52 protein-coding genes (1 of these 52 only partly in view) are annotated in these 53,269 nt (G+C 72.5%); 15 read left to right on the forward strand and 37 right to left on the reverse strand.

Features of this window, described 5'->3' with window-relative positions; translation table 11 throughout:
* Nucleotides 1-63, reverse strand: partial view of an ABC transporter ATP-binding protein gene (locus tag ACIP84_RS07135; protein WP_401795454.1) — the 5' portion only. It extends 768 nt beyond the left edge of the window; only the first 63 of its 831 coding nucleotides appear in the window; it begins with the start codon at nucleotides 61-63; the stop codon falls past the left edge of the window.
* The gene (locus tag ACIP84_RS07140) at nucleotides 60-878 is read right to left on the reverse strand and encodes an ABC transporter ATP-binding protein (RefSeq protein WP_401795457.1); all 819 of its coding nucleotides are present in this window, start codon (nucleotides 876-878) and stop codon (nucleotides 60-62) included. The genes ACIP84_RS07135 and ACIP84_RS07140 overlap by 4 nt, the downstream gene beginning before the upstream one ends.
* Nucleotides 879-1,083: 205 nt before the next feature.
* Between ACIP84_RS07140 and ACIP84_RS07145 the strand changes: the two genes are divergently transcribed.
* Nucleotides 1,084-2,283: a helix-turn-helix domain-containing protein gene (locus ACIP84_RS07145; protein ID WP_355965532.1), complete on the forward strand. Its 1,200-nt coding sequence runs from the start codon at nucleotides 1,084-1,086 to the stop codon at nucleotides 2,281-2,283.
* Nucleotides 2,284-2,500: 217 nt separating this feature from the next.
* Here ACIP84_RS07145 and ACIP84_RS07150 read toward each other — a convergent pair whose 3' ends face one another.
* Nucleotides 2,501-3,652 carry a glycerate kinase gene (locus ACIP84_RS07150; RefSeq protein ID WP_355965530.1) on the reverse strand — a complete coding sequence of 384 codons (1,152 nt, stop codon included), beginning with the start codon at nucleotides 3,650-3,652 and terminating at the stop codon, nucleotides 2,501-2,503.
* A 112-nt stretch (nucleotides 3,653-3,764) separates the two neighbouring features.
* On the opposite strand from ACIP84_RS07150, the gene ACIP84_RS07155 reads away from it, so the two are divergent.
* On the forward strand, nucleotides 3,765-5,468 hold the full coding sequence (locus ACIP84_RS07155) for a BCCT family transporter (RefSeq protein WP_401795460.1): 1,704 nt from the start codon (nucleotides 3,765-3,767) through the stop codon (nucleotides 5,466-5,468).
* 172 nt (nucleotides 5,469-5,640) lie between these two features.
* Here ACIP84_RS07155 and ACIP84_RS07160 read toward each other — a convergent pair whose 3' ends face one another.
* The 7 genes from ACIP84_RS07160 to ACIP84_RS07190 form a co-directional block, all read right to left on the reverse strand.
* Entirely contained in the window at nucleotides 5,641-5,844 is a 204-nt protein-coding gene (locus ACIP84_RS07160; RefSeq protein ID WP_055601106.1) for a type II toxin-antitoxin system VapB family antitoxin, read from the reverse strand.
* Between the two features lie 174 nt (nucleotides 5,845-6,018).
* A complete protein-coding gene (locus ACIP84_RS07165) occupies nucleotides 6,019-6,519 on the reverse strand; it encodes a methylated-DNA--[protein]-cysteine S-methyltransferase (RefSeq protein WP_401795463.1) in 501 nt (166 codons plus the stop codon).
* 21 nt (nucleotides 6,520-6,540) lie between these two features.
* Nucleotides 6,541-8,016 carry an AlkA N-terminal domain-containing protein gene (locus ACIP84_RS07170; protein WP_401795466.1) on the reverse strand — a complete coding sequence of 492 codons (1,476 nt, stop codon included), beginning with the start codon at nucleotides 8,014-8,016 and terminating at the stop codon, nucleotides 6,541-6,543.
* 97 nt (nucleotides 8,017-8,113) lie between these two features.
* A complete protein-coding gene (locus tag ACIP84_RS07175; protein ID WP_401795469.1) occupies nucleotides 8,114-8,875 on the reverse strand; it encodes a metallophosphoesterase in 762 nt (253 codons plus the stop codon).
* Between the two features lie 134 nt (nucleotides 8,876-9,009).
* Complete coding sequence (locus tag ACIP84_RS07180) at nucleotides 9,010-9,630, reverse strand: L-threonylcarbamoyladenylate synthase (protein ID WP_401795472.1); 621 nt, start codon at nucleotides 9,628-9,630, stop codon at nucleotides 9,010-9,012.
* A 9-nt stretch (nucleotides 9,631-9,639) separates the two neighbouring features.
* Nucleotides 9,640-11,067, reverse strand: coding sequence for a phytoene desaturase family protein (locus ACIP84_RS07185; RefSeq protein ID WP_401795722.1), 1,428 nt, complete (start codon nucleotides 11,065-11,067; stop codon nucleotides 9,640-9,642).
* 72 nt (nucleotides 11,068-11,139) lie between these two features.
* Entirely contained in the window at nucleotides 11,140-11,976 is an 837-nt protein-coding gene (locus tag ACIP84_RS07190) for an inositol monophosphatase family protein (protein WP_401795474.1), read from the reverse strand.
* Nucleotides 11,977-12,088: 112 nt separating this feature from the next.
* On the opposite strand from ACIP84_RS07190, the gene ACIP84_RS07195 reads away from it, so the two are divergent.
* The 3 genes from ACIP84_RS07195 to ACIP84_RS07205 all read left to right on the forward strand — a co-directional run bounded on the left by ACIP84_RS07195 (nucleotide 12,089) and on the right by ACIP84_RS07205 (nucleotide 15,101).
* The gene (locus tag ACIP84_RS07195) at nucleotides 12,089-13,156 is read left to right on the forward strand and encodes a biotin/lipoate A/B protein ligase family protein (protein WP_355965518.1); all 1,068 of its coding nucleotides are present in this window, start codon (nucleotides 12,089-12,091) and stop codon (nucleotides 13,154-13,156) included.
* A 98-nt stretch (nucleotides 13,157-13,254) separates the two neighbouring features.
* Nucleotides 13,255-14,139, forward strand: a complete 885-nt coding sequence (locus tag ACIP84_RS07200) for a hypothetical protein (protein ID WP_401795477.1) — start codon at nucleotides 13,255-13,257, stop codon at nucleotides 14,137-14,139.
* Between the two features lie 170 nt (nucleotides 14,140-14,309).
* Complete coding sequence (locus ACIP84_RS07205) at nucleotides 14,310-15,101, forward strand: serine protease (RefSeq protein WP_401795480.1); 792 nt, start codon at nucleotides 14,310-14,312, stop codon at nucleotides 15,099-15,101.
* Here ACIP84_RS07205 and ACIP84_RS07210 read toward each other — a convergent pair.
* From ACIP84_RS07210 to ACIP84_RS07250, 9 genes are all read right to left on the reverse strand, one after another.
* Nucleotides 15,055-16,605, reverse strand: coding sequence for an NCS1 family nucleobase:cation symporter-1 (locus ACIP84_RS07210; RefSeq protein WP_401795483.1), 1,551 nt, complete (start codon nucleotides 16,603-16,605; stop codon nucleotides 15,055-15,057). The genes ACIP84_RS07205 and ACIP84_RS07210 overlap by 47 nt on opposite strands.
* 331 nt (nucleotides 16,606-16,936) lie before the next feature.
* On the reverse strand, nucleotides 16,937-17,950 hold the full coding sequence (locus ACIP84_RS07215; protein ID WP_355965510.1) for a TIGR03842 family LLM class F420-dependent oxidoreductase: 1,014 nt from the start codon (nucleotides 17,948-17,950) through the stop codon (nucleotides 16,937-16,939).
* Between the two features lie 10 nt (nucleotides 17,951-17,960).
* A complete protein-coding gene (hydA, locus tag ACIP84_RS07220; RefSeq protein ID WP_401795486.1) occupies nucleotides 17,961-19,364 on the reverse strand; it encodes a dihydropyrimidinase in 1,404 nt (467 codons plus the stop codon).
* 103 nt (nucleotides 19,365-19,467) lie between these two features.
* The gene (locus ACIP84_RS07225; protein WP_401795489.1) at nucleotides 19,468-20,748 is read right to left on the reverse strand and encodes an aspartate aminotransferase family protein; all 1,281 of its coding nucleotides are present in this window, start codon (nucleotides 20,746-20,748) and stop codon (nucleotides 19,468-19,470) included.
* Nucleotides 20,745-21,587: a nitrilase-related carbon-nitrogen hydrolase gene (locus tag ACIP84_RS07230; protein ID WP_355965506.1), complete on the reverse strand. Its 843-nt coding sequence runs from the start codon at nucleotides 21,585-21,587 to the stop codon at nucleotides 20,745-20,747. Before ACIP84_RS07230 ends, ACIP84_RS07225 begins: the two co-directional genes overlap by 4 nt.
* Nucleotides 21,588-21,963: 376 nt before the next feature.
* Nucleotides 21,964-23,310 (reverse strand): UL36 very large tegument protein, encoded by a 1,347-nt coding sequence (locus tag ACIP84_RS07235; protein WP_401795492.1) that lies wholly within the window; start codon nucleotides 23,308-23,310, stop codon nucleotides 21,964-21,966.
* A gap of 115 nt (nucleotides 23,311-23,425) precedes the next feature.
* Nucleotides 23,426-23,809 (reverse strand): PPOX class F420-dependent oxidoreductase, encoded by a 384-nt coding sequence (locus ACIP84_RS07240; protein WP_355965504.1) that lies wholly within the window; start codon nucleotides 23,807-23,809, stop codon nucleotides 23,426-23,428.
* Between the two features lie 99 nt (nucleotides 23,810-23,908).
* Nucleotides 23,909-24,481 (reverse strand): DinB family protein, encoded by a 573-nt coding sequence (locus tag ACIP84_RS07245; protein ID WP_355965503.1) that lies wholly within the window; start codon nucleotides 24,479-24,481, stop codon nucleotides 23,909-23,911.
* A 57-nt stretch (nucleotides 24,482-24,538) separates the two neighbouring features.
* Nucleotides 24,539-24,790, reverse strand: coding sequence for a helix-turn-helix transcriptional regulator (locus tag ACIP84_RS07250; RefSeq protein WP_355965502.1), 252 nt, complete (start codon nucleotides 24,788-24,790; stop codon nucleotides 24,539-24,541).
* 32 nt (nucleotides 24,791-24,822) lie between these two features.
* Between ACIP84_RS07250 and map the strand changes: the two genes are divergently transcribed.
* Nucleotides 24,823-25,590 (forward strand): type I methionyl aminopeptidase, encoded by a 768-nt coding sequence (gene map, locus ACIP84_RS07255; protein WP_355965500.1) that lies wholly within the window; start codon nucleotides 24,823-24,825, stop codon nucleotides 25,588-25,590.
* 143 nt (nucleotides 25,591-25,733) lie between these two features.
* Here map and ggt read toward each other — a convergent pair whose 3' ends face one another.
* Nucleotides 25,734-27,545, reverse strand: coding sequence for a gamma-glutamyltransferase (ggt, locus tag ACIP84_RS07260; protein WP_401795497.1), 1,812 nt, complete (start codon nucleotides 27,543-27,545; stop codon nucleotides 25,734-25,736).
* Between the two features lie 105 nt (nucleotides 27,546-27,650).
* On the opposite strand from ggt, the gene ACIP84_RS07265 reads away from it, so the two are divergent.
* Nucleotides 27,651-28,382 carry a hypothetical protein gene (locus ACIP84_RS07265; RefSeq protein ID WP_355965497.1) on the forward strand — a complete coding sequence of 244 codons (732 nt, stop codon included), beginning with the start codon at nucleotides 27,651-27,653 and terminating at the stop codon, nucleotides 28,380-28,382.
* Here ACIP84_RS07265 and ACIP84_RS07270 read toward each other — a convergent pair.
* A complete protein-coding gene (locus ACIP84_RS07270) occupies nucleotides 28,333-29,589 on the reverse strand; it encodes a cytochrome P450 (RefSeq protein ID WP_401795500.1) in 1,257 nt (418 codons plus the stop codon). The two genes, ACIP84_RS07265 and ACIP84_RS07270, sit on opposite strands and share 50 nt — an antisense overlap.
* Before the next feature lie 123 nt (nucleotides 29,590-29,712).
* Between ACIP84_RS07270 and ACIP84_RS07275 the strand changes: the two genes are divergently transcribed.
* Nucleotides 29,713-30,972, forward strand: a complete 1,260-nt coding sequence (locus ACIP84_RS07275; RefSeq protein WP_401795503.1) for a hypothetical protein — start codon at nucleotides 29,713-29,715, stop codon at nucleotides 30,970-30,972.
* 114 nt (nucleotides 30,973-31,086) lie between these two features.
* A complete protein-coding gene (locus ACIP84_RS07280) occupies nucleotides 31,087-32,646 on the forward strand; it encodes an alpha/beta fold hydrolase (RefSeq protein ID WP_401795506.1) in 1,560 nt (519 codons plus the stop codon).
* Nucleotides 32,647-32,683: 37 nt separating this feature from the next.
* Here ACIP84_RS07280 and ACIP84_RS07285 read toward each other — a convergent pair whose 3' ends face one another.
* The 9 genes from ACIP84_RS07285 to ACIP84_RS07325 form a co-directional block, all read right to left on the reverse strand.
* Nucleotides 32,684-33,541 carry an amino acid ABC transporter permease gene (locus ACIP84_RS07285; RefSeq protein WP_355965492.1) on the reverse strand — a complete coding sequence of 286 codons (858 nt, stop codon included), beginning with the start codon at nucleotides 33,539-33,541 and terminating at the stop codon, nucleotides 32,684-32,686.
* Nucleotides 33,538-34,182, reverse strand: a complete 645-nt coding sequence (locus ACIP84_RS07290; protein WP_355965490.1) for an amino acid ABC transporter permease — start codon at nucleotides 34,180-34,182, stop codon at nucleotides 33,538-33,540. Before ACIP84_RS07290 ends, ACIP84_RS07285 begins: the two co-directional genes overlap by 4 nt.
* A gap of 18 nt (nucleotides 34,183-34,200) precedes the next feature.
* Nucleotides 34,201-35,127 (reverse strand): glutamate ABC transporter substrate-binding protein, encoded by a 927-nt coding sequence (locus ACIP84_RS07295; RefSeq protein WP_401795509.1) that lies wholly within the window; start codon nucleotides 35,125-35,127, stop codon nucleotides 34,201-34,203.
* Nucleotides 35,128-35,141: 14 nt separating this feature from the next.
* The gene (locus ACIP84_RS07300) at nucleotides 35,142-35,888 is read right to left on the reverse strand and encodes an amino acid ABC transporter ATP-binding protein (protein ID WP_355965487.1); all 747 of its coding nucleotides are present in this window, start codon (nucleotides 35,886-35,888) and stop codon (nucleotides 35,142-35,144) included.
* Nucleotides 35,889-36,049: 161 nt separating this feature from the next.
* Complete coding sequence (locus tag ACIP84_RS07305) at nucleotides 36,050-36,493, reverse strand: DUF6278 family protein (protein WP_355965486.1); 444 nt, start codon at nucleotides 36,491-36,493, stop codon at nucleotides 36,050-36,052.
* 82 nt (nucleotides 36,494-36,575) lie between these two features.
* Nucleotides 36,576-37,355, reverse strand: a complete 780-nt coding sequence (locus tag ACIP84_RS07310) for an exodeoxyribonuclease III (protein WP_355965485.1) — start codon at nucleotides 37,353-37,355, stop codon at nucleotides 36,576-36,578.
* 139 nt (nucleotides 37,356-37,494) lie between these two features.
* Nucleotides 37,495-38,130, reverse strand: coding sequence for an MBL fold metallo-hydrolase (locus tag ACIP84_RS07315; protein ID WP_401795514.1), 636 nt, complete (start codon nucleotides 38,128-38,130; stop codon nucleotides 37,495-37,497).
* A 9-nt stretch (nucleotides 38,131-38,139) separates the two neighbouring features.
* The gene (locus ACIP84_RS07320; RefSeq protein ID WP_355965483.1) at nucleotides 38,140-39,393 is read right to left on the reverse strand and encodes an alpha/beta fold hydrolase; all 1,254 of its coding nucleotides are present in this window, start codon (nucleotides 39,391-39,393) and stop codon (nucleotides 38,140-38,142) included.
* Between the two features lie 79 nt (nucleotides 39,394-39,472).
* Complete coding sequence (locus ACIP84_RS07325; protein WP_401795517.1) at nucleotides 39,473-40,303, reverse strand: glycoside hydrolase domain-containing protein; 831 nt, start codon at nucleotides 40,301-40,303, stop codon at nucleotides 39,473-39,475.
* Between the two features lie 194 nt (nucleotides 40,304-40,497).
* On the opposite strand from ACIP84_RS07325, the gene ACIP84_RS07330 reads away from it, so the two are divergent.
* Nucleotides 40,498-40,692: a DUF1049 domain-containing protein gene (locus tag ACIP84_RS07330; RefSeq protein WP_401795520.1), complete on the forward strand. Its 195-nt coding sequence runs from the start codon at nucleotides 40,498-40,500 to the stop codon at nucleotides 40,690-40,692.
* Nucleotides 40,693-40,723: 31 nt separating this feature from the next.
* Here ACIP84_RS07330 and ACIP84_RS07335 read toward each other — a convergent pair whose 3' ends face one another.
* The 7 genes from ACIP84_RS07335 to rpmG all read right to left on the reverse strand — a co-directional run bounded on the left by ACIP84_RS07335 (nucleotide 40,724) and on the right by rpmG (nucleotide 47,314).
* Nucleotides 40,724-41,656 carry a YhjD/YihY/BrkB family envelope integrity protein gene (locus ACIP84_RS07335; RefSeq protein WP_401795523.1) on the reverse strand — a complete coding sequence of 311 codons (933 nt, stop codon included), beginning with the start codon at nucleotides 41,654-41,656 and terminating at the stop codon, nucleotides 40,724-40,726.
* Between the two features lie 27 nt (nucleotides 41,657-41,683).
* Nucleotides 41,684-42,979 carry a hypothetical protein gene (locus ACIP84_RS07340; RefSeq protein ID WP_401795526.1) on the reverse strand — a complete coding sequence of 432 codons (1,296 nt, stop codon included), beginning with the start codon at nucleotides 42,977-42,979 and terminating at the stop codon, nucleotides 41,684-41,686.
* A 236-nt stretch (nucleotides 42,980-43,215) separates the two neighbouring features.
* Nucleotides 43,216-45,129, reverse strand: coding sequence for a choice-of-anchor A family protein (locus ACIP84_RS07345; RefSeq protein WP_401795528.1), 1,914 nt, complete (start codon nucleotides 45,127-45,129; stop codon nucleotides 43,216-43,218).
* Nucleotides 45,130-45,340: 211 nt separating this feature from the next.
* The gene (gene rpsR / locus ACIP84_RS07350; RefSeq protein ID WP_355965474.1) at nucleotides 45,341-45,577 is read right to left on the reverse strand and encodes a 30S ribosomal protein S18; all 237 of its coding nucleotides are present in this window, start codon (nucleotides 45,575-45,577) and stop codon (nucleotides 45,341-45,343) included.
* A 33-nt stretch (nucleotides 45,578-45,610) separates the two neighbouring features.
* Complete coding sequence (locus ACIP84_RS07355; protein WP_401795532.1) at nucleotides 45,611-46,771, reverse strand: CobW family GTP-binding protein; 1,161 nt, start codon at nucleotides 46,769-46,771, stop codon at nucleotides 45,611-45,613.
* Complete coding sequence (locus ACIP84_RS07360) at nucleotides 46,771-47,016, reverse strand: type B 50S ribosomal protein L31 (protein WP_229315468.1); 246 nt, start codon at nucleotides 47,014-47,016, stop codon at nucleotides 46,771-46,773. Before ACIP84_RS07360 ends, ACIP84_RS07355 begins: the two co-directional genes overlap by 1 nt.
* Before the next feature lie 133 nt (nucleotides 47,017-47,149).
* Nucleotides 47,150-47,314, reverse strand: coding sequence for a 50S ribosomal protein L33 (gene rpmG / locus ACIP84_RS07365; RefSeq protein ID WP_209497550.1), 165 nt, complete (start codon nucleotides 47,312-47,314; stop codon nucleotides 47,150-47,152).
* A 79-nt stretch (nucleotides 47,315-47,393) separates the two neighbouring features.
* Here rpmG and rpmB point away from each other — a divergent pair, with 79 nt between their 5' ends.
* The 5 genes from rpmB to ACIP84_RS07390 all read left to right on the forward strand — a co-directional run.
* The gene (gene rpmB, locus ACIP84_RS07370; protein WP_401795536.1) at nucleotides 47,394-47,630 is read left to right on the forward strand and encodes a 50S ribosomal protein L28; all 237 of its coding nucleotides are present in this window, start codon (nucleotides 47,394-47,396) and stop codon (nucleotides 47,628-47,630) included.
* Nucleotides 47,630-47,935 (forward strand): 30S ribosomal protein S14, encoded by a 306-nt coding sequence (rpsN, locus tag ACIP84_RS07375; RefSeq protein WP_401795539.1) that lies wholly within the window; start codon nucleotides 47,630-47,632, stop codon nucleotides 47,933-47,935. The genes rpmB and rpsN overlap by 1 nt, the downstream gene beginning before the upstream one ends.
* A 320-nt stretch (nucleotides 47,936-48,255) precedes the next feature.
* On the forward strand, nucleotides 48,256-48,837 hold the full coding sequence (locus ACIP84_RS07380; protein ID WP_401795542.1) for an RNA polymerase sigma factor: 582 nt from the start codon (nucleotides 48,256-48,258) through the stop codon (nucleotides 48,835-48,837).
* Nucleotides 48,838-48,876: 39 nt separating this feature from the next.
* Nucleotides 48,877-49,251 carry a hypothetical protein gene (locus ACIP84_RS07385; RefSeq protein ID WP_401795545.1) on the forward strand — a complete coding sequence of 125 codons (375 nt, stop codon included), beginning with the start codon at nucleotides 48,877-48,879 and terminating at the stop codon, nucleotides 49,249-49,251.
* Nucleotides 49,252-49,622: 371 nt separating this feature from the next.
* Nucleotides 49,623-53,269 (forward strand): type I polyketide synthase (locus ACIP84_RS07390; protein WP_401795548.1); only part of this gene is annotated, 3,647 nt, incomplete at its 3' end.

Consider the following 53,269-nt stretch of genomic DNA (forward strand, 5'->3'; position numbering starts at 1 on the left):
GACGTCGGGGGCGGGTGGTGCCGTGGGGCCGGACGACGAGGGGGGTGCGGGCCGTGTTGTCATCGGGTCTCCTCCCAGCGGGACAGGACCGGGTGCGTGGCTTGGGCGCGCGCCGCGTCGGCGGCGGCGTCCTCGTCGACCACGCCCAGGTAGCGGCGGCGTACCTCGTCGGATGCGGCGAGTTCGGCGGCCGGGCCCGACAGGGTGACCTCGCCGACCTCCAGGACGTAGGCGCGGGAGGCGAGTCGCAGGGCGAGCGCCGCGTTCTGCTCGACGAGCAGCACCGCGGTGCCCTGGGAGTTGATCTCCCGGACGGCGTCCGCGATCCGGGCCGCCATCAGCGGGGCGAGCCCGAGCGAGGGTTCGTCCAGCAGGAGCAGGCCGGGCGAGGCCATCAGGGCGCGGCCGACGGCCAGCATCTGCTGTTCGCCTCCGGAGAGCAGCCCGGCGGGTTGGCGGGCCCGCTCCGCGAGCACCGGGAAGAGCTCGTGGACCCGGCGGAGCGAGACCGCCCTGGCCGCCCGTCCGCCGCGGCTGCCGAGCGCTCCGGCGCGCAGGTTGTCCTCGACCGTCATCCGGGCGAAGACCTGGCGGCCCTCGGGCACCTGGGAGACGCCGGCCGCGACGACGCGGTCGGGCGGCAGCCCGTCGAGCGGCCGGCCGTCGCGGCTCACCGTGCCGGACACCACGGCGCCGCCGTGGAACCGGAGGGTGCGCGAGACCGCCCGCAGCAGCGTCGACTTGCCGGCCCCGTTGGCCCCGAGGACGGTGACGACCTCGCCCGCCGGCACGGTCAGCGACACCTGTCGCAACGCGTGTACCGGTCCGTATCCCGCCGTCAGGTCCGTCACCTCGAGGGCGGGTGCGGTACCTCCCATGGTTCCCCTTTTCCGGTGTTCCCGGCCGCTTCTTGTTACTCGGCCGTTCGATGGCGCTCACCCCAGCACCGGGCCGGACCGCGCGTCCACGGCCCGCGGCCGAATCGCTGCCGGTGACCAGCGGGCGCGCCGAAGGGCTGTGCATGCGCACAACGCTGCGCGTCAGGGCTGTGCGGAGGGGGCCGGGGCGGTGGATCCTCCGGGCATGGGACGGCGCAGACGGCGGACCGGTGACGACTGGAAGGTGCTCGCGCAGGCGTGCACGGCGCTTCTGGAGCGGGTGCCGGAACTGGTGGACGAGCATCTGAGGGAACTCCACGCGTACGAGCCCGCCTACGGGCGGATCCTCCCGTACGACCAGCACTGGCAGGAGGCCGAGGAGGCGATACGCATCGGGATCGAGATGATCTCGGCGCCCCGGAGCTCGCCACGGCGGGACCTGGAGCACGCGGACGAGATGGGCCGGCGGCGGGCCGCCCAGGGCATGCCGCTCGAACTCGTCGTGCACGCCTACCGGCACGCCGGGCATCTCGTCTGGGACGCGCTGATCGAGGGCGCGGGGGCGGACACGGCGCAGCTGGCGGCGCTGATGCAGTCGGCGACGACGGTGTGGTCGGCGGTGGACGCGCAGGCGGACACGGCATCGGAGGCGTACCGGACGACGGAGCTCGAACTGCGCCGCCGCACGGACGAACAGCTCCAGGCGCTCCTCGACGCGCTGCTCCAGGGGCAGCGGTCGCCCGAGCTGGTGGCGCGGGCGGCGGCGGGCCTGGACCTGCCCGAGCAGGGGCGGTACGCGGTGGTCGTGCTGCGCTACGACCGGCGGGAGGAGCGGGAGCTGTTCCACCGGCAGGTGCAGGGCGAGGGCGTGCGGTTCCTGTGGCGGATGGGGGCCGACTGCGAGCTGGGGGTGGTGGCGCTCGCCGGGGACACCGGTCTGGACGCGCTGTCGGAACTCCTCGACGGGCGGTGCCCGGGTCCCGGCGGGATCAGTCCGGTGGTGGTCGGCCTGACCGAGCTGGGCCGGGCGAGGCGGCTCGCCGAGCTGGCGCTGCGGACGTGCCCGCCGGGGAGCCGCGAGATCGTACGGCTCGACCGGCGGATGGCGGGCGCGCTGGTGGTGGCCCAGCCGGAGGTGGCGGCCCTGCTGGTCGCGGACGTCCTGGGCGGGCTGCTCGAACTGGACCCGGCGGACCGGGCGGTGCTCCTGGAGACGCTGGACGCGTGGCTGGAGTGCGAGGGGTCGGCGGGGCGGGCGGCGGGACGGCTCTACTGCCACCGGAACACGGTCTTCAACCGGCTGCGCCGCCTGGAGCAACTGACGGCCCGGTCGCTGTCCCGGCCGCGGGACCTCACGGAGATGACCCTGGCCCTGGACGCGTTCCGCCTGACGTCACCGAGCTAGCCGCCCCCGGCCGTGGGCCGCCGTACCCCCGTACCCGCGCCCAGCTGCCCGATGCCCTCGCCCCGTGTGGGCGATCGTCCCGCTGGGGCAGATGCCCACAACGAGGGGGCGGCAGCGGGCGCGGGGGTGGGCACCGCCCCAGCGGGGCCGGCGCCCGCAACGGGGGGTGCCGGCCCGGCAGAGTTGGTGGCCACGACAGCGCGCGGCGCGGGGCGGATTACTTCAGGAAGTCCCGGGCGAGGTTCGCCGACGCTTCCTCCAGGAGCGGGCCCGCGTTGGCCATGGACTTCGCCGGGTCCGGCTCCAGCTCCGAGAGCGCGTACGCGCGGCGGATCCCCGCCGTGCCCAGCGCCTCCGGCGGGAGGGCCAGGCGGCCGCAGACCGCGACGACCTCCTTGCCCGCCGCGCGCGCCGCCGCCGCGACGCCCGCCGGCGCCTTGCCGTGCAGGGTCTGCTCGTCGAGGGAGCCCTCGCCGGTGATGACCAGCGTCGCCCGCTCGAGCGCGGGCGCGAAGCCGAGGACCTCGAGCATCAGCTCGATGCCGGGCCGGAAGCTCGCGCCGAGGAGGAGCGCGCCGTAGCCGATGCCGCCCGCGCCACCCGCGCCGGGGGCGACGGCCGCCTCGGCCGCCTTGGGGCCGATGGCCTTCTCCAGGACGGTGGCGAAGTGGGCGAGGGCCGCGTCCAGGGTCCGGACGTCGTCGGGCGTGGCGCCCTTCTGCGGCCCGTAGACCGCGGGGGCGCCCTTGGGCCCGGTGAGCGGGTTGTCTACGTCGCTCGCAAGGATCAGGTCGACCGAGGCGAAGCGGGGGTCGAGGCCGGTGAGGTCGGCGCTGGCGAGGTCGGCGAGGGGCGCGCCGCCGGGGCCCACGGGCGCGCCGGACGCGTCGAGGAAGCGGGCGCCGAGCGCGGCGAGCATGCCGGCGCCGCCGTCGGTGGTGGCGCTGCCGCCGACGCCGAAGACGACGGTGGTCGCGCCGGCGTCGAGCGCCGCGCGGAGCAGCTCACCGGAGCCGTACGTGGTCGCGGTCAGCGGGGCGAAGACGCCGGCCGGGAGGAGCTGGAGCCCGGAGGCCTCGGCCATCTCGACGACCGCGGTGGTGTCGCGCAGCGCGAACGCCGCGGTGACCTGCTCGCCGAGCGGCCCCGTCACCCGCACCTCGCGGCGTTCGAATCCGGCCGCGACGGCCGCCGCGACGGTGCCGTCGCCGCCGTCCGCGACGGGCAGGGTCTCCACCGTGAGGTCCGGGATCACCCGTCGCAGTCCTGCTGTGACCCGCTCCGCGACCTGCACGGCCGTGAGCGAGCCCTTGAACTTGTCGGCCGCCACGAGCACGTGAGCGACCTGAGTTGCTGCCCCGTCCGTCACCTTGCATCCCTTGCTTTCGAACGTGCAGTCGCGCCGAGGCCGACCCTATCCGTACCGCCGGACGGCGTGCCACCCCCGGATCGACTGATATGTCGCACCATAGTGGGGCAGCATGAGTACGGAACCGATCGACCGGCCCCCGCAGGAGCAGCAGGAACGGCACACGCCCGACGGCACGGTCATCGGGATCGGGATGGCGGCGGTGGTGGCCGTCGTCGCCTGGGCGGCCCTCGGCGAGGACTCCTTCGACCGTGCCTCGGCCTCGGCCCTGCGGTGGGTGCTCGACAACTTCGCGTGGCTGTTCGTGGTCGCCGCGGACACGTTCCTGGTGCTGTGCGTGGTCATCGCGCTGAGCCGCTTCGGCCGGATCCGGCTGGGCGCGGACGACTCGGAGCCCGAGTTCACGAACGTGGCGTGGATCGCGATGATGTTCAGCGCGGGCATGGGCATCGGCCTGATGTTCTACGGGGTAGGCGAGCCGCTCACGCACTTCCTGAGCCCTCCCCCGGCGACCGGCGTCCCGGCGGGGACCGGGCCCGCCGCCCGTACGGCACTGGAGTACTCGTTCTTCCACTGGACGCTGACCCCCTGGGCGATCTACGGCATCGCCGGCCTCGCCCTGGCGTACGCGGGTTTCCGCAAGGGCCGCGGCAATCGGCTGAGCTCCGCGTTCGTGCCGGTGATCGGGGCCCGTCGGGCGGCTTCCTGGCAGGGCAGGGCGATCGATCTGCTCGCGGTGTTCGCGACGGTGTTCGGCACGGCGACGAGCCTGGGGCTCGGCGCCCTCCAGGTGTCCGAGGGCCTGAACCTGACGATGGGCGTGGAGGACTCGACCGCCACCCAGCTGATCATCATCGTGTCGCTGTCCGGGGCCTTCGTCCTGTCGGCCTTCTCGGGTCTCCACAAGGGCGTGAAGTGGCTGTCCACGATCAACATCGTCCTCGCGGGCTGCCTGATGCTGTTCGTCTTCCTGCTCGGCCCGACCGTCTACATCCTGGACACCATCCCCGCCTCCGTCGGCGGCTATCTGCACGAGCTGCTGCCGATGGCGAGCCGTACGGGCGCGTTCACCGACCGTGAGTGGCTCGGGGCGTGGACGATCTTCTACTGGGCGTGGTGGCTCTCCTGGGCGCCGTTCGTCGGCACCTTCATCGCCCGGATCTCGCGCGGCCGGACGATCCGGGAGTTCCTGGTGGGCGTGCTGCTCGTGCCGTCCGGGGCGACGGTGGTCTGGTTCTGCGTGATGGGCGGTACGGCGATCCGGCTGGAGTCCACGGGCGCGGCGGACCTGGCGACGGCGATGAAGGACGGGGCGGAGGCCTCCCTGTTCGCGATGCTGGAGGCGCTGCCGATCGGCACGGTCACCTCGGTCGTGGCGATGCTCCTGGTGATGACGTACTTCATCACCAGCGCGGACTCGGCCTCGCTCGTCATGGGTTCGCTGACGAGCCGGGGCTCGCTGAACCCGCCGACCTGGCTGGTGGTGACCTGGGGCGTCCTGATGGCCGCCGTGGCGGCGGTGCTGCTGGTGGTGGGCGGTCTGAAGTCGCTCCAGACGGCGACGATCCTGGTGGCGCTGCCGTTCGTGGTGGTGATGCTGGTGCTGTGCTGGGCGCTCCTGAAGGAGCTGCGCGAGGACCCCGGCGCGGGCCCCGCCCGGCACCACGCCCTGCACGGTCTGCGGGACGCGGTGCGGACGCTGGTCGGCGAGGCGATGACGGAGCAGGGCGGCGACCCCCACCACCGGCCGCGGCGGGCGGCGAAGGCGCGCATGGACACGGATCCGCCGGAGGACACCGGCACCCCGCCGGGCTGACCCGCACCCCGACGGGGCCGACCCGGACCCCGGGGCCGCCCCGGTCGCTTCGGGGGCCGACCGGGAGACGCTGCGGGACCGGGTGCGCGGCGCCGTCTTCGGCTTCGACGGGGCCTGGATCCGTGAACTCGCGGAGCGGGCCGTGCGGTTGGCCGAGTCCGCCGGACCGCCGTCAGCCCTGGGGTGGTTCCGGCTGGACGACCTCGCCGGTGCGCACGGCCTCGTCGCGGCTGACGGCTCGGGCCTCCGTGCGGTGGCCGCGGGCGATGTAGTCGCGGACCACCGCCTCGACGGCGTCCTGGGGGTTGCCGATGCCGGCCAGGACCATGACTTCCACGACGAGTTCGGCGTCGAGACCGATGTTCACCTTGGCCATGGCGGGAACCTAGCACCGGTGAACCCGCTCGCGGGAGCGGTTCGGTGGTGCCTGGGGCCGCCGTACGACGATGGTCGCGAGCACCGGACCGTCGAGCCGCGCGAGCCGATCGGCACGGCGCCGCCCGCGCTCCTCGACCGGCTCCGCCAGAAGGTCGACCGGCTCCGCCGTCCGCTAGAAGAGGGCGGCCGGTTCCGCCGTACCCGACTCGAAGGCGAGCAGCCGCTGCTTGCGGTCCAGGCCGCCGCCGTAGCCGGTGAGGCTGCCGCCCGCCCCGACCACCCGGTGGCAGGGGACGATGATGCTGACGGGGTTCTTGCCGTTGGCGAGGCCCACGGCCCGGGACGCGGCGGGGTTGCCGAGTTCCTCGGCGAGTTCGCCGTACGTCCGGGTCTCCCCGTACGGGATGCGCAGCAGCCCCTCCCAGACCCGCAGCTGGAACGGCGTGCCGTTCAGGTTCAACGGCATGTCGAACGCGGTGAGTTCGCCCGCGAAGTAGGCGTCGAGCTGGCGGATCGCCTCGCCGAAGGGGCGCGGGTCGGGCTCGCCGAAGGTCTCCTCCGGCGGGCGGTGGCGCTGGCCGGTCATGTGGACGCGGCTGAGGACGCCGTCGACGGCGACGAGGGTCAGCGGGTCGTACGGGCTGTCCACGACGGTGTGCTGGATGGCGGGCATGGGAGGGGTCCTCACGGTCCTTTACGCGGGCAGGTGGTTGATCGGGTGGTCGTCGGTCGCCCAGAGGTACTGGACGGCGTACGCACGCCAGGGGCGCCAGTGCGCCGCGCGGGCGGTGAGGGCGGCCGGGGTACCGGGGAGGCCGAGTCCCTCGGCGGCGCGGCGGACGCCGAGGTCGCCGGGGACGAAGGCGTCCGGGTCGCCGAGGGCGCGCATGGCGATGATCTCGGTGGTCCAGGGGCCGAATCCGGGCAGGGCGAGCAGCCGGGCGCGGGCCTCCTCGCGGTCGTCGGCGGGGCCGAGGGTCAGGGAGCCGTCGGCGAGCGCCCGGACCAGGGTGAGGAGGGTGGTGCGGCGGCTGCGGGGCAGGGCCAGGGTCTCGGGGTCGAGGGCGGCCAGCGCCTCGGGGCCCGGGAAGAGGTGGGTGAGGCCGCCCTCGGGGTCGTCGACGGGGGTGCCGTGCGCGGTGACGAGCCGGGCGGCGTGGGTGCGGGCGGCGGCGGTGGAGACCTGCTGGCCGAGGACGGCCCGGACGGCGAACTCGGCGGGGTCGACGGTCCCGGGCACCCGGCGGCCGGGGGCGGCGTCGACGATCGGCGCGAGCCGCGGGTCGGCGCGCAGCCGCTCGTCGACGGCGACGGGGTCGGCGTCGAGGTCGAGGAGGCGGCGGCAGCGGCTGATGGCGTGCGTGAGGTCACGGGGGTCGGTGAGGGAGAGCCGGCAGGCGATGTGGTCGGCGCGCGGCGCGAGGGCGACGATGCCGTGTCCGTACGGGAGGGCGAGGGTCCGGCGGTAGGCGCCGTCGCGCCACTCCTCCACGCCGGGGACGGCGGTCGCGGCGAGGTGGCCGAAGAGGTTGGAGGGTTCCAGCGGGGTGCGGAAGGGCAGCCGGAGGCTGATCACCCCGGGTGTGGGGGTCCGGTCGGCACCGGGGCGGGCGGCGCGGGCGCGGAGCTCGCCGGGGGTGAGGGCGAAGACCTCGCGGACGGTGTCGTTGAAGGTGCGGATCGAGGCGAATCCGGCCGCGAAGGCGATCTCGCCGAGCGGCATCGGGGTCGTCTCGATGAGGACCCGGGCGGTCTGGGCGCGCTGGGCGCGGGCCAGGGCGAGCGGTCCCGCGCCGAGCTCGGCGAGGAGCTGGCGCTCGATCTGGCGGGTGGACCAGCCGAGCCGCCGGGCGAGCCCGGGGACGCCCTCGCGGTCGACGACGCCGTCCTGGATGAGGCGTACGGCGCGGGCGACGGCGTCGGCGCGGACGTTCCACTCGGGCGAGCCGGGGCTGGTGTCCGGCCGGCACCGCTTGCAGGCCCGGAATCCGGCGCGCTGGCAGGAGGCGGCGCTCGCGTGGAACTCCATGTTCTCGGGCTTGGGCGGGACGACCGGGCAGCTGGGACGGCAGTAGATCCGGGTGGTGCGGACGGCGGTGAAGAACACGCCGTCGAAGCGGGCGTCCTTCGACTGGACGGCCCGTACGCAGCGCTCGGTGTCGGTGTGCATGAGTCCAGGATCGGGCACGGACGGCTCGCGGGCTGGCGAGAAAACGACATGGACGTCACGGCGCCCGAGGTCGGGCGCCGGCCGGAGGCCGCCCGGATCAGATCACGACCGACCGGTAGTGGGTGGTCAGTCTGCCGTCGTCCCCCAGGACGTGGAAGGCGAGCGCGGGCGGCTGGTCGAGGTGGATGTGCGGATGCGTCACCGGACGCTCCCAGGGGAGGCGGATCGAGGACACGACTCCGGGGGCGACGAGCAGCGGTCGCCCGGCGAAGGTCGTGGCGGCGGCGGTGTGGACGTGGCCCGCCAGGAACGCGGTCAGGTGCGGGTGCCGGTCGGCGAGCGCGGCGAGCCGCTCCTCGCCGAACTGCCGGATCTCGTCCACGTACGGGGTGTGCAGCGGGACCGGCGGGTGGTGGAAGCCGACGAGGACGGGTACGTCGCGCGGGGTGGCGTCGAGGAGGGCGTCCAGCCACTCCAGGGTCTCGTCCTCCAGGTATCCGTCGTGCTTGCCGGGCACGGACGAGTCGCAGAGGGCGATCACGAAGCCCTCGCCCCGGAGCACCTGGTTGACGGGGGCGTACGGGCGCGTTCCGGTCGTGCCGGGGAGGAGGGCCTTCCGGAGGGCGGCCCGGTCGTCGTGGTTCCCCGGGCAGGCGAGCAGCGGGTGACGGGAGGTCAGCAGCTCCCGCACGAGGGCGTACTCGTCCGGGGTCGCGTGGTCGGCGAGGTCGCCGGTGACGACGACGGCCGCGAGGTCGTAGGGCAGTTCCTCCAAATAGCGCATGACCGCGCGGGTGCGGTCGGCGCTGCGCTGCTCCAGGTCGACATGGATGTCGCTGACATGAGCGATGACGATCACGTGGCTCGGTCCTCCGTCGGTCGGGCGGGCGGATGCCCACCCGACCGTACGGTGGTCGCGGTCCGTGCCGTAAGGGCCTCTTCGTGAGCCGTGGCCCGCTCGCCGGGGGCGGTGGACCGCCCCGGGCCGGTCCGCTACTCGAACCGCGTGGTGTCGCCCGCGCCGTGGCGCAGGACCTCGGGCTCGCCGCTGGAGAAGTCGACGACGGTGGTGGGTTCGGTTCCGCAGTCACCGGAGTCGAGGACCGCGTCCACCAGGTGGTCGAGCCGCTCCTTGATCTCCCAGCCCTGTGTCAGCGGCTCCGCCTCGTCGGGCAGCAGCAGGGTGCTGGAGAGCAGGGGTTCGCCGAGTTCGGCGAGGAGGGCCTGGGTTACGACGTGGTCGGGGATGCGGACGCCGACCGTCTTCTTCTTGGGGTGGAGGAGTGCCCGGGGCACCTCCTTCGTCGCGGGCAGGATGAAGGTGTACGGGCCGGGGGTCGCCGCCTTGACCGCGCGGAAGACGTCGTTGTCGATGTGCACGAGCTGGCCCAGCTGGGCGAAGTTCTGGCACATGAGCGTGAAGTGATGCCGGTCGTCGAGGTTGCGGATCGTCCGGATGCGGCTGATGCCGTCCCTGGATCCGAGTCGGCTGCCCAGCGCGTAGCAGGAGTCGGTCGGGTACGCGACGAGCGCACCGTTCCGGATGCTGTCGGCCACCGTGCCGATGGTGCGCGGCTGGGGGTTGTCGGGGTGCACGTCGAAGTACTTCGCCATGGGAGCAGTCTAATTTTTCCGGGCGGAGGGGCGCAGCAGGCGCCAGACGGCCTTCGCCGCGTTGTGCCCGGACATGCCGTGCACGCCGGGCCCGGGCGGGGTGGCGGCGGAGCAGAGGAAGACCGCCGGGTGCGGGGTGGCGTAGGGGCGGAGCGAGAGCGTGGGGCGCAGCAGGAGCTGGAGGCCGGTGGCGGCGCCGCAGGCGATGTCGCCGCCGATGTAGTTGGCGTTGTGCTCGGCGAGTTGGGGCGGTCCCGCGGTGGCGCGGGCCAGGACGCGGTCGCGGAAGCCGGGGGCGAAGCGCTCGATCTGGCGCTCGATGGCGTCGGTGAGGTCGCCCTGCCAGCCGTTCGGCACATGTCCGTACGCCCAGAAGACGTGCTTGCCCTCCGGGGCGCGGGAGGGGTCGACGACGCTGGGCTGGGCGGTGATGAGGAAGGGCGTGTCGGGCGCGGTGCCGGTGGACGCCTGGCGCAGGGCGGTGTCGATCTCGCCGGCGGTGGGGCCGATCTGCACGGTTCCGGCGCGTCGGGCCGCCTCGGCGGTCCACGGGACGGGGCCGTCCAGGGCGTAGTCGATCTTGAACGCGGCGGCGCCGTACCGGTAGTGGTCGTAGTGGCCGCCGAAGCCGGCGATCCGGGCGAGGGCCCGCGGCGAGGTGTCGAAGACGTAGGCGCGGGCGGGCGGCAGGTCGTCGAGCCGCTTGACCTCGAAGTCGGTGTGGACGGCGCCGCCGAGGTCCCTGAGGTACGCGGTGAGGGCGTCGGAGATCGACTGCGAGCCGCCCCGGGGCACGGGCCAGCCGCCGGCGTGGGCGGCGAGCGCGAAGACCAGGCCGACGGCGCCGGTGGCGAATCCGCCGAGCGGGGCCATGACATGGGCGACGAGCCCGGCGAACAGCCCCCGCGCCTTCTCGTCCTGGAAGCGGCGCATCAGCCAGGTCGACGGGGGCAGTCCGGCGAGGCCGAAGCGGGCCAGGGTGACCGGGTCGCGGGGCAGCGCCGTGAGCGGCAGCTGCATGAAGTCCCGGGCGAGGGTGTCCCACTTGCCGGTGAAGGGGGCGACGAGCCTGCGGTACGCGCCGGCGTCGCGGGGCCCGAAGGAGGCGGCGGTCTCGGCGACCGAGCGGGCGAGGACGGCGGCGGTTCCGTCGTCCCAGGGGTGGGCCATGGGCAGTTCGGGGTGGAGCCACTCAAGTCCGTACCGCTTCAGGGGCATCGTGCCGAAGACCGGCGAGCCGGCCCCGAGGGGATGCACCGCGGAGCAGGGGTCGTGGCGGAAGCCGGGGAGGGTGAGCTCCTCGGTCCTGGCGCCCCCGCCGACGGTCGGCTTCGCCTCGAAGACGGCCACGGAGAAGCCGCGGCGGGCCAGTTCGACGGCGGCGGTCAGTCCGTTGGGCCCCGCCCCCACGACGACGGCATCGAGCATCGACGTCACCTTCGACACCTTCGGACTCCTTCGTCAGCCGATGGCCAGGACTCCCAGGATAGGCCGGTGGTTCCGGGGCCCTCACTGCCCCCTGAGGAGGGTGAGGATCCGGTCGGCGGTCGCCGCGTCCCGGACCGCCGTGAACGGCAGCACGTTCCCGCCGGTGATCCGGAAGGGCTCGCCCGCGAGGGTCGTGTGCGTCCCGCCCGCCTCGGTGACGAGGAGCAGCCCGGCCGCGTGGTCCCACGCGTACTCCCAGGAGAACGCCGTGGCGGAGAGCGCTCCGCGCGCCACGGCCAGGTACTCCAGTCCGGCGGAGCCGCAGGGGCGGGGGGCGACGCCCTCGGTGACCAGGCCGAGCAGGGCCCGCTTCTGGTCGGGGGTGGTGTAGTCGGGGTGCGAGGTGGCGACCTCGAGGACCTCGCCGGAGCGGGGTGAACCGGCGTGCAGCGGCTGCCCGTTGAGCGTGGCGCCGCGGCCCCGTACGGCCACGGCGAACTCGTCGAGGGCGGGTGCGTACGTCCAGGAGGCGAGCAGCTCGCCGTGCCGGGCCAGCGCGACGAGGGTGCAGAAGCCGGGGTCGCCGTGGACGAACTGGCGGGTGCCGTCGACGGGGTCGACGATCCAGACGGGGGCGTCGCCGCGCAGGGCGTCGTAGACGGCGGGGTCGGCGTGGACCGCTTCCTCGCCGACCACCACCGAGCCGGGGAGCAGGGCGGTCAGGGACTCCGTGAGGTGGGCCTCGGCGGCCCGGTCGGCGACGGTGACCAGGTCGTGCGGGCCGTTCTTCTCGACGATGTCGTCCGCGGCGAGCTGCCGGAAGCGCGGCATGATCTCGGCGGCGGCCGCCTTGCGGACCGCCTCCTCCACCTCGGTCGTACGGCCGGCCAGGACAAGGTCAAGGAACTCTTCACTCATGCGTCCAGCTAAGCACGGGGCGCTGACAACCGGACCGCCGGATTCGTCACCCTCCGTTTCCCCGGAGAGTACCCTTTGGCCGAGTTCACCCCTTACATGCAGGGAGGGTTCCGTGCACGGCGCGTACCACGGTGAGTACAAGGTCCCCGGCGGCAAGCTGGTGGTCGTCGACCTCGACGCCGAGGACGGGGTCCTGCGGAACGTCCGGGTCGCGGGCGACTTCTTCCTCGAACCGGACGAGGCGATCCTGGCGATCGACCACGCCCTGGAGGGCGCGCCGGTCGACACGGACGCGTCCGGGCTCGCGGCGCGGATCGACGCGGCGCTGCCGCCGGGCACGCAGATGTTCGGGCTGACCGCGGAGGGCGTCGGGGTCGCGGTCCGCCGGGCGCTCGCGCACGCCACGGACTGGACCGACTACGACTGGCAGCTGATCCACGAGCAGCCGCAGTCCCCCGCGCTGCACATGGCGCTCGACGAGGTGATCACGGCCGAGGTGGCCGCGGGCCGCCGGCCGCCGACCCTGCGGGTCTGGGAGTGGGCCGACCCCGCGGTGGTCATCGGCAGCTTCCAGTCCCTCCGCAACGAGGTCGACCCGGAGGCGGCCGCGCGGCACGGCATCCAGGTGGTGCGCCGGATCAGCGGCGGCGGGGCGATGTTCATCGAGCCCGGCAACACGATCACGTACTCGCTCTCCGTGCCCGCCGCGCTCGTGCAGGGCCTGTCGTTCACCGACAGCTACGCCTACCTCGACGACTGGGTGCTCGGCGCGCTCGGCGCCATGGGCATCCGCGCCTGGTACCAGCCGCTCAACGACATCGCCACGGACGCGGGCAAGATCGCGGGCGCGGCGCAGAAGCGGATGGTGACGGGCCACGGGGCGGTCCTGCACCACGTGACGATGGCGTACGACATCGACGCGGACAAGATGACGGAGGTGCTGCGGATCGGCCGCGAGAAGCTCTCGGACAAGGGCACGAAGAGCGCGAAGAAGCGGGTGGACCCGCTGCGGCGCCAGACCGGCCTGCCGCGCGAGACGGTGATCGACCGGATGATCGCCTCCTTCCGGGGCCGGTACGGCCTGTCGGAGGGCCGTGTCACGGAGGACGAGCTGACGCGGGCGAAGGAGCTCGCGGAGACGAAGTTCGGGACGGCGGAGTGGACCGGGCGGGTGCCGTAGTCCGGCGACGCGGGTGCCGTGGTCGCGGTGCCGTCGGTCCGGCGCGGGTGCGACGGTCGGGCACGGCCCGGTCGCGTGGGCCCGCGTAGGGTGGCGTCATGCGTGTCGGGGGCCCGGTGAAGCCCGGTCTGCGGATGGAGAGCGCCGACGGGCGCCGACTGGTGCTGCTCCAGGGCGCGGAGCCCGTCCTCTTCGCCCGGCAGCGGGCCACCCACCGCGGTCTGCACTACGCGCGCACCGGCCGGTACGCCTCTCCCCTGCCCCCGCTCCGGGCCGAACGGGCACGTGCGGCGGCGGAGTTCGCGGTCCCGGGTTCGGCGGAGTGGTCGGAGCGCTGGGCCGCGTTCGCGGAGGCGGAGCTCAGGACGGCGGCCGACGGGCCGCTCCACACGGGCGAGTGGCTGCTGGCCCCGGACACCCACCGGTGGTTCGTGGACGTCAACTGGCCCAAGCTCCTGGCCCACGACCCGGAGCGGGGCCATCTGACCTGGTTCGGGTACGGCGACCCGGTGGAGGACGCGCGCGACCTGCTGCCGCTGCGTGCGCTGTCGCGTCCGGAGGCGCCGCGGGTGAAGGCGTACCGCCGTCAGTACCGGGAGGGTGCGCTGCCGCCGGTGTTCGCCTGGTGGATCAGCGGGCTCAACTCCCCGGTGGTGCTTGACGGTCACGACCGTCTGACGGCGGCGCTCGCGGAGGGCGGCAGGCCGGAGGTGCTCGTCCTCTCGCGGGCGGCCGATGCCGCGTGGGTGGCGCTCTGCGCCGAGCGCCCGGTGATCGAGTACGAGAAGCGGCTCGCCGCGCTTGACGGCCCGCTCGCCCCGCTGCAGATCGCGAACGAGAGCCGGAGGCTGGCCGCCGACCTCACGGCGATCGTCCACTCCCCCGACCTGACCCGCGCCTGGCCGTTCCCGGGCGGCGCCGCCGCCTGGGACGCGGCGGCGGCCGCGCACGTGCCCGGCTGGGCGCCGGACGCCGAGAGCTGATCACGGCTCCGGTCACCGGTCCGGCCCCATGACCAGGTGACCACACCCCGCCCGTCTCGTTGATGCCCACGCGGCCCGGTACGGACGTGCGGAAACGTCTCCGCACGCCGTCGGTCCCGGGAACACGGCGCCGACGGTACGGAGATCAGGTGGGACGGGCGAGGAAGCTCATGGCGACGGTCGCGGGCGCGGTGATGGCACTGTGTCCCTTGGGGATCGTGCCGCCCGCGCTGGCGGTCGTCGGCGGACAGGAGGCACGGCCCCACCAGTACCCCTTCATGGCGGGACTCGTGGACGTGGTGGAGCGCCGGGTGATGTGCGGCGGGGCGCTGATCGGCGGCCGGTACGTGCTCACCGCCGCCCACTGCCTGACGGGCTCGTACGCCGACCCCACGCGGGTGGGGGTGCTGCTCGGCGACCACGACCTGACGACCGCCGCCGACAGCCCGCACGCGGTCCTGCTGACACCGGCCCGCTTCGTCCCCCACCCCGACTACGACCCGGGCACCCAGCTGAACGACATCGCCCTCGTCGAACTCGCCGAACCGGTCGCGCTCAACCGCGACGTACGACCGGTCGGTCTGCCCTCCTCGTCCGCGCACGCCGGCCTGGACGGGACACAGGTCGAGGTGCCCGGCTGGGGCACGACCTCGTTCGGCGGCCGCACCTCGGACGTCCTGCGGACCGTGACCCTCGGGACCATGAGCAACACGGCCTGCGCCGGCCGGGGCATGGAACAGGTCGCGCCCACGCAGATCTGCACGTACGCCCCCGGGCGCGACACCTGCCAGTACGACTCCGGCGGCCCCCTGGTGCGGGTGGTCCGGGGCCGGCCGTACGTCGTCGGTCTGGTGTCCTACGGCAGGGAGTGCGCCACCGACACTCCCGCCGTCAACACCCGTGTGCGCTCCTACCTCAGCTGGATCGAGCGGACGACCGGCCGGCTGCCCCGCGCCTCATGAGGGCGGTGTAGAGGAGCAGCGAGGCGGCGAGGCCGACGGCCCAGCCGTAGTCGGACAGGGGTTTCAGGAAGGGGATCAGACCGTCCTCCGGGAAGGGGCCGGCGCCCGGGGCCGAGTGGGAGCCGCCGACGGCGAGGACGCCGCCGACCAGGAAGGCGAGCACGGCCGCCGGGTTCCAGCCGCCCCGGTACCAGTAGGGTCCGTCGGCCCGGTAGAGCCCCGCCAGGTCGAGGACGGTGCGGCGGACGAGCCAGTAGTCGGCGATCAGGATGCCCGCGACCGTACCGAGGAGGCCGCCGACCAGGCCCAGCCAGGTGAAGATGTACAGCTCGGGGGTGGCGGTGAGCTTCCACGGCATGATGAGCACGCCGACGACTCCGGTGATCAGCGCGCCCGTTCGGAAGTCGATCAGTTTCGGGGCGAGGTTGGCGAGGTCGTACGCGGGGGAGACGACGTTCGCCGCGATGTTCACCGACAGGGTGGCGACGAGCACCGTCACCAGGGCGAAGAGCAGTCCGAAGACGTTGTCGGTCTTGGCGGCTAGTGCCACCGGGTCCCAGACGGGCGCCCCGTACACGGCCTGCGAACCGGAGGTGACGAGCACCGAGAGCAGCGCGAACAGGGTCATGGTGGTGGGGAGTCCGAGGGACTGGCCCAGGACCTGGGAGCGCTGGCCGGCGCCGAAGCGGGTGAAGTCGGGGATGTTGAGGCTGAGCGTCGCCCAGAAGGCGATCATGCCCATGAGGGCGGGGAAGAAGACGGGCCAGAAGTCGGCGCCCCAGCCGAGCTTCGACGGCTGGTCGAGCAGGGGGCCGAGGCCGCCGGCCTTGACGGCGATCCAGCCGAGGAGGACCAGCGCGCCGACGATGACGAAGGGCGCGGCCCAGTTCTCGAAGCGGCGCAGGGTCTCCATCCCCCGGTAGATGATGGCGAGTTCGAGGGCCCAGAACAGGGCGAAGCAGAGCCAGAGGGTCCAGGGCTGGCCGCCGATCCTCGACGCGTCCGCCCAGCCGCCGCCGAAGACCTTGTCGAGCAGGACGAAGATGCCCTGGCCGCCGATCCAGGTCTGGATGCCGAACCAGGCGCAGGCGACCCCGGCCCGGATGAGGGCGGGCAGGTTCGCTCCGCGCAGCCCGAAGGAGGCGCGGGCGAGGACGGGGAAGGGGATGCCGTACTTGGGTCCGGCGTGCCCGGTGAGCAGCATCGGCAGCAGGACGACGACGTTGGCCAGGGCGATGGTGAGCACCGCCTGCTTCCAGTCCATGCCGAGGGCGACGAGACCGGAGGCGAGCATCCAGGAGGGGATGTTGTGGGCCATGCCGACCCAGAGGGCGGCGAAGTTGTAGGTGGTCCAGCGGCGTTGGGCGACGGGGACGGGAAGCAGGTCCTCGTTGACGAAGCGGGGGTCGTCGGGGGTGGTGCCGGGGGCGAGCTCGACGCGGCCGCCGGGCGCGGCGGGTTCGGAAGGGCTTGCGGATCTTTCCGGGGGGACGGTCGCGGTCATACGGAGGAACCCTTCGTTCGGCGGGGAGGACGGAACGAGGTGTCGCCCGGGGAGGGGCGAGGGGTGCCATGCCGGATCGGCTCCTTCGTGGTCTGTCAAGGACCACTTGCAGCCAAGGTGTTGGGGACCGATTCTTCCACTCGGCGTGCGACGCGGGTAGACCCCCGTCACCGCGCCGGACGCCGCCGGCCCGCCCGTGCATGGGGAAGGCCGTCCGGCGGAAAGGTGGGAGGCGCTGCCGGGCGCGAGCTCCTCGAGCACGGCGCCGCCCGCCGACCGCTGCGGCCGCCCGCGGACCCCTGCGGCCGCCCGCCGGACGGTGCCCGGCGGGTCAGCGGAAGGCGGGGACGACCTCGGAGCCGTAGGCGTCGATCGTCGTCTCCTTCGCGTCGTGCATGGCGTACACGGCGAACTGGTCCACGCCCATCTCCCGCAGCCGCCGCAGCTTCTCGACGTGGGCCTCGGCCGGGCCGAGCAGGCAGAAGCGGTCGACGATCTCGTCGGGGACGAACCGGGTGTCGGGGTTTCCGGCGCGCCCGTGGTGGGAGTAGTCGTAGCCGTGCCGGTCCTTGATGTACGCCGTGAGCTCCTCCGGGACCATGTCGGAGTGCTCGCCGTACCTGGCGACCAGGTCGGCGACGTGGTTGCCGACCATGCCGCCGAACCAGCGGCACTGCTCGCGGGCGTGCGCCAGGGCTTCCGGGGAGTCGTCGGCGGTGACGTAGGCGGGCGCCGCCACGCAGATGGTGAGCGCGTCGGGGTCGCGGCCGGCGTCCGCGGCGGCCTGGCGGACCGCCTTGACCATCCACTCGGTGAGGAACGGGTCGGCGAGCTGGAGGATGAAGCCGTCGGCCTTCTGTCCTGCGAGGGCCAGCGCCTTCGGACCGTACGCCGCCATCCACACCGGCAGCTTGCCGTTCTTGATCCACGGGATGCGGACCGGGTTGCCGTCGACCCGGGCCTCCCGCCCTTCGGCGAGGTCGCGGATGACGTCGATGGCCTCGCCCAGACGGGCCAGGGTGTTCGGCCGGCGTCCGGCGACGCGCATCGCCGAGTCGCCGCGGCCGATGCCGCAGACGGTCCGGTTGCCGAACATGTCGTTGAGCGTGGCGAAGGTGGAGGCGGTCACCTCCCACGTACGGGTCCCCGGATTGGTCACCATCGGGCCCACGTGCAGCTTGGTGGTGTGTTCGAGGATCTGGCTGTAGATGACGAAGGGTTCCTGCCACAGGACGGCGGAGTCGAAGGTCCAGCCGTAGCGGAAGCCGTTGCGTTCCGCCCGGCGCATCAGCCCGACGACCTGCGACGCCGGCGGGTCGGTCTGCAGGACGAGTCCAAAATCCAACGTCGCTCTCCTAGTTCAGGTACTGACAGGTGGAACGCGGCACGAAGGTGCCGTGACCGGCGTGGCCGACGTACTTGCGCTGGTCGATGACGACCTCGCCCCGTGAGAGGACGGTCTCGACCTGGCCGGTGACCGTCTTCCCCTCGTACGCCGAGTAGTCGACGTTCATGTGGTGGGTCTCGGCGGACAGGGTCTGCACGGCGTGCGGGTCGTAGATCACGACGTCGGCGTCGGCGCCCGGGGCGATCGTGCCCTTCTGCGGGTACAGGCCGAACATGCGGGCCGGTGTCGCGCAGGCGATCTCGATCCAGCGGCGCCGCGAGATGTGCCCGTCGACGACGGCCTGGTGGAGGAGGTCCATGCGGTTCTCCACCCCGGGCAGCCCGTTGGGGATCTTGGAGAAGTCGCCGCGGCCGAGGTCCTTCTGGCCGACGAAGCAGAACGGGCAGTGGTCGGTGGAGACCACCTGGAGGTCGTTGGTGCGCAGTCCGCGCCAGAGCGCCGCCTGGTGCTCCTTCGGCCGGAGCGGGGTGCTGCACACGTACTTCGCCCCCTCGAAACCCGGCTCCGCGAGGTTGTCGGTCGAGAGGAACAGGTACTGGGGGCAGGTCTCGCCGAAGACGGGCAGCCCCTTGTCGCGGGCCGTGGCGATCTCGGCGACCGCCTCCTCCGCCGAGACGTGCACGACGTACAGCGGTGCTCCCGCCACCCGGGCGAGCTGGATCGCCCGGTGGGTGGCCTCCGCCTCCAGGAGCGCCTTGCGGACCTCCCCGTGATAGCGGGGGTCCGTCTCGCCGCGGGCGAGGGCCTGCTCGACGAGGACGTCGATGGCGATGCCGTTCTCGGCGTGCATCATGATCAGCCCGCCGTTGTCGGCGGAGCGCTGCATGGCCCGGAGGATCTGGCCGTCGTCGCTGTAGAAGACGCCGGGGTAGGCCATGAAGAGCTTGAAGGAGGTGATGCCCTCCTGGACGAGCCGGTCCATCTCCTTGAGCGTGTGCTCGTTGACGTCGGAGAGGATCATGTGGAACGCGTAGTCGACCGCGCAGTTGCCGTCGGCCTTGGCGTACCAGGCGTCGAGTCCCTCGCGGAGGCTGTGGCCGACGCTCTGGACGGCGAAGTCGACGATGGTGGTGGTGCCGCCCCAGGCTGCGGCGCGGGTGCCGGTCTCGAAGGTGTCGGAGGCGGAGGTGCCGCCGAAGGGCAGCTCCATGTGGGTGTGGGCGTCGACGCCACCGGGGAGCACGTAGCGGTCGGTGGCGTCGATCGTCCGGTCGGCGGTCCAGGCGGCCGCCGCGTCGGAGCCGTGGGCCGCGAGGGCGACCACACGGCCGTCCTCGATCAGCACGTCGGCGTGGAGTTCGTCGGCGGCGGTGACGACGAGGCCGCCCCGGATGACGGTTCGGATGCTCACGGGACTCTCCCTGGTCGATACGGCGGGCCGATCTCGATACGGCGGGACGCGGTGGCCCCGGGTACGCGGGACGCGGTGGCCCCGGGTACGCGGGACGCGGTGGCTACAGCTCTCGCAGGGCCGCTTCGAGCATCGCCGCGCCCTCCTCCGCCTCGGCGACGGTGAGCGAGAGCGGTGGTGCGATGCGCAGCGTGCTGGTGTTGTGGCCGCCGCCCTTGCCGATCAGCAGGCCGTTCTCGCGGGCGGCCTCCAGGACGGTGGCGGCCGCGTCCGGGTTCGCCCGCTCGGTGCCCGGCTCGGTCAGCTCGATGCCGATCATCAGGCCGCGGCCGCGGACCTCCCGTACCGCCTCGACTCCGGCGCAGGCGGCTCTGATCCGCTCGATGAGCAGACCGCCGACCCGGCGCGCGTTGCCCTGGAGGTCGTGCTCCAGGAGGTACGAGAGGTTGGCGAGGCCGGCGGCCATGGTGACGGGCGAACCGCCGAAGGTGGAGATGGAGTTGGCGTCGATGCAGTTCATGATGTCGGCGCGGGCGACGACTCCGCCGACGGACATGCCGTTGCCGATGCCCTTGGCGAAGGTGAGGATGTCGGGCGGCCCGGCCTGGCCGTGCGCCTGCCAGCCCCAGAAGTGCTCGCCGGTGCGGCCCCAGCCGGTCTGCACCTCGTCGGAGATCCACAGGATGCCGTGCCGGTCGAGGACGCGGCGGAAGGCGGCGTACAGGCCGTCGGGCGGGGCGGTGAAGCCGCCGACGCCCTGGACGGGTTCGGCGATGAGCGCGGCGACGTCCCGGGTGTGGCCGAGGAGGTCCTCGAGGTCGGCGACGCAGGCCTCGGTGAACCGCTCGTCGGTGTACTGGGCGTACGGACCCCGGGTACGGACGCCGCCGTGGACGTACAGGGTCTGCAGCGGCGAGAGGCTGGTGGGCGACCAGGCGCGGTTGCCGGTGATGCCGACGGTGGAGAAGGAGCGGCCGTGGTAGCTGTTCCGCATGGCGAGGATCTGGTTCGACCGGCGGTACGCGGTCGCGAGGAGCAGCGCCGTGTCGTTGGCCTCGGTGCCGGAGGTGGTGAAGAAGACGCGGGCGTCGGGGATGCCGGAGAGTCCGGCGATCCGCTCGGCGAGCTCCACCATCGGGCGGTTGAGGTAGAGCGTCGAGGAGTGGATGATCCGTCCGGCCTGCTCGGCGACGGCCTTGGTGACCTCGGGCAGGGCGTGGGCGGTCATGGTGGTGAGGATGCCGCCGAAGAAGTCGAGGTACCGGCGTCCGTCGGCGTCCCAGACGTGGCGGCCCTCGCCGTGGGTGATCTCGACGGGGTCCTTGTAGTAGAGGGCGACCCAGTCGGGGATGACGGCCTTGTGCCGGTCGAAGAGGCTGCTCACGGCTGCACCAGCCCGTCGTACGCGTCGGGGCGGCGGTCCCGGTAGAACGCCCATTGCTGGCGCACCTGCTCGATGAGACCGAAGTCGAGGTCGCGGACGAGGAGTTCCTCGGTCTTGTCGGAGGCGACCTCGCCGACGAACCGCCCGCGCGGGTCGACGAAGTAGCTCGTGCCGTAGAAGTCGTTGTCGCCGTACTCCTCGATGCCGACGCGGTTGATGGCGGCGACGAAGTACTCGTTGGCGACGGCCGCGGCGGGCTGCTCCAGCTGCCAGAGGTAGGAGGAGAGACCGCGGTGGGTGGCCGAGGGGTTGTAGACCAACTGGGCTCCGTTGAGACCGAGTTGGCGCCAGCCCTCGGGGAAGTGCCGGTCGTAGCAGATGTAGACGCCGACGCGGCCGACGGCGGTGTCGAAGACCGGCCAGCCGGCGTTCCCCGGGCGGAAGTAGTACTTCTCCCAGAAGCCCTTCACCTGGGGGATGTGGTGCTTGCGGTACTTGCCGAGGTAGCTGCCGTCGGCGTCGATCACGGCGGCGGTGTTGTAGTAGAAGCCCTCGCTCTCGACCTCGAAGACGGGCACCACGATCACCATCCCGGTCTCCCGGGCGAGGTCCCGCATCCGGCTGACGGTGGGGCCGTCGGGGACGGGCTCGGCCCACCGGTAGTGCTCGGGCTCCTGGACCTGGCAGAAGTAGGGGGCGTTGAACACCTCCTGGAAGCCGATCACCTTGGCGCCCTGGCGGGCGGCCTCCCGGGCGTACTCCTCGTGTTTGGCGATCATGGATTCGGTGTCGCCGGTCCAGGTCGCCTGGACGAGCGCGGCGCGTACGACGTCGGTCATGATCTGCTCCTTCGGCACGGCGTCAGAGAGCCTCTACGCACGTAGACGCGATGCGTAGGAGGAGAACGTAAGCCCCGTCACACCCCGGAGCAAGACCGCCGCCGGGAAGCGGCGGGGTCGATCATGTTTCATACCCGAGTGGTCCACGTCGGACACGTACCGACACGTACCGGCACGTCCGGGCATGACGGAGACGTGCGGGTGTCGGCCTCCCGCGCGGGACGCGGTTTCGGGCCGCGGTGGGGGGCTCGTCGGCCGCTCCGGAGCCCCGGACCTGCCCCGGGCCCGCCCGGGACCCCCCTCGGGCGGGCCTCGGGCCTGCCTCGGCCCCGGCGCCGGAGCCCGCCCGACGGGGGCCCGAGCCCGCCCGGCCGGGTCACGCGCTCGCGAGGCCTGCCACGCGGAAGGCGTGCAGCAGATCGCTCTCGCGGGACGCGGACACCGCCCGGGCGGCTTCGAGCAGTTGGGGCGCGAGACCCCGCGGATCCTCGGCCGCGAGGCGGGCCGCGTCCTCGGGAGCGCGGACCCGGACGAACGCGGTGAGCAGCGCGCGGACCTCGCGGTGGTGGCCGTCGGCCCGCAGGGCGGCGCACGCCCCGGCGAGCTCCGCGACGGGGCGGGCCACGCCCTGGCGGAGAAGCTGATCGCAGTCGGCGGCCCGGCCCGCGTCGGCGAGCACCCCGGCGACGGCGGCGAGCCGGCCGGGCGGCAGCGAGGCCGCCTCCCAGAGCAGGATGGACCAGTCGGCGCCGAGACCGGCCCGGTGCAGTTCCCCGGCGAGGGCGGGCAGCCGGGCGGGCGGCCCGTTGAGCGCCTCGCAGAGCAGGGCATAGGCCTCGCCGCTGCGGCCCTGGGCGCGGAGCCGCTGGAGCGCGTAGACCGCGTTGGCGGCGGCGCGGCCCGCCTCGACGGCCTCGGCATCGGACAGCACGGCCGGGCCGGCGCTGCCCGGCCCCGCGGTCCCGGCGGACCGGGCGGGCTGGGCGGCGCCCCCGAACCGGGCCCCGCGCGGCGCCGCTCCCCCGGTGGGGAGTACGGGAACGGGTGCGGGTGCGGCCACCGGGCCCTGGTCCTCGGCCACGCTGTCCAGCCACGCGTAGCGCGCGCCGCGCGGGCGGCGCTTGGCCACCGGCGGTGTCGGCGGCGGCGTCGATGGCGGCGTCGGTGGCGATGGCGGTGTCGGTGGCGGTGTCGGCCGTGAGGCCGCCCCGTCCCCGCCGTCCCGCCGTCCCAGCCGTGCGAGTCGGGCCGTCAGGTCGGCGACCCGGGCCGTCGCCCTCGCCCGGTCGTCGCGCGCCCAGGCCAGGTCGTGCTCCAGGCGGGCGGTGTCGTCGGGGTCCGGAGCCGGGGTCGCGCCGAGCAGATCGCCCAGTTCGCGGGCCCGGGAATCGGCGTACCGGCGTTCGCGCTCCATGAGCTCGCGGCGTTCGGTGAGCGCCCCGGCCACCCCGGGGCGGCGGTCGTGGGCGCCGGTGGCCGCGGCGTACAGCGTCCGGCCCCGGAGGGCGAACGGCCCCCCGACCGCTTCGCCGGCGTCCTGGAGCAGGGACTCGACGATGTCCCAGGGCAGGATCTCCGTCCCGTCGAAGCAGGCCCGCAGCCCGTCCGGGTCGCGTTCGGCGAAGACTCCGTACCAGCCGCCACCCGACGGGATGCGGCGCGCGAGCTCCGTCAGCCAGTGCCTGAACGTGGCGACTTCCACCGGGAGTTGATACACCGTCATGCGATCCGCACCTGCCCCGCCGTCGACTGGAACCTTCCGGTCCGCGGGTATTGGACCGCAGTCGTGTTACGGGACGACTACGGACCGTTTTCCTGCGCGTGCCCTACCGCCCAGTTCACCCGAATCGCACGACGATCCCGGTGTGCGGGCGCTTCCCGAGCCGGACGAGCATGGCGGGCACGTCGGTCAGCCAGTACTGCCAGGTGTACTTGCGCGAGAGCAGCCCCCGGATCCTGCGCAGCTCCTCCCCCGTCACCAGCCGGCCCTCGCCGGTCAGGCGCTCGGCACCCTCGGCGATGTTGCCGCGCAGGTCGCAGACGGCGACCTCGACCCTCGGGTCGTTCCGCAGCCGCTTGACCTTCCAGGAGTCCGTGCGGGTCCAGGCGTACAGCTCGTCGCCCTCGACCGCGTACCAGACGGGTGTCGCGACCCCCGTGCCGTTCTTGCGGTAGGTGGTCAGGCTGACGTAGCGGCCGCGCCGCAGCTCTTCGGGCATCATGCCCGGGAGCCTATGCCGGGGCGGTGGCGGGCTTCTCGCAGGGGCACGCGGCCGCGCTCGCGCCGCCGACCGCCGAGGCGGGGCCGGAGCTCGCGCCCGTCACTGGCCGACCCTGCCGTCGACGCACTCGCGCAGCAGGTCGGCGTGGCCGCAGTGGCGGGCGTACTCGTCGATCCGGTGCACCATCAGCTCCCGGATCGCGATCTCGTCCTTCCCCACCCGTGCGCCCAGGTCCGGAAACCCGGCCAGCTCGGCGTCGAGCGCCGCCTGCTCGCGCTCCAGGTCGGCGAACGCGGCGTCGACCACGGCCTGTTCGCCGACAGCGCCGTCGAAGTCCGCGTCCCTGGCGCCGTACAGCTTCGGCAGCGGTTCACCGTCGGTGATCCAGTTGCGCCAGTCCCGCTCCACCTCGGCGAGGTGCCGGATCAGACCGAGCAGCGACATGGTCGACGGCGGGACCGACCGGCGGGCGAGTTGCTCCGCGTCCAGGCCCTCGCACTTCATCCGGAGGGTCAGGCGGAAGTCCCGCAGACCGTCCTGCAGCGTCGCGAGCTCACCCTCCGAGCCGGCGCCTCCGTTGCTGTTGCGGGGGTCGTCGTCCGGGTCCACCCACATGTCGGGGTAGACGGTCGCCGTGGTCCATCGTGCGGGTTCGTCGCTCATACGTCGCATGATCGTCCGCACCGGTCCGGCGCGCCACCGAATTCCCGCGCAGCCGGGCCCCGGCCGTCAGACGGGCACGAACGCGCAGCGGACGACCAGCTCGTCCATGGAGAGGCCGAGGACCCGGGCGAGGGCCGCGACGGTGAAGAACGCCGGGGTCGGGGCCCGGCCCGTCTCGATCTTGCGGAGGGTCTCGGCGGACAGGCCTGCGGCGGCGGCGATCTCCACCATCGACCGCTCGCCGCGCGCTTCGCGCAGGAACCGGCCGAGGCGCTCGCCGCGCTCGCGCTCTTCGGGGGTCAGGGGTGTGCGCACCATGAGGCCATACTAATACCGGTATAGTAATTGGCATGGTGGAGATCAAGACGAACGAGAACCTGGCCGCGATGCGTGAGGCGGGCCGGGTGGTGGCCCGCGCCCTCGCGGCCGTGCGAGAGAAGGCGGCGCCCGGTGTGCCGCTGACCGAGCTCGACAGGGCCGCACGGGCAGTCCTCACCGAAGCGGGGGCCGGTTCGCCCTTCCTGGGCTACCGCCCGGAGTGGGCGCCGGTGCCGTTCCCCGCGGTCGTGTGCGTCTCCGTGAACGACGCGATCGTCCACGGCATCCCGGACGACACCCGGCTCGCCCCGGGCGATCTCGTCTCGGCCGACTGCGGGGCCCTGCTCGGCGGCTGGGCCGGCGACTCGGCGATCAGCTTCACGGTCGGCCCGGCCCGGCCGGAGGACACCCGGCTGATCGCCGCGGCGGAGGAGGCCCTGGAGGCGGGCATCGCGGCCGCCGTCGTCGGCAACCGCGTCGGCGACATCGCGCACGCGATCGGCCGGGTGTGCCGCGCCGCCGGGTACGGCGTCCCGGACGGCTTCGGCGGCCACGGCATCGGCCGCACGATGCACGAGGACCCGGGCGTCCCCAACGAGGGACGACCGGGCCGGGGCATGAAGCTGCGCCACGGGATGGTGCTGGCGATCGAGCCGATGCTGATCGGGGGCGGCACGGACGACCACTACACGGCGCGCGACGGCTGGACGATCCGCACGCTCGACGGCTCGCGCGCCTCGCACGCGGAGCACACGGTGGCGATCACGGACGAGGGCCCCCGGGTACTGACGGCGCTGTAGGGCGCGGCGGACCCGCGTCGGGGCACGCCGCCACCACGCCACCGTCAGCGCAGCGCGACCCGACGGGCGCACGGACGGGACGCGCCTCCCCGCGGGACACGGAGGGGCGCCCGGGTGCCCCCTCCGCCGCCGCTTCCCCGCCGCTACTTCCCCGCCGGCCTGACCACCATCGCCGAACCGCCGCCCCTGCGGACGGTCTCGGCCGCGGCCACCCAGCGGCCGTCCGGCAGCCGCTGGACGCCGGTCGCGGCGCCGATCTCCGGGTTCTGCCGGAAGCCGTGCCCGATGGCTTCGAGTTCCGCCCTGACCGGGCTGTTCCACAGGCCGGGTTCGAGTTCCGTGGTGGCCTGGTTGCGCTGGCTGGCCCGCGGCGCGGCGATCGCGTCGACGAGCGGCAGGCCCCGGTCGACGACTCCGGTGAGGGTCTGGAGGACCGTCGTGATGATGGTCGCGCCTCCCGGCGACCCGAGCGCGAGCACCGGCCGGTCGTGTCCGTCGAGGACGATCGTCGGCGAGATCGAGGAGCGCGGCCGCTTGCCGGGGCCGGGCAGGTTCGGGTCGTGCACGGCCGGGTTCGCCGGGGCGAAGGAGAAGTCGGTCAGCTCGTTGTTGAGCAGGAAGCCCCGGCCGGGCACGGTGATCCCGCTGCCGCCCGTGGACTCGATGGTGAGGGTGTAGGCGACGACGTTGCCCCACTTGTCGGACACCGTGAGGTGGGTGGTGTTCTCCCCCTCGTACGTGGTCGGCGCGGCCGTGCCGCCGCTCGCGCACGGCACCGGACTGTTCGGGTCGCCGGGTGCGAGGGGGCTGGTCAGGGCGGCGTCGTCCCGGATCAGGCAGGCGCGCGAGTCGGCGTACCGCTGGGAGAGCAGCCCGCGCGTCGGCACGGACTCGAAGGCGGGGTCGCCGACCCAGCGGCCCCGGTCGGCGAAGGCGATGCGGCTCGCCTCGATGAAGCGGTGCAGGTAGCGGGCCGGGGAGGCGCTCGCGAGGTCGGTTCCCTCCAGGATGTTGAGGGCCTCGCCGACGCTCGTCCCGCCGGAGGAGGACGGGGGCATGCCGTAGACGTCGAGACCTCGGTACGCGACCTTGGTGGGCTTGCGGAACACGGTCCGGTACGCGGCCAGGTCACGCTCCGTCAGATCGCCGGCCCGGACCTTCCGGGTCGCTCCCTCGCGGACGGGGGGCGTACGGACGGTGTTCACGATGTCCCGGGCGAGCGGACCCCGGTAGAGCGCGCCGACACCCTCGCGCCCGAGCTTCTCGTACGTACGGGCCAGGTCCGGGTTCTTGAAGACCGAGCCGACCACGGGCAGCCGGCCGCCCGGCAGGAAGAGTGCGGAGCTGGCCGGGAAGTCGCGGAACCGCGCCTCGTTGCCCGCGGTCTGCGCGCGGAACGTGGCGTCGACGGTGAAGCCCTCGCGGGCGAGCCGCTCGGCGGGTTCGAGCAGGGTGCCGAGCCTCTTGGTGCCCCAGGCGTCGAGGGCGCTCTTCCAGGTCGCCGGGGTGCCGGGGGTGCCGACACCGCGACCGCTGGTCATCCCCTCCTCGAAGGGGATCGGCGCGCCGTTCTCCACGAAGAGGTTCGCGTCGGCCGAGCGCGGCGCGGTCTCGCGTCCGTCGACGGTGTGGACCGTACGGCTCTTCGCGTCGTAGTAGACGAAGTAGCCGCCGCCTCCGATGCCGGCCGAGTAGGGCTCGGTGACCCCGAGCGCGGCCGCGACCGCGACGGCGGCGTCCACGGCGTTTCCGCCCTTGCGGAGCACCTCGACACCGGCGGCCGAGGCGTCGGCGTCGACACTGGCGACCGCGCCGCCGTAGCCGACGGCGACGGGTTCCTTGACGGGCGGTGGCGGTGCGGCCGGTGGGGCCGAGGGCGGGGCGGCGGCACCCATCGAGAGCACTGTCGCCGCGACGGCGAGTGCGGAGACCTTCCCAGCGACGGAACGACGCATTCCCTACCTCCAGTCAATGACCGTCCGCGCAGCGTAACTTCCCCCGGGCCCTCCCGTCAGGACCGCCTCGAACAGAAGGCCGTTTCCCCGCTAGCATGCGCGCCCATGGACGAAGACCTGCGCAACATCGTGCTCGGGGTGCTCGCGACGGGGGTCAGCGCGTCGCTCGGCTGGCTGGGCCGCACGTACCTCTGGCGGCGGAGGCTCCGCCGCAAGCAGGAGTTCTTCGGCCTGCCGGGGAACTCGGAGTGCCTGCTCGTGGTGAACAGGGAGTCGGGCGGCGACCGCTCGGTCCACCGGTTCGACGTGTTCGCCCTCCTCGAACTGTCCGCGCTGATCAAGGACTGCGGGGCGCAGGCGCGGATCCTCTCGCACGACCAGACCCACCAGGGCTTCGGCGACCGGACGGAGTTCTGCGTCGGCGGCCCCTACTCGAACCGGCGGATGGCCGCCCATCTGGCGACCCTGCTCCCGGGGATCGAGGTGAACGTCGAGGTCGAGCCGAGCGCGGACCGCGGGGCGTTCCTCATCGGGGGTGAACGCTACCCGTCGGAGCCGGGGGTCAGCGAGTACGTGATCCTCGCCCGGCTCACCGCCGGGGAGGGCGGCCGGCCGGTGTTCCTCTTCTGCGGGCAGCGGGCCATCACCAACCAGGCGGCGACCCGCTATCTCGCCCGCCACTACGAGGAGTTGGCCCGCCTGCACCGCTCCGGGTCCTTCGTGGTGCTCCTGAAGGTGGTCAACTCGCAGGCTTACGGCCCCGATGTGGTCGAGCTGGTGGCCGATGTCACGCGGGCGGCGCGGACGGTTCCCGTAGTCGCACCGGCAGCGACTTGACGCCGTTGATGAAGTTGGAGACGAGGCGCCGGGGTTCTCCGACGAGGTCGAGGCCGCCGCAGGCCCGGCGTACCTCCTCGTGGAGCACGCGGAGCTGAAGCCGGGCGAAGTGGGCGCCCAGGCAGACGTGCGGGCCGTCCCCGAAGGACACATGGGGGTTCGGGTTCCGGCCGAGGTCGAGGCGGTGCGGTTCGGGGAAGACGCGCTCGTCGTGGTTGGCGGAGGCGTGGAAGACGACGACCTTGTCGCCGCGGCGGATCGGCTGCCCGCCGAGTTCGGTGTCGACGGCGGCCGTGCGCCGGAAGGAGAGCACGGGCGGGTGCACGCGCAGGAGTTCGTCCACCGCCGTGTCGGCTCCGACCTCGCCCGCCCACCACCTCCGCTGCTCGTCCGGGTGTGCGGCGAGGGCGAGGAGGCCGCCGGGTGCGGCGCTGCGGACCGTGTCGTTCCCGGCGACGGTGAGCAGGAAGAAGAACATCTCCATTTCGGCGTCGGCGAGTTCGGATGCGGCGAGCACGCTCATCACGTCGTCGGCGGGGTGCTCGCGCTTGTGGGCGGCGAGTTCCTGCGCGTAACCGAACATCTCCGCGAGCATCGCGGGCGAGCGGGGATTGAACGGCCGGCCCTCGTCGTCGAGGACGGGCGGTTCGTCGGGGTCCTGGTACGCGATGACCCGTTCGGTCCAGGTGTGCAGCAGGCCCCGGTCGCTCGGGGGCACTCCGAGCAGGTCGGTGAGGTTGAGCAGGGCGTAGTCGTCGGTGACGGCCCGGACGAGGTCCACCTCGCCCCCGGCGTCGATCGCCCCCGCGAGCAGCTGCCTGGCCCGCTCGCGCGCGGTGGCACCGAACCGCTCGATCCGGCCCGAGGTGAAGGCCCGGCTGACGAGTCGTCGCAGCCGGCCGTGTGTGGGCGGGTCCTGATTGAGCATCATGCGCCGGATGAAGGGCAGATCGGCGGGGTCGGGGTCGCGGATCTGGGTGGCGCCGAGACAGGACGAGTACGTGTGCGAGTCCTTCAGCACCCGGACGACGTCGGCGTGCCGGGTGACCGCCCAGAATCCCGGACCCGAGGGCCAGCCGAGGACCTCGGGCTCCTCCTGGCGGGCGACGGGCGCGCAGTCGCGGAGGACACGGAAGCGGTCGTGCGGGATCCCGGCCGCGTAGATCCGTGGGTCGAAGACGTCCGGTACACCGCTCGACTCGTGCACCGCGCCTCCGGTTCAGGGGTGAAGACGTTACCATCATGACAGGTCAGAGGCGGTTTTCGTAGGACTGATCGCACACTTCGACAGCCTTGTCCGGCCCTGTCACCGGATCCCAGAATCACCGTCATGAATCACTCCGAGAACGTCGATCAAGATGTGGTGCTGCAGGCACGGACGATGCTGCTCGGATCCGGCCGGCCGAGCCTCGCGCGGGAGGTCCAGGCGTACCGGGTGCTCGCCCGGGTGAGCCCGGCGTCCTATCTCCCGAAGCTGGCGCGGGCGTTGGTCTCGTACGGGTACGAGGTCGGGCCGGCTGGCATGGAACCGCGCCTCGCCCTCCACGCGGAGGCCGCGGACGCGGCCCGGCGCATCGACGCCGACGAACCGAACAGGGCTGACGTGCTCTGCGGCGTCCTGGACTCGTACCGGCGCACGCTGCTCACCGTCGGGCGGCGTGCCGAGGCCTTCGCGGCGTCCGAGGAGATGGCCGGGGCGGGGCGACTCGCCTTCGCACGGGGGCACGTGCGCAACCCCGGATACGGGGCGGGGCCACTGGCGACGATGCTCGCCGAGGAGGGGCGTCACGGGGAGGCGGCCGACATCCGCGGCAGGGGCATCGCGTCCAGCCCGCCCGAGACCGACTTCTCCACCGCGGTGGAGCGGGCGGCTGAGCTGGACGCCGCCGGACGGCACGAGGAAGCGCTGGAGGTCTTCACGGAGCTCGTGGACCTCACCCGGGGCGCGACCGAGGCCCAGGCGACCGCGATGGTCAACCTGGTGTGGGAACTCGTCCACCGTTCCGGGATGTTCGAGGCCGTCGGCCGGCGGGAGGAGGCCGGAGCGGATCGGCAGGAGGCCCTCCGGATCCTCGCCCGGCTGGCGGAGTCGGGCGAGCCCAGCCGCCGGAGCGGTGCCGTCGCCACGTGGTCCACCCTGTTCGCCCTGTCGGGCCGGGCGGCCGAGCCGGCCGCATCCCGGGAGGCGCCGATGCCGCCCCTCGGTGCCGACTTCATCGACTGGTCGCCCGACACCCGGGAGTCCTATCTCGGCGCGATCCCCGTACTGGAGGCCCGGGTCGCCGAGCTGACCGGATCCGGCCTCCTCTCCGAGGCGGTGGAGGCACATCGCCGGCTGGTCCGGCGCTCCGCCGTCCTCCACCAGCAGCGCTCGTACCGGATCGAGGAGCCCTTGCGTCCGCTCTTCGACGAGGGCGTGGCGCTCGCCCGCCGCGTTCCCGGCGCGCCGGAGACGCTGGCCCGAGCCCTGACCGACCGCGCCATGTTCCTCGCCGCCGCCGACCGTCACGGGGAGGCCCATGCGGACTTCGCGGAGGCCGTCGCCCTCCGGGGGGAAGCCACGCGCACTCCAATCGTTACCCGCACGTAACTTACCGACCGGTTACCACGGGTAAGGCATCGCAGTTACCGTCGGGTCGCTTTCACTGCCCCCCATCAGTGCCCGTACTGCCTCCCCAAGCAGTACTCCAGTGAGGAGTGACCCGTGCGACGCACACCCCTGGCCCTCGCCGCCTCGGCCGCCCTCGTGGCCGGGGCGGCCCTCGGGCTCGCGCCCGCCGCCCAGGCCGGAGAGACCGCCGGCACCGGCATCCGCTTCGTCGACATCGTCGGGGAGGGCGGCACCGTCCTGAAGGCGAACGTCGTGACCCCCGCCGGGTCCACCGACACCACCCTCCACCCCCTGATCGTGCTGCCCACGAGCTGGGCCATGCCCCAGGTCGAGTACCTCGTCCAGGCCAAACTGCTCGCCGACTCGGGCTACATCGTGGTGAGTTACAACTCCCGCGGCTTCTGGCAGTCCGGCGGCGAGATCGAGACCGCGGGACCCAAGGACATCGCCGACGCCTCCAAGGTGATCGACTGGGCCCTGGCCAACACCGCGGCAGACCCCGCCCACATCGGCATGGCGGGCGTCTCGTACGGCGCCGGGATCAGCCTGCTCGCCGCCGCCCAGGACCCGCGGATCAAGGCCGTCGCCGCGCTCAGCGGCTGGGCGGACCTCATCGAGTCCATCTACAGCGGCCGCACCCAGCACGTCCAGGCCGCCGCCCTGCTCGGTGGCGCCGGATACCTCACCGGCCGCCCCGGTCCCGAACTCAAGCAGATCCTGGGCGACTTCCTCTCCTCCAACCTGGACAAGGAGGAGGACATGATCGCCTGGGGCCGCAAGCGCTCCCCCGTCGAGCAGCTGGACCGGATCAACGCCAACGGCGCCGCGATCATGCTCGGCAACGCCTGGGGCGACACCATCTTCCCGCCCAACCAGTACGCGAGCTTCTTCGAGAAGCTCACCGGACCCAAGCGGCTGGAGTTCCGCCCCGGCGACCACGCCACCGCCGAGGCCACCGGCCTGTTCGGGCTGCCCAACGACACCTGGACCAGCGCCCACCGCTGGTTCGACCGCTACCTGAAGGGCGTCGACAACGGCGTCGACCGCGAGCAGCCCGTCCAGCTCAAGTCCCGTTCCACCGGCGGATACGAGGGATACCCCGACTGGAAGTCCGTCCACGCCGACCAGCGGAAGTTCGACCTGGGCGGTACGCAGCGGGTCTGGGCGAACATCGACTCCGGCGCCAACGGCGGCATCACCCTGCTCACCAACGCCCTGGACCAGTTCCTCCGCACCCCGCCCGTCGTCTCCGTCCCGCTCCTCCCCCGCGCCTTCGCCGGCGTCTGGCAGTCGGAGCGGTACGACACCCCGCAGCGGGTGCGCGGCACCGTGAAGGTGCACACCACCGTCACCTCCACCGAGTCGAGCGGCACCCTCGTCGCGTACCTCTACGACGTGGGCCCGCTCGGCGTCGGCAAGCTCGTCAGCAACGCCCCGTACACCTTCCACGACCGGACCCCGGGCAAGGCGTTCGGCGTCGATCTGGAGCTGTTCTCCACGGCGTACGACGTCCCGGCGGGGCACCGGCTCGCTCTGGTCGTCGACACCGTCGACCCGCTCTACATCGAGCACAACCCGACCGGCGCGCAGCTGACCTTCTCCTCCCCCTCGGCCGACCCGTCGTACGTGTCGGTACCGCTGCGGAAGGAGTGATCACCGGCTGCTGCCGGGCGGGTGCGGCCCTCGCTCGCTACTGCGGTCCCGGCAGCAGCGTCTCTGGTTCGGCCGGGTCGACGTCCACGGCCTTCGTCTTCGGGCTGCGGCGCTCTCTGCGGGCCACCCAGGTGGCGAACCAGGAGAGCAGCATGCACATCCCGATGTAGATCGGTGAGATCACCAGGACGACCGGGATGAACGGCAGGTCGTAGTCCAGGTTGGAGGCGATCAGTTTGCCCGCGTGGAGGAACTCCTCGTAGGTGATGAGGAATCCGAGCGAGGTGTCCTTGAGGGCGACCACCAGCTGGCTGATGATGGCGGGGAGCATCGCGCGGACGGCCTGCGGCACCAGGACGTAGGTCATCACCTGCGTCTTGCGCATGCCGAGGGCGTACGCGGCCTCGCCCTGGCCTCGTGCCACGGAGTGGATGCCGGTGCGGAAGACCTCCGCGAGGACGGAGCCGTTGTAGAGGGTCAGTCCTGCGACCAGCGCGGGCAGGGCCTGCACCTTGAGTGCCACGAAGATGAAGAAGATCATCACGAGGACGGGCATGGCGCGGAAGAACTCGACGAGCAGGGTCGAGACCCAGCGGAGCGCCCGGTGGTCGGAGAGGCGACCGGTGGCGAGCACCGCGCCGAGGGCGAGCGACAGCACCGAGGCGTAGGCGAAGGCCTTGAGGGTGTTGCCGAGTCCTTCGAGCAGCAGCTCCTGGATGCCCTTGTAGAGGAAGGGCGACCACTTGGTGGAGGTGAACTGGTCGTTGTCGAAGAGCAGATAGAGGATCCAGCCGGCCAGCGCGAGGATCAGGACGGTGGACGCGACGCCGTAGAGGAGGTGGCGCCGCCGGGCGTGCGGCCCGGGGATGTCGTAGAGGGCGGTGGAATCGGTCATCGGGCGACTCCCCAGCGCTTCTCGAGGACGTTGAAGAGGGCGCTGATGGTGAGGGTGATGAGGAGGTATCCGACGGCGATCCAGACGAAGGTCCAGACGATGTTGTAGCCCAGCTCGCTCAAGGTCTTGTAGGTGCCGAGGAGTTCGGTGACGCTGAACGCTCCGGCGATGGCCGAGTTCTTGGCGAGGGCGATCAGGGTGGAGCCGATCGGCGGGATGACCGTACGGAAGGCCTGGGGCAGGACGACCGTGCCGAGCGACTGCGTGAAGCTCATCCCCAGACTGCGGGCGGCCTCGCCCTGGCCGCGCGGCACCGTGTTGATGCCGGAGCGCAGCACCTCGCAGATGAAGGCCGAGGTGTAGCAGCCGAGCGCGAGGACCGCGAACAGCTTGAAGGGCAGCACGAGTCCGAACCGGGGCAGGCCCAGCATGACTGCGAAGAAGAGCAGGGTCAGCGGGGTGTTGCGCAGGACGGTGACCCAGACCGTGCCGAAGACCCGGAAGGACCCCACGGGCGCGACCCGGAACGAGGCCATCAGGAAGCCCAGGACGAGGGCCAGCGCCGAGGCGTAGACGGTGAGTTCGACGGTTCCGAGGAATCCCTCGGCGTAGGTCGAGAAGTTGTCGGTCAGGACGTCCATGTCGGGAGGCTCCTCTCGTCAGCTCGCCGGGTAGCGGTCGATGGGGGGCGGTGTCGGGGCGGGGACCCCGGAGAGGCCGAGGGTGGCGTCGTAGGCCTTCTTCCAGTCGCCGTTCTTCTCGTGGGCGGCGAGGGCGTCGTCGAGGGCGAAGCGCAGGGCGTTGTCACCGCGCGGGACGCCGATGCCGTACGGCTCCTTCGAGAACGGTGTGCCGACGACCTTGAGTTCGTCGGGGACCTTGGCGGCGTAGCCGAGGAGAATCGTGTCGTCGGTGGTCACCGCGTCGACCTGGTAGGTCAGCAGGTTGTCGACACAGGCCGAGTACGTGTCGTAGGCGACGAGTTCGGCCTTCGGATAGTCCTTCTCGATGCGTTGGTACGGGGTGGAGCCTGCGGCCGAGCAGACCCGCTTGCCCGCCAGGTCCTGAGGGCCCTTGATGTCGTTCTCGTCGGCGCGGACCAGGAGGGACTGGCCGGCCATGTAGTAGGGCCCGGCGAAGCCGACGAGCTTCTTGCGGTTGTCGTTGATGGTGTAGGTGCCGACGTAGTAGTCGATCTGGCCGTTCTGCAGGGCGGTCTCGCGGTTGGCCGAGGCGATCGTGCGGAACTCGATGCCGGCCGGGTCGAAGCCGAGGGAGGCCGCCATCATCTTGGCGATCTCGATGTCGAAGCCGGAGTAGCGGCCGGTGGCCGGGTCCTTCTCGCCCATGTACGGCTGGTCCTCCTTGACGCCGACGACGAGGTGGCCGCGCTTCTTCGCCCGGTTCCAGGTCGGGGAGTCCGGCAGCGTGAAGTCCGACTGGACCTGGTAGACGGGGAGTTGGTCGGGCTGGGGGCCCTTGACGGGCGGACTGCCCTCCCTGCCGCAGGCGACGAGCACGGCCGTCAGGGCGAGCAGCACGGCGAGCACGGCCGGGACGCGGTGCGGGCGGTGCGTACGCAGCATGGTTCCCACCCCGCTCAGTGCTTGAGGATCTTGGACAGGAAGTCCTTGGCGCGCTCGCTGCGCGGGGCGGTGAAGAAGTCCTCCGGAGCGCGGTCCTCGACGATCCTCCCGTCGGCCATGAAGACGACCCGGTTGGCGGCGGAACGGGCGAAGCCCATTTCGTGCGTGACGACCACCATCGTCATTCCCTCGTGGGCGAGTTGCTGCATGACCTCCAGGACCTCGTTGATCATCTCGGGGTCGAGGGCCGAGGTCGGCTCGTCGAAGAGGAGCGCCTTGGGGTCCATGGCGAGGGCCCGGGCGATGGCCACGCGCTGCTGCTGGCCGCCGGAGAGCTGGGCGGGGTACTTGTCGGCGTGCGCGGCGAGTCCGACCCGGTCGAGGAGTGCGCGGGAACGCCGGTCGGCCTCCTCCTTCTTGCGCTTGCGGACCTTGATCTGCGCGAGGGAGACGTTGGCGAGGACCGTCTTGTGCGCGAAGAGGTTGAAGGACTGGAAGACCATGCCGACCTCGGCGCGCAGCCGGGCGAGCGCCTTGCCCTCCTCGGGGAGGGGATGTCCGTCGATGACGATCTCGCCCGACTCCACGGTCTCCAGGCGGTTCATCGCCCGGCAGAGGGTGGACTTGCCCGATCCGGACGGGCCGATGACGACGACCACCTCCCCGCGGCCGACGGTGAGATCGATGGACTGGAGGACGTGCAACGTGCCGTAGTGCTTGTTGACGCCACGCAGTTCGATCAGCGGATCGACGACGGCCATACGCTGCCCTGCCCCATTTCTCAGCGGTGTCGAGTCAGCGCAAACTATCCACCAGAAAAGGGACTTCACGCCCGACACGCATGAAACCGCAATAAGCCGTATTTACTGCGGAAGGGTGGCGTCAGCGGGGGTGCGGGACCGCCCCGAGCGGGGCGGCGGACTCAGTACTCGGCGGCCTCGGCGTACATCTGGGAGAGCTCCGGCGAGCCCGTCACCGCCCAGTCGAGACCGGCCTCGACGACCTGGATCTCCCGGCCGGAGGCGAGCCGCACCACGGGGCCGCCGCCGGGCCGGACCTGCCAGCGCGCGCCGGGCACGTTCCGCACGATCACGGTGCCGAGGTAGAGCCCGGCGTCGTTCCCGATCCAGGGCAGCTCCTCCGGATCGTCGCGCCAGCGGGGCGGCAGCTGGTCGAGTTCCTGGAGGGAACGCGGGGTGTCGTCGAGCGCCACCCCGGACTGCACGACACGGGCACGCAGCAGCTCGCACTCGGCGAGCAGTTCGGCCACACCGTCGGGGTCACGGTCGAAGGCCGCGGCCAGCGGGGACTCCGTCGACTCGGGTGCCTGCCGCTTGCGCCAGTTGTCCAGGAATGGAATGTTCATCCGAACAGCCTCGCACCGTCACCTCCCCGTCGACCACCCGGCGCGCGGAGATCGTTCCGCCGCCGGGTGGGGCCGGCGTCCGCTACACGTCGAGGTCGACCACGACGGGCGCGTGGTCCGACGCGCCCTTGCCCTTGCGCTCCTCGCGGTCCACGTAGCTGTCGGTGACGGCCTCCGCGAAGGGCTTGTTGCCGTAGACCAGGTCGATGCGCATGCCGCGGTTCTTCGGGAAGCAGAGCTGGCGGTAGTCCCAGTACGTGAAGGGGTGGTCGTACTTGAGGGGGCGCGGGACCACGTCGGCCAGACCGGTCTCACGGAGGCCGGCGAGCGCGGCCCGCTCGGGATCCGTCACGTGCGTCAGGCCCTCGAAGGCCGCCCGGTCCCAGACGTCGTCGTCGGTCGGCGCGATGTTGTAGTCGCCGAGGACCGCGAAAGGCCGGTCCCCCGCCGCGTCCTCCGCGACGGCCGCCTTCAGGGCCTCCAGCCAGCGCAGCTTGTAGGCGTAGTGCTCGTGCTCGACCTCCCGGCCGTTCGGCACGTACACCGACCAGACGCGGACCGGGCCGCAGGTCGCCGAGATCGCCCGGGGCTCCTCGGCCCCGTCGTACTCCGGGCCACCGGGCAGGCCCGTGACCACGTCCGCGAGGCCGACTCGGGAGACCAGGGCCACGCCGTTCCACCGGCCCGTGGCGTTGACCACGGACTCGTATCCGAGGGCGCGCAGCTCCTCGGTGGGGAACTGCTCGGCGGTGCACTTGGTCTCCTGGATGCACAGCACGTCCGTGCCGCTGCTCTCCAGCCAGGCGAGGAGTCGGGGCAGCCGGGCGGTGATCGAATTGACGTTCCAGGTGGCGATGCGCATGTGCGCAAGCCTACGTGCGGGGTCCGACAATCGACGCCATGCCGGGCTGGGGCGGCCCCGGCCGCCCGGCGGACGGGCTCCAGAGCTCGGTGGAGGGGCTCAGAGCTCGGCGGACGGGCTCAGAAGCTCGGCGGACGGGTCAGAGCTCGGTGGAGGCGCCGGGGTCGAGCCGCTGGTGGTCGGTGCCGCCGAGCGCGCCGATCTGGCGGTCGTAGATGGGCCGGGCGAGGTCGGTGAGCAGGGCGTCGTGGATGTCGTACGCCCGGCGCGGTCCGACCTCGCGCACGTAGTCGATGACCTCGGAGATCTTGTTCCACGGGGCCATGACGGGCAGCAGCAGCGTGTCCACGGGGTGGTCGGGCACGGTGAGCGCGTCGCCCGGGTGGAAGACGGCGCCGCCGTCGACGAGGTACCCGACGTTGGTGACGCGCGGGATGTCGGGGTGGATCACGGCGTGCAGCTCGCCGTGCACCTGGACGTCGAACCCGGCGGCGGTGAACGTGTCGCCGTGGCCGACGGTGTGCACACGGCCCGGGAAGGCCGCCGAGAGCCGGTCGGCGACGCTGCGCAGCGTCCAGATCTCGGCGGCCGGGTTGGTTTCGAGGGCGGCCCGCAGGTGACCCTCGTCGAAGTGGTCGGGGTGCTCGTGCGTCACGAGCAGGGCGTCGGCCCCGAGGACCGCGTCCTCCTCGGTGAACATGCCGGGGTCGAGGACGAGCGTCCGCCCGTCCTTCTCCAGCCGCACGCACGCGTGGGACTTCTTCGTGAGCTTCACGGGGCCAGGCTACGCCGGGGGCGTCGTCTCCTCCTCGACGACCCGGGCGATCACCCGCAGGGCGGTCTCGGCGGCCGGGAAGCCGCAGTACACGCCCGCGTGGAGCACGATCTCGCGGAGTTCCTCGGCGGACAGGCCGTTGCGGAGGGCCGCCCGGGTGTGGTCCGCGAGGGCCTCCCGGTGGCCTCCGGCGATGAGGGCCGTGAGGGTGACGACGCTCCGGGTGCGCCGGTCGAGACCGTCCCGGCTCCAGACCTCGCCCCAGGCGTACCGGGTGACGAGGTCCTGGAAGGCTCCGTCGGCGTCCCGGGCGAGCGCCTGGTCCACATGGGCGTCGCCGAGGACCTCGCGCCGCAGCCCGAGCCCCTTCTCGTACGGGTCGGGCCGGCCCGCCTCGGCGGGTTCGACGTCCGGGACCGGCTCGGCCGCGGGCGCCGCCGGGGCCGCGGGCAGCGGCGGCACGGTCAGGGTGCCGCTGGTGTCCGGGGCGGTGCCGGCGAAGTGCTCGATGAGCAGGTCGGTGACGGCGGCGGGCTGCTCGACGGGAGCCAGGTGCGAGGCGCCGGGGACGACGGCGAGCCGGGCGTCGGCGATCCCCGCCACCAGGGTGCGGGCCTCGGCGGGGCCGGTGACCTGGTCCTCCGAGCCGACGAGGACGAGCGCCGGGATGGCGATCCGGTCGAGGGCCTCCCGCACGTCGAAGACGGCGAGGGCCTCGCACGCGGCGATGTAGCACGCGGGGTCGGTCGTCCGGACCATCTGCACGGCCCAGTCCACGATCGCGGGCTGCGCGCCGGCGAACACCGAGGTGAACCACTGCTCGGGCGCGGTGCGGGCCATCGGCTCCAGACCGTTGGCGCGGACGATGACGCCGCGCTGGCGGAACTCGTCGGCGCTGCCGAACCGGGGCGAGGTGGCGACCAGCGCGAGGGAGGCCACCCGGTGGGGGGCGCGCAGGGCCAGATCGAGGCCGACGGCCCCGCCGAGGGAACAGCCCGCGTACCCGAAGCGCTGGACGCCGATCGAGTCGAGGGTGGCGAGGAGCCGGTCGCCGAGCTCGGCGACGGAGGTGAAGGGTTCGGCGGGTGCCCCGCCGTGCCCGGGGAGGTCGAAGCGGACGACCCGCCAGTCCCGGGTGAGCTCCGGTATCTGCCGGTCCCACATGTGCCATGTGGTGCCCAGCGAGGGGCCCAGGACGAGGACGGGAGCCTCTTCCCGCCCGTCGACGCGGTATTGCAGGGTGTTCGGTGATGTCTCGCTCACCCGCTAGACCCTCTCATCTCTCACGGCCGCCTCTTCGACCGGGGGCACGGCTGTCACGGCTGCGCCCCGTCCGACCGGGTCAGCCGATGATGGCGACCGGGGCGTCCCAGGCGTTGCGGTCGACGGTGATGGTGTGGCCGCCGCGGGTCTCCCTGCTGTTGGCCTTGTACTGGTGGCCGCGGCTGTGGTCGGTGTACAGCTTCGGGTCCCAGGGCCAGTCCTTGGTGGTGGTCTCCTGGCCGTTCCACAGGGCGTACCAGAGGTTCCCCGGCAGGTCCGTGCGGTTCTCGGCGGTGGCGATCGCCTTGGCGCCGGAGCTGCTGAAGCCGTAGAGGCCGGCGCGGTACGTCTTGGCGCGCAGGGTCTTGGTGAAGGAGCGCACGTAGGTCAGGGTGGCGTCGTTGCAGGCCTTGTCGGCGATGTCGTACGACTCCATGTTGAGGTAGATCGGGCTGCCGGCTTTCATGCCGAGCGCCGACGCCTTGGCGATGGCGTCGGCGGCGTTGCTCACGCCGACCGAGGCGGCCGTGGCGGCGGTGAACCTCTCCTTGTTCCCGCTCTTCTGGCAGGGCGGCTGGGCCCCGACGTAGAGCGGGATGACGCGCCAGCCGAGGGTGTCCATCGACTTCACCCAGGACTTCGTCAGGTTGGGCTGGGCGCAGCCACGGTTCCTGCCGCCGACGTAGACGGCGACGCCGCCGTAGTACGCGTCCTTCTTCCACGCCTTCATCGCGGTGAGCGAGGGCGCCGTACAGGCGTCGAACGCCCGGCCCGTGTAGGTCTTCTGCGCCGGCCACGCGGGGGCCGCCATCGAGGTCTGCGCCGCGACGCCGGCGCCGGCCACGACGACGGCGCCCGTCGCCGCCCACGCGGTGTAGCGACCTCTTCTGGACAACCGGTGCTTCGGCATTCCCCACCCCACGCGACTTCTGGCTCTGGCCCCCTGGCGCGGTTCACCCTATAGCCCGCTTCGCGGGCGGTGAGCAGGTGTGACGCGTGGTCCGATCGACCGGACGGCACTATCGGCTGATAATGGGATCTATGCGCCAGAAAACCGCAGGGAAGCCGCATGGGCCCTCGACCTTGACGGTCAAGGGGCGGGACATGCGTGTGCGCACCATCGGCTTCGTGATTCTCGCCGCCCTGGCCATCTGGTTCATCGCGGCCAACACCGGTTCGATCACCATCAGGCTCTGGATCCCGACGGTCACCCTTCCGCTGTGGATCGTCCTCACCCTCACCCTCCTCGTGGGCATCGTCCTCGGCCTGCTCATCGCCCGGCGGCGCGCGCAGCGCTGAGCCGCGCGCAGCGCTGAACCGCACGCAAGCGTCACCGATCCGGCTCCGGCCCTGGCTCCGACCCCTGCTCCTGCTCCGGCTCCGGCTCCGACGAGGGGGGCGTCCTCCCGTCCGTCGCCCCGACCGGTGCGTAGGTCCTCGGCCCGAGGTGGTGGCTCAGGGGCGGCTCCTGGGCCAGCACCGCCCCGATGGTGAACGCGAACGTGATCCCCGCGCACACCACGATCAGCCAGGACAGCATCGTGAGGACGAGGCCGAGGGAGCCGTACTCCCCGAGCGCCTTGTTGAGCGCGGCGGGCATGTACAGCCGGGCCGTCAGGGCCAGGGCGCTCGTCGTCGCGGCCGCCAGGATCGCGCCGGGGAGCAGCGGCAGCCACGGAACGCGCTTGGCCAGCAGCAGGTGCTGCGTCCACATCCAGATGCCCACGCTCACGAGGAAGAACACCGGCACCCCGAGCCACAGGCCCGCGCCGAAACCGTCCCGCAGCGGGCCCTGCACGAGGACCACCAGGAGCAGCGCGAGCAGCCACACCACCCACCGCCAGGCCGCGACCCGCGTCTTGGCCTTGGGCAGGGCCCAGGCCCGCTCGCAGACCCGGGCCATGGCCCGGCTGAAGCTGGTGGCGGAGGCCAGCGCGATGACCAGGCCGACCGCCCCGGTCGTCTCCCGCAGCTCTTCGTCGGCGGAGTCGCCCAGGACCTGCTGAAGCTCGACGTCCGAGCGCCCGGTCAGCCCGAACATGGCGCGCAGGGAGTCCCGCAGCTGGTCGCGCACGGAGGCCGGGGCGAACGCCGCGACGGCGAACAGGAGCGGTACGGCGGCCAGGAAGGCCTGGGCCGCGAGCCGGGTCCCCGCGTCCAGCAGGCTCCCGCCCAGCAACCGGCTCGCGATCTCGGTCAGGACGGGCAGCCGCTCCTCCGCCCTCGCGCGCAGGTGCCGGGACCGGGCCGCCCAGCGCCCCATCCGGCCTCCTCCGGGCATCCGACCGCCCTACGTCCGGACGGACGCTTCCTCGTCGGCGTCCGCAGGCTCCGCCGCGAGGAACCCGACCACCGCGAAGGCGAACAGCAGGGCCAGCGCGAGGCCGACGACGACCCATGCGGTGGGGTGGTCCCAGAGGACGTACACGAGGATGGCCAGGGCCACCAGGATCCAGGTGATCCACGTCCGGTACCGGCGGACGAAGGGGCCGACCGGGCCCGTCCGCAGACCGGCCCGGTCCGCCGCGGTACGGGTGGCGTCGATGCCGGAGTTCCACATCCGGCGGGTGACGACGGCGGGGCGGCTGGGGCCGGTGAGCCAGGCGGCGAGGGCGACCACCAGGCCGAGGGTCACCACCATGCGGACCGTGGTGCGCAGGAAGTGGATCAGCGCGTCGTACACGGACCCGGCGGCGGGCTGGGAGACGGTGTCGGGCAGCGCGTTGAGGTAGACCGTACGGAACACGGTCAGCGCGATGCCGAGGACCAGGGCCGCGACGGCGACACCGATCGCCGAGGCGATCACGGTGCGACGGCGATGGGTGGACAGCAGGACCCCCGCGACCACCAGCAGCACCGCGAGCACCGGCAGCCACAGCCCCATCACCTGGAGCAGACGGAATCCGGTCTTGACCTTGCCGATGTCCTCGGACTTGACGACCGTGAAGTCGGTGTGGATCTCCGGGATCTTGCCGGCCACGGTGAGTCCCGAGTCGACCAGCCGCTCCTTGACCCGTTCGATCACGGGCGCGAGGTCGACCGTCACGGTGTCGTTGTTGATCTGTACGGCTCCGTCGCCGCTGCCCGTCAGGGCGCGGACGACGGAGGTGTGGACGGCCCGGTTGGCATCGGTCCAGACCGTCTCGAAGGCGTCCGACGCGACGACGTCCTGAGCCTTGTCGTGGACGAAGCTGCTGACCGCGCTCTCCAGCGAGCCGCCGAGCTTCCCCAGCGCCTTGGCGAGCAGCGGCCGCTGCTCGGGCGCGACCCCCTCCAGGAGGTCCTCCAGGTCGATGTGCTCCATCACCGCACCGGTGACCCGGTTGGCGACCGCCGCCTGCACGTCCGCGTCGGAGGCGAGCGGGGCCACCGTGGAGACGTACCGGTCGGTGTCTCCGACGATGTCGGAGGTCCACGCGGCGACGATGCCCAGCGGAACGAGGAGGCATCCGATCACGATGAGCACGGCGGCCAGGAACGAGCGGCCGCGATGGCGGGGAGCGGGCCGGGCGGCCGCCTCCCCCTCCAGCGCGGCGACCCGCGCGCGCAGCGCGGCCAGTTCGTCCTGCTTCTCGTCGTCCGGCACGGGTGCCTCCTCGCGGTGTGCGCCCAGCCAATCCCGCGCGCACGGTGAGGGCCAGACAGGACGGGACGAACGGGTGAGGGCACGGTCACCCGCGACGGCCCGGCTGTTCAGGGCTCCTGTCCGCCGCCCACGTACCGAAGCGCGCCCACCGTCACTCGGGACGGTGGGCGCGCCTCGTCGTTGCCCGGTCGGTGATCAGCGGTGATCAGCGGTCATGGGCCGTGATCAGGCGATGATCAGGCGATGCCGGTGCGGCTGGCGCCGCGGAGGCACGAGCCGTAGCCCGAGTCGCCGTAGCCCTGGTCGCCGTACCCCTCATCTCCGTATCCCTCGTCGCCGTAGCCCCCGTCCTCGCAGTGGTCGTCGGCTCGGCTGTTGTCCAGCCGGGCCATCACGACCTTGTGGCCGTCGTCGATGACGTAGGGGCCCGTGACCGGGTCGGTGGGCAGGACGTAGCCGTCCGGGACGGCGGTCTCCCTCAGGTAGTAGGAGCCGTTCTCCAGCTCGCCGAAGGAGCAGAGCCCCGTCACATCGGTGGTGCAGGGAGTCCCGACGCGGGTGTCGGGGTCGGCGCCGCCCGTCTGCAGGCCGGTGATCCCGTTGGTCTCCTCCCACAGCTCGAAGGTCGCGCCCCTCAGCGGCAGGCCGCTGTCCGCGTCGGCCTTGAGCAGCCGGACCGAGCCGGTGCCGGGCGGAACCGGTGTACGGCTGTTGGTCGCGGTGACGGACACGCCCGCCTCCGCGTTCGCCTCGGTCAGCACCAGCGGTCCGAACACGGCGGGCGACGGCAGGTCGTACCCGTCAGGGGCAGCCGTCTCCTGCCAGTAGTACGTCCCCGTCTCCACCGTCCGCTCGCACACACCGTCCGCACCCGTCGTGCAGAGCTCGCCGAGCACGGTGTCCGGGTTCGTTCCGCTCGTCTGGAGACCCGACTCGCCGTTCGTCTCCTCCCACAGCCGGAAGGTGGCACCCGGGAGCGCCGCACCGGTGGCCGCGTCCGTCTTCAGGACCCGCACCTCGCCCGTGACCGTGCTGGTCCCGTCGCAGTTCGGAAGGTCGCCGTTGAACGGGCAGGCGTGGAACTCCTGGCCGCCGCCGCCCGATGCCGCGCTGGTGTGGGTGAGGGAACCCGTGGTGAAGAAGCGGCCGTTGATGCCGGGCAGGGTGACGGTCGTGGTCGACGCCTGGTTGCCGATGAGGAAGCTGCCCTGGAACTGGCCGGTGCCGGCGAGGTCCACCGTGGCGGCGTCCGGGAAGTTCCACAGCAAGCGTTCGCGGTAGGAGTTGAGCGGGTCGGTGTCGTCGTCGATGCCGCCGCTGTAGGTGGTGAGCTTCCGGGCGCCGCCCACGACGTTGACGAGGACCGTCGCGGTGTCGGGGATGTTCGCGAACACGATCCCCTCCTGGCCTCCGGTCGGGCCCTGCATGTCGAAGTCGACGTTGAACACCTGGAGTTGCGAGGTCCCGTCACCGGTGAAGAGCGTCCGGCCGCCCTGGTGCTCGGCCGTGCCGGTGGGTGTCCTCGGTCGGCCGTCGACGCGGGCGTAGCACTGACTCGCGGCGGTGAGCCGGTCACGCAGTCCGGCGTACGGCACGACGGCGTTCGCGTCCTCGACCGACGTGCCGGTGACGGTTCCCGAGACCGGGCCCGCGTGGCGGACGATGCCCTGCTCCGTCAGGAGGCCGCCCCTCGTGTCGAGGGTCTGGCCCGCGGCGATGGTGACGCCTCCGCCGGTGGTGAGGAAGTCCGACCCGTCGGGCGGAGGGACCCGGGATCCGACGCCGACGATGCCGAGGTTGTACGTGCCGCCGGCGGCCGCGTCCTTGTTCTGGTCGAAGTCGTCCAGGACCACGACCCGCCCCTCGGCCTCGGCCGCCCGGCCCCGGACGAGGAAGTCGTTCCCGACGAAGATGTTGATCGCGTCGTCGCGTCCCGCGATGTCGCCGTTGTCGATCTCGGGGAACTCGTCCGGGCAGTCCCCGGGAACGCAGGGACCGAGACCTCCGGGCAGGGGAGCCGCGAGCGCGACGGACGCGCTCGGGCCGAGCATGAGCGCGGGGACCGCGACGAGGGACACGGCATACGCGAGCCCGATGGCGCCGGTACGTCTCCGAGGGCGCGCCGGGCGCCGTTGAGTATCGGATGTCATGCCGCGAGTGTCCGTTCCCCCTGGTCGGAGCACCACGCACGGCCTCCGGGGTTGATCCGGTCGGGGACGGCACTCACTGCGGGGCATGAACGGCGCCTGCCGAATGGAGCAGAGGGACGACGGACCGTGACCAGGAATGCCTCTCCGAGCCGGGCCGGCGGGCGGCCCCGCTCCCCGCGCCGGGCCGGCGGGCGGCCTCCCCTTCCGGATGTCACCGGCTGACGTACGGCAGCAGGGCCATCTCCCGGGCGTTCTTGACGGCCGCGGCGAGCTGCCGCTGCTGCTGGGCGGTGACCCGGGTGACGCGGCGGCTGCGGATCTTGCCGCGGTCCGAGACGAACTTCCGGAGCAGGTCGGTGTCCTTGTAGTCGATGTACGTGATCTCGGCGGCGTCCAGCGGGTTGGGCCGGGACTTCAGGGGCTTGCGGGGTTCCTGGCGGCGGGCCATGGGGGTGTCCTTCCGGGTCGGGTGGTGCGTGGGTCAGGCGGCGTCGAGGAGGGAGTCGAAGGCGGCGGGCAGGTGCCTCCAGCCGTCCGGCCCTGACGCGTACTCCTCGTCCGTGAGCAGGCAGGACTCGAGGAGCCGTTCCAGTCCTTCGCGGTCGAGCCCCGGCGAGGTGAAGACGAGGTGCTGGCAGCAGTCGCCGTGCTCGGGGTGCCAGTCCAGGGCTGCCGCGGCCCGGCGCATCGGCGGGACCAAGTCCCAGGCGGCGTCCGGCAGGGAGGCGAGCCACGGGCCGGCGCTCTCGACGCACAGCGCCCCGCCCGCGGCGTCCCAGGCCAGCAGGGTGTCGGGGCGGTCGGCCAGCCAGAAACGGCCGCGGCTGCGCGCGGCGGCGCAGCACAGGTCCTCCAGTGCCGCGTACAGACGTTCGGGGTGGAAGGGGCGTCGGCGGTGCCAGACGAGCGTGGTGACACCGGCGTCGTCCGCGTCCTGCGGCAGCAGCGCGCACGCGGGGTGCTGCGCCGCCGCGGCGGCCTCGACGTCGAAACCGGAGAAGGCCGCGAAGGCGGCCTCGGCCAGCTCGCCCGAGTCGGCCGCCACACGGCGGGCGGTGGGGTGAAGCTGGGCAAGCAGCGCACGGTCCTCGTCGTCGGCGCGCTCCGTGTCGACGAGCGCGAGGACGGGCGCGTACTCCAGCTGACGGGCGAAGGTGTCTCCGACGGTGCGCCGGTCGGTGGGGGCGGCGGCCAGGCCGACGTCGGCCAGGTCGTCGCCGTTGCCGAGATACGGGAGTACGAGAGCCGGGTCCACCGCCGTGATCACGTTGGTGAGGGTGAGGCCGTCCCCGGCATGGGCGGCGACGACCTCGGCCATCGTCTTCGGCTCGACGGAGTCCCACAGTTCGACCACGGCGAGCCGGGTCAGCCCGGCGTCGGCCAGCCGTTCCAGCTCCGGTACGAGGTCCTCGCGCAGCGCGCAGCACGCGCAGTCGTCGACCAGGGGCGTCCCGTCCTCGGACAGGAGCCCGCTCGCGTCGCGGACGAGGCGGCGCACCGTGCCGTCCGGTGCGCCCGTCAGGTCGTGGTGGAGGGCGACGCTGCCGGGGACGGCCCGCAGGAGGCGGTCGACGACCTCCTTGCGGGCGTCCGAGTGGATCCCGGCGACGATCACGACGGGCAGCCGGGGATCCCGCGCCATCAGCGGGCCCCGTAGCGGCGCTCGAAGCGCTCGACGCGGCCGGCGGTGTCCATCACACGGGCGGTGCCGGTGTAGAAGGGGTGGCTCACCGACGAGATCTCGACGTCGACGACCGGGTACGTCTGCCCGTCCTCCCACTCGATCGTCTTCTCGCTGGTCAGGGTGGAGCGCGTGAGGAACGCGGAGCCGGAGGCGGTGTCGCGGAAGACGACGGGGCCGTAGGCGGGGTGGATGCCGGGCTTCATGGCAGGACCTTTCTTCTGTGCGGCGCTTCTGGGGGCTCTGCTGCTGAGCTCATCCGCTGAGCTCTGCTGTGCGGCTCTTACGGCCCGGAGCCGCCGCATGCGGCTCCGGGCGGTCGTGTGCGACGGGGAGTGCTCAGCGCTCTTCGCGGAAGTCGACGTGACGGCGGGCCATCGGGTCGTACTTGCGCAGCACCAGCCGGTCGGGGTCGTTCCGACGGTTCTTGCGGGTGACGTAGGTGAAGCCGGTGCCCGCGGTGGAGCGCAGCTTGATGACGGGGCGGAGTTCGTTGCGTGCCATGAGGCTAGTATATGGCAACGGTTTTCATTTCCAATAAGCGATGGCCGACGACGGCCACAGAGAGAGGCAGGTAACACCCATGTCCGCCCACTGCCAGCTGACCGGAGCCAAGCCCGGCTTCGGCAACGCGATCTCCCACTCCCACCGGCGCACCCCGCGCCGCTTCGACCCGAACATCCAGCACAAGCGCTACCGGCTGCCCAGCGAGGGCCGCACCGTCCGGCTGACCCTGAGCGCGCGGGCGATCAGGACGGTGGACTCGATCGGCATCGAGGCGGCCGTGGCCCGGATCCGGGCGCGCGGAGGGAAGGTCTGATGGCGAAGCGGAGCAAGATCGCGCGGAACGAGAGGCGCAGGGAGGTCGTCGAGCGGTACGCCGCGAGGCGGTCCGAGTTGACGGAGATCCTCCGTCGCCCGTCGTCGACCGCGGAGCAGCGACGTGCCGCGCGGGAGGAACTCGACCGGCAGCCGCGCGACGCCAGCGCCACCCGGGTCCGCAACCGCGACAGCGTCGACGGCCGGCCTCGCGGCTACCTGCGGAGGTTCGGGCTCTCCCGCGTCCGCACCCGGCAGCAGGCGCACGCGGGCTTCCTTCCCGGCGTCACCAAGTCCTCCTGGTAGTCCTCCAGGAGACCTGAAAGGGCTCTGACCTGGCACGACGCAAGCGCCGTGGACCGATGTGAGCCCCCGGACGGCCCCCCGAGCGGTGTGCGGCGAAAAAAACTTCCGCCAGATCTGAATCCTCTTGGGGGGTCGCCGTCTCTTATGTGTGTACCGGCCGAACGCGCCGGCGGAACAACAGGAGGAACACCATGGTCACGGCCCTCGTAGTCATCGGAGTCCTGCTCGTGGGCGCGTGCAGCTGGCACCTCATGCGGCGCTACAAGAGCCGAAGCTGACGAGTGCCTGCGCGCGTGGCGCCCGCCGGGTATGAGTTGCACATGAACCAACGTTTCTCCTGGCCGGACGAGCGGCTGATCAAGGCTGCTCAGGACGGCGACGTCACGTCGCTCACCACCGTCGTCATGGAATCGCAGCCCCATGTGCGCAAGTTCGCCAAGTCGCTGTGCGCCTCGCCCCAGGACGCCGAGGACGCCGCGCAGGAGGCGCTGATCATCCTCTACCGGAAGATCGGCACCCTGCGGGCCACCGGCGCGCTCGCCTCGTGGATGTTCCGGATCGTGCGCAACGAATGCCTCCGGCAGGTGCGGTTCCTCGTCCATCGCAACGACGAGCCGCCGGTCGAGCCGGAGGCGTCCGCGGAGCCGTCCGCCGAGGAAGCGGTGCTGCACAGGCTGGAAGTGGAGCGGATCGCGGCCGCGGTGGGCGCACTCCCCCGCGACCAGCGGCAGGTCCTGATCATGCGGGACATCCAGGGCCTGCCCGGCAGGGCCGTCGCTCATTCCCTCGGTCTGAGCAACGCCGCGATGAAGTCCCGGCTGCACCGAGCGCGCGCGACGGTACGTCAGTCACTGGAAGCGATCGACCAAGCACCCGAACAGGCCACCGACCAGGCGGCTTGATCGAGCCATCGACCACCCCGTCGGAGGAGAGTCACGACCGTGAACATCGTGAAGCCCGCGCAGGGCGACCAGATCCGGGTCACCACGAAGGCCCCGGCGAACGACATGAACTTCGCCAGCAAGTCCGTTCCGCGCCACCTGGCGCGCGGCCTCATCGGCTTCGGGCTGATCATCGGCTCGATCGCCATGGTGCCCGTCGCCGGTCCGGCCACGCTGCTCGCGGCCCCGCTCGCCCTGATCGCCTTCCGTGGCTGCCCCACCTGCTGGATGGTCGGCCTGGCACAGACGATCTCGCGCGGTCGGCTGGAGCGCCAGTGCGTGGACGGCGTCTGCACCCTCACCAAGGCGGACCCGGCGGTGAAGACCGCGGACGAGCCGGCCGCCGACAGAGACATCCCGGCCGCTTCCCGGTGACTGGTCCGCACTTTCGGCCCGGCTGATTCTCACCCCTGTCGACCGATCAGGGTGAGGCCACCGGGCCGGAAGGCATGGGCCGCCGGAAGGCCCGTCGTTCTCCGACGGAATAAGCCGTCCGCGGCGAGAGAGCGCGTGCTGCACAAGTACGCGCTGTTTCCGCGTGGTTAACTGCGCGGCTACGCGAGATAGGCCCTCGATGCCGGTCCCCCCGTTTACCGGCATATTGATTCTTGGACCGACTCGCGCACCCTTGCCATTGGTTTACGGAGCGCCGACTCGATGCTAGGGTCCGAATCGAGATTGACTCAGGCTGGGCCGCCGAGTCGGCCGTGCCGTTGATCGTGCTTCACGGGGGGAGCAGGAAAACCATGATCCGCCATGCCCAAATCCAGGCGGCAGCAACGCCATCAGACAGCGCGGTACGAGGCCCTTCAGGCGGTGCGGCGGAAAAGCGCGTGCCGACGGTCCAGGATGGACCGTCGCAGCAGGTACCGGGCGATATCGACGACCGGACGGTCGCCGTCGTCGGGCTTTCCTGCCGCTTTCCCGGCGGGGCGAATCCCGCCGAATTCTGGGATCTTCTCAGGAACGGCCGAGATGCCATAGCGGAGCCGCCCGCTGATCGCGCACACCTTGCCTCCTTAGCCGACGGCTCGCCTCGTCCCGGTGGTTTCCTGCCCAGGGTCGACACCTTCGATGCCGAGTTCTTCGGCATTTCCCCGCGTGAAGCAGCCGCGATGGACCCGCAGCAGCGACTCGTCCTCGAACTCGCCTGGGAGGCGCTCGAGGACTCCGGCATCGTTCCGGCCACCCTCGCCGACACCGCCACCGGCGTCTTCATGGGCGCGATCGCCGACGACTACACGGCCGTCACGCACGCGGCCGGACCCGACGCGACCTCCGCGCACACCGTGACCGGGCTGCACCGGGGCATCATCGCCAACCGCGTCTCGTACGCCCTCGGGCTTCGGGGCCCCAGCATGGTGGTCGACACCGCGCAGTCGTCCGCGCTGGTCGCGGTGCATCTGGCCTGCGAGAGCCTGCGCCGCGGCGAGTCCGTCGTGGCCCTCGCCGGCGGCGTCAATCTCAACCTCGCGCCGGAGAGCACCCACGCCCTGGCCGCCTTCGGAAGCCTCTCGCCCGACGGGCGATGTTACGCACTCGACGCCCGGGCGAACGGTTACGTCCGGGGCGAGGGCGGCGGCGTGGTGGCGCTGAAGCTCCTCAGCCGGGCCCTGGCCGACGGGGATCGCATCCACTGCGTGCTGCACGGTGGGGCCGTCGGCAGCGACGGCGCGAGCGACACCCTTCCCACTCCGAACGGAAAAGCCCAGGAACGCGTCATACGCGATGCCTGGGACAATGCGCGAATACCGCTGGAACAAGCACAGTACGTAGAAATACACGGATCGGGCACCCGGGTCGGCGACCCCATCGAAGCATCTGCTCTGGGCGCTGTTTTCGCCTCGTTCCGCTCTTCGGACAATCCCCTCCGGCTCGGGTCCGTCAAGACCAATATCGGCCACCTCGAAGGCGCGTCAGGCATCGCAGGGCTTGTCAAGACGATTCTCTGCCTCGCCGAACGGGAACTCGTCCCGACTCTCCACTTCGAGACCCCGAATCCGCAGATTCCTTTCGCCGATCTCCGGCTCACCGCCGCCACCGAAACCGGACCCTGGCCGCATCCCGACGGACCGCTCGTCGCCGGTGTGACGTCGGTCGGAATGGGCGGAACCAACTGCCACCTGGTGCTCGGATCATGGCCGAAGGACGCCGCCTCCGCCGCCGAGACCAAGCCGGACCAGCCGCATCGGCGGGACGATTCGGATGGTCCCGAATCCCTCGCCTGGGTACTGTCCGGGCGCGGCGACAAGGCACTGCGCGCCCAAGCCGCCCGCTTACGGGAATTCCTCGCCGCCCGGGATTTCGATTCCGCCGAGATCGCCCGGGCTCTCGCCCACGACCGGACCACCTTCAGCCACCGGGCCGTCCTGGTCGGCGCCGACCGGAACGACCTGCTGGCCGCACTGGACGCTGTCGCCGACGCCGGCGTCGACCGGCGCGCCGTGCAGGGCAGCAGCCACCAGGCCGTCCGCGAGGCCGTGTTCGTCTTCCCCGGCCAGGGCTCGCAGTGGGCCGGCATGGCCGCCGAACTCCTCGACAGCGCCCCCGTCTTCGCCGAGGTCGTCGAGGACTGCGAGCGCGCGCTGCGCCCCTACCGCGACTGGGCGCTGACCGATGTGCTGCGCGGCCGCGCCGGCGCGCCGGCCCTCGACCGTGACGACGTCGTGCAGCCCGCACTGTGGGCCGTGATGGTCGGCCTGGCCGCGCTGTGGCGCGCGGCGGGCGTCGAACCGGCGGCGGTCGTCGGCCACTCGCAGGGCGAGATCGCCGCCGCCACCGTCAGCGGCGCCCTCTCCCTGGACGACGCGGCCCGACTCGTCGCCGTACGCAGCGCCGCCCTCGGCGCGCTGGCCGGACGCGGCGGCGGGATGCTCACCGTGTCGCTGCCCGCCGACCAGGTGCGCGAAGACCTCGCGGCGCACCCGGGGTTGAGCGTGGCCGCCGTCAACTCGCCCGGCATGACCGTGGTTGCCGGTGACGGGGACGCCCTCGACGCGCTGGCCGCCGGGTACGGCGAGGACGTCCGTACCCGCCGGGTGCCGGTCGCGTACGCCTCGCACAGCCCGCACGTCGACGCCGTACGCGACACGCTTCCGGCGGAGCTGGCCGGTATCGCACCGCGCACCGGGAGCGTGCCGCTGCACTCGACCGTGACCGCCACAGCGCTCGACGGGTCCGAGCTGGACGTCGACTACTGGTACCGCAACCTGCGGGAGCCCGTGCAGTTCGAGCCCGCCGTACGCGCGCTGCTCGACGCGGGGCACGAGCTGTTCATCGAGATGAGCCCGCATCCCGTGCTCGCGCTCGCCGTCCAGCAGACCGCGGAGGCGGCGGACCTGCCGGTCGCCGCGCTGGGCACCCTGCGCCGCGACGAGGGCGGCCCGCAGCGGCTGCTGCTCGCGTTCGGCGAGGCGTTCTGCCACGGCGCGCCCATGGACTGGTCCGCCGTCCTGCCCGCGGGCGACACGCGCGCCGAGCTGCCGACGTACGCCTTCCAGCGGCGCCGCCACTGGATCGCCGGGCCGTCCGACACCGCCCGCGCGCTGCCGTCGGCCGGCACCGCGCCGACGCGGACGGCTTCCGTCCGGGCATCGGAGCTCCCGGAAGGCATCGAGGACGCGCAGGACGCCGAGCCGGCCCGCTCGCTGACCGGCCCGGCCGCCCTGGAGCTGGTGCGGGCGCACACCGCCGCCGTGCTCCGCTACGACTCCGCCGCCGAGATCGAGCCGCGGCGGACGTTCAAGGAGCTGGGCATCGACTCGGTGATGGTCGTCGAGCTGCGCAACCGGCTCGTCGCCGCCACCGGGCGCAAGCTCCCCACGACCGTGGTGTACGACCACCCCAGCCCCGCCGCCCTGGCGGCGGTGCTGGCCGACGGCCGGCAGGACACGGCGGCCCCCGGGGACCGTGCCGACCAGGACGACGATCCGATCGTGATCGTCGGCATGGGCTGCCGCTTCCCGGGCGGAGTGGACTCCCCCGAGGCGCTCTGGCAGGTCGTCGCCCAGCAGCGCGACGTGATCTCGGGGTTCCCCGCCGACCGGGGCTGGGACCTCGACGGTCTCTACCATCCCGACCCCGCCCATGTGGGCACCACCTATGTGCGCGACGGCGGCTTCCTGGAGAACGCCGCGGACTTCGACGCCGAGCTGTTCGGCATTTCGCCGCGTGAGGCGCTGGCGATGGATCCGCAGCAGCGCGCCTTCCTCGAAACGTGCTGGGAGGCCCTGGAGCGGGCCGGCATCGCCCCGGACTCGCTGCGCGGCGCCCAGGCGGGTGTGTTCGCCGGTGTCATGGCCCAGGAGTACGGTCCGCGGCTGGGTGAGGCGGCGGCGGGCGCCGCCGGATTCGGCCTGACGGGCACCACGTCGAGCGTCGCCTCGGGCCGGGT

Source organism: Streptomyces sp. NPDC088707, assembly GCF_044752725.1.
In the GTDB taxonomy this organism is placed as follows: Bacteria; Actinomycetota; Actinomycetes; order Streptomycetales; family Streptomycetaceae; genus Streptomyces.

What these genes read in the sequence shown, in the direction of transcription:
- ACIP84_RS07140 (WP_401795457.1), bottom strand. Translation starts at nt 878, where the DNA reads ATGGGAGGTACCGCACCCGCCCTCGAGGTGACGGACCTGACGGCGGGA.
- ACIP84_RS07145 (WP_355965532.1), top strand. Translation starts at nt 1,084, where the DNA reads ATGGGACGGCGCAGACGGCGGACCGGTGACGACTGGAAGGTGCTCGCG.
- ACIP84_RS07155 (WP_401795460.1), top strand. Translation starts at nt 3,765, where the DNA reads ATGAGTACGGAACCGATCGACCGGCCCCCGCAGGAGCAGCAGGAACGG.
- ACIP84_RS07160 (WP_055601106.1), bottom strand. Translation starts at nt 5,844, where the DNA reads ATGGCCAAGGTGAACATCGGTCTCGACGCCGAACTCGTCGTGGAAGTC.
- ACIP84_RS07165 (WP_401795463.1), bottom strand. Translation starts at nt 6,519, where the DNA reads ATGCCCGCCATCCAGCACACCGTCGTGGACAGCCCGTACGACCCGCTG.
- ACIP84_RS07170 (WP_401795466.1), bottom strand. Translation starts at nt 8,016, where the DNA reads ATGCACACCGACACCGAGCGCTGCGTACGGGCCGTCCAGTCGAAGGAC.
- ACIP84_RS07180 (WP_401795472.1), bottom strand. Translation starts at nt 9,630, where the DNA reads ATGGCGAAGTACTTCGACGTGCACCCCGACAACCCCCAGCCGCGCACC.
- ACIP84_RS07190 (WP_401795474.1), bottom strand. Translation starts at nt 11,976, where the DNA reads ATGAGTGAAGAGTTCCTTGACCTTGTCCTGGCCGGCCGTACGACCGAG.
- ACIP84_RS07200 (WP_401795477.1), top strand. Translation starts at nt 13,255, where the DNA reads ATGCGTGTCGGGGGCCCGGTGAAGCCCGGTCTGCGGATGGAGAGCGCC.
- ACIP84_RS07205 (WP_401795480.1), top strand. Translation starts at nt 14,310, where the DNA reads ATGGCGACGGTCGCGGGCGCGGTGATGGCACTGTGTCCCTTGGGGATC.
- ACIP84_RS07210 (WP_401795483.1), bottom strand. Translation starts at nt 16,605, where the DNA reads ATGACCGCGACCGTCCCCCCGGAAAGATCCGCAAGCCCTTCCGAACCC.
- ACIP84_RS07230 (WP_355965506.1), bottom strand. Translation starts at nt 21,587, where the DNA reads ATGACCGACGTCGTACGCGCCGCGCTCGTCCAGGCGACCTGGACCGGC.
- ACIP84_RS07235 (WP_401795492.1), bottom strand. Translation starts at nt 23,310, where the DNA reads ATGACGGTGTATCAACTCCCGGTGGAAGTCGCCACGTTCAGGCACTGG.
- ACIP84_RS07240 (WP_355965504.1), bottom strand. Translation starts at nt 23,809, where the DNA reads ATGATGCCCGAAGAGCTGCGGCGCGGCCGCTACGTCAGCCTGACCACC.
- ACIP84_RS07245 (WP_355965503.1), bottom strand. Translation starts at nt 24,481, where the DNA reads ATGCGACGTATGAGCGACGAACCCGCACGATGGACCACGGCGACCGTC.
- ACIP84_RS07250 (WP_355965502.1), bottom strand. Translation starts at nt 24,790, where the DNA reads ATGGTGCGCACACCCCTGACCCCCGAAGAGCGCGAGCGCGGCGAGCGC.
- map (WP_355965500.1), top strand. Translation starts at nt 24,823, where the DNA reads ATGGTGGAGATCAAGACGAACGAGAACCTGGCCGCGATGCGTGAGGCG.
- ggt (WP_401795497.1), bottom strand. Translation starts at nt 27,545, where the DNA reads ATGCGTCGTTCCGTCGCTGGGAAGGTCTCCGCACTCGCCGTCGCGGCG.
- ACIP84_RS07265 (WP_355965497.1), top strand. Translation starts at nt 27,651, where the DNA reads ATGGACGAAGACCTGCGCAACATCGTGCTCGGGGTGCTCGCGACGGGG.
- ACIP84_RS07275 (WP_401795503.1), top strand. Translation starts at nt 29,713, where the DNA reads ATGAATCACTCCGAGAACGTCGATCAAGATGTGGTGCTGCAGGCACGG.
- ACIP84_RS07285 (WP_355965492.1), bottom strand. Translation starts at nt 33,541, where the DNA reads ATGACCGATTCCACCGCCCTCTACGACATCCCCGGGCCGCACGCCCGG.
- ACIP84_RS07290 (WP_355965490.1), bottom strand. Translation starts at nt 34,182, where the DNA reads ATGGACGTCCTGACCGACAACTTCTCGACCTACGCCGAGGGATTCCTC.
- ACIP84_RS07295 (WP_401795509.1), bottom strand. Translation starts at nt 35,127, where the DNA reads ATGCTGCGTACGCACCGCCCGCACCGCGTCCCGGCCGTGCTCGCCGTG.
- ACIP84_RS07300 (WP_355965487.1), bottom strand. Translation starts at nt 35,888, where the DNA reads ATGGCCGTCGTCGATCCGCTGATCGAACTGCGTGGCGTCAACAAGCAC.
- ACIP84_RS07305 (WP_355965486.1), bottom strand. Translation starts at nt 36,493, where the DNA reads ATGAACATTCCATTCCTGGACAACTGGCGCAAGCGGCAGGCACCCGAG.
- ACIP84_RS07310 (WP_355965485.1), bottom strand. Translation starts at nt 37,355, where the DNA reads ATGCGCATCGCCACCTGGAACGTCAATTCGATCACCGCCCGGCTGCCC.
- ACIP84_RS07325 (WP_401795517.1), bottom strand. Translation starts at nt 40,303, where the DNA reads ATGCCGAAGCACCGGTTGTCCAGAAGAGGTCGCTACACCGCGTGGGCG.
- ACIP84_RS07330 (WP_401795520.1), top strand. Translation starts at nt 40,498, where the DNA reads ATGCGTGTGCGCACCATCGGCTTCGTGATTCTCGCCGCCCTGGCCATC.
- ACIP84_RS07335 (WP_401795523.1), bottom strand. Translation starts at nt 41,656, where the DNA reads ATGGGGCGCTGGGCGGCCCGGTCCCGGCACCTGCGCGCGAGGGCGGAG.
- ACIP84_RS07345 (WP_401795528.1), bottom strand. Translation starts at nt 45,129, where the DNA reads ATGACATCCGATACTCAACGGCGCCCGGCGCGCCCTCGGAGACGTACC.
- rpsR (WP_355965474.1), bottom strand. Translation starts at nt 45,577, where the DNA reads ATGGCCCGCCGCCAGGAACCCCGCAAGCCCCTGAAGTCCCGGCCCAAC.
- ACIP84_RS07355 (WP_401795532.1), bottom strand. Translation starts at nt 46,771, where the DNA reads ATGGCGCGGGATCCCCGGCTGCCCGTCGTGATCGTCGCCGGGATCCAC.
- ACIP84_RS07360 (WP_229315468.1), bottom strand. Translation starts at nt 47,016, where the DNA reads ATGAAGCCCGGCATCCACCCCGCCTACGGCCCCGTCGTCTTCCGCGAC.
- rpmG (WP_209497550.1), bottom strand. Translation starts at nt 47,314, where the DNA reads ATGGCACGCAACGAACTCCGCCCCGTCATCAAGCTGCGCTCCACCGCG.
- rpmB (WP_401795536.1), top strand. Translation starts at nt 47,394, where the DNA reads ATGTCCGCCCACTGCCAGCTGACCGGAGCCAAGCCCGGCTTCGGCAAC.
- rpsN (WP_401795539.1), top strand. Translation starts at nt 47,630, where the DNA reads ATGGCGAAGCGGAGCAAGATCGCGCGGAACGAGAGGCGCAGGGAGGTC.
- ACIP84_RS07380 (WP_401795542.1), top strand. Translation starts at nt 48,256, where the DNA reads ATGAACCAACGTTTCTCCTGGCCGGACGAGCGGCTGATCAAGGCTGCT.